Origin of the sequence: Legionella micdadei, assembly GCF_000953635.1 — a bacterium.
GTDB lineage: Bacteria > Pseudomonadota > Gammaproteobacteria > Legionellales > Legionellaceae > Tatlockia > Tatlockia micdadei.
Genome location: NZ_LN614830.1, coordinates 3,107,843 through 3,165,513, shown reverse-complemented (window position 1 = coordinate 3,165,513; position 57,671 = coordinate 3,107,843). Strand labels below are relative to the sequence as shown.

Genomic DNA, 57,671 nt, shown 5'->3' with positions numbered 1-57,671 from the left:
ATCCTATCTACCGCAAAATTAATCCGGCTGATGCCCCCATTATGGTGATGTCGCTTACTTCTGAACGATATAATGTGGGGGAAATCTATGATGTGGCTTCGTCAATATTGCAGCAAAAGTTATCGCAAATAAGTGGCGTGGGGCAAGTCATCGTTGGTGGGAGTTCTTTGCCGGCAGTTCGGGTTGAATTAAACCCAACGGCGCTAAATAGCTATGGTATAAGCTTGCCTGAAGTTGCGAGTGCTATTAATACTGCAAACGTAAATCAAGCAAAGGGGCAAGTGACTCTTGGTGAAGTCGTCACTTCAGAAATTATAACGAATGACCAGATTCTTAAAGCTTCTCAATACAAGCCCATTATTATTACTTATCGTAACAATGCCCCAGTGCGGATTTCGGATGTAGGAGACGTCTATGACTCTGTGGAAGATTTAAGGAATTCGGGCATTGCCAATGGGAAACCCGCTGTTTTAGTAGTGATTTTCAAACAACCAGGCGCAAATGTTATTGCTACTGCTGATCAGATTAAAGCCGCACTACCCCAGCTTAAAGCTTCTATTCCAGCGGCAATTGATATGACCGTGATGCTTGATCGAACCAAAACAATCCGTGTTTCTTTGCACGATGTTGAGATTACCTTAATTGTTGCGATGATTCTGGTTATTTTAGTGACTTATCTTTTTTTAGGTAGTATTCGTGCGATGTTGATACCCGGGGTTGCTGTGCCTTTATCGTTGTTGGGGACTTTCGCGGTCATGAAAATGGTGGGATATAGCCTTGATAATTTGTCATTAATGGCATTAACCATTTCTACGGGTTTTGTAGTCGATGATGCGGTTGTTGTTCTTGAGAATATTGCCCGTCATTTAGAGAGAGGGGTAAACCGCGTGCAAGCGGCTTTGGAGGGGGCAAAGGAGGTCAATTTTACGGTGATCTCAATGAGTGTCTCTTTGATTGCTGTTTTTATCCCTATTCTGTTGATGGGTGGATTAGTGGGACGCTTGTTTAGGGAATTCGCGGTTACTTTATCTATCGCCATCCTGATTTCGATGGTTGTGTCGCTCACAGTAACACCGATGATGTGTGCACGGATATTAAGCAATGAGGAAAAGAAAAATGGACATTTTTTTACCCGTTTTATGGAGAGGCTTCGTCAATACTACGAACGAAGCTTGGCGTGGTCGCTTAAGCATTCTAAGTTCATGTTATTGGTGGCATTATTGACGCTTATTTTTAATGTTTATTTGTATGTCGTCATACCGAAAGGGTTTTTTCCCCAACAGGATATTGGGCAATTGGCAGGCACGCTGCAAATTGATCAGAATCTTTCTTTCCAAGCCACTAATAAGAAATTTCATGAGTTTGTTGAAATTCTTCTTAATGATCCTGCCGTTGAGAATATCCTTGGTTTTATTGGTGGCAATACCCGAACAACCCCAGGTTCTTTGTTTATAACCCTCAAGCCTCTTTCGGAGCGCAAAATTTCTGCTGATCAAGTCATTAATCGTTTACGGCCAAAACTTGCAACGGTGACTGGTGCTTATTTGTACTTACAAGCCTCACAAGACCTGATGGTTGGTGGGCGCCAAACTAATGCTCACTTCCAATACACATTAACTGGAAATGACCTTCAAGAGCTAAGTGAATGGTCTTCACTAGTCACCGAAAAATTAAGTCATATACCCGGTATTGCTGATCTTAGTAATGATCAACGAAACCATGGTTTGCAAGTATTCGTCCATGTAGATCGGGATACTGCGTCTCGTTTTGGTATTACCGCTGAAGAGATTGATAGCACGCTTTACCATGCTTTTGGCCAAAGTCTCGTGTCCACTATGTACACGGCCATGAATCAATACTATGTTGTGATGGAAGTGGCACCAGAATATTGGCAACGGCCTGAAACCCTCGATGAAATGTATGTGATTTCTCCTACAGGACAAAAAGTACCGCTATCAGTATTTGCTAGTTTTACTCCAGGAGCTAGTCTGTTATCGGTCAATCATCAAGGCCAAGCACCGTCGGTAACATGGTCATTTAATCTTCTCCCAGGTACACCTCTCGATAAAACAGTCAGTACTATTCTTTCGACAATTGCCAAAATAGGGTTGCCGCCGACAATTCAAGGTGCGTTTCAGGGCACAGCGCAGGCATTCCAAGACTCTCTCGCGAATCAGCCTTACTTAATCTTAGCAGCGCTCTTTTCTGTCTATATTGTACTCGGTATGCTTTATGAAAGCCTCGTGCATCCGGTCACTATCCTTTCAACCTTGCCTTCGGCGGGTGTTGGTGCTTTATTGGCCCTGATGTTGTGCCGTTTTGACTTAAGTATTATTGCGTTAATAGGAATTATTTTATTGATCGGTATCGTTAAAAAGAATGCGATCATGATGATTGATTTCGCATTGCAAGCTGAACGCACTCAGAATAAATCACCAAGCGAAGCTATTTATGAAGCTGCTTTGATGCGTTTTCGCCCCATTATGATGACAACCATGGCTGCCATGTTTGGTGCTTTGCCGCTGGTGTTCGGTCTCGGCTTAGGTTCTGAATTGCGTCGTCCGCTTGGAATCACGATTGTGGGGGGATTGGTTGGCAGCCAACTACTCACCCTTTATACCACTCCCGTTATTTATTTGGTCATGGAAAATGTTACTATTCGTTTTCATCGTTTTTGGGCGAGTAGGAAGAAAGTAGGATTTCTTACTGCAAACAAGGAATAAGTACACATGAAGGTGAAATTATTCTTTTTAAGTGTAAGCATATTGCTAGCCTCATGTGTTGTAGGTCCTAATTATGTGCGCCCAGGTGTTAAACTTCCTGCTAAATTCAAGGAAGCAAAAGGAAAGGCATTTAAGCTTAAGCCTCCTCCGGGTTGGAAAGTAGCAAAGCCTTGCGATGAGGTGGATCGTGGGGAGTGGTGGAAGCTCTTTCAGGACCAAACACTCAATAAGTTGGAAGAAGAACTCAATCATTGCAATCAGAATATTGTGAATGCTTGGGAAAATTATCGTCAATCCCTCGCTATTGTGGATGAAGCCAGAGCCAATTTTTTTCCTAGCTTAGCGGGTACATTTAATATATTTAGACAAAAAATTGGTGGCGGTGCTGCGACCTCATTTTTCAGTTCAACGGGCGGGACTACCACAACTGGAACGACGACAACAGGGGCATTTGCTTCACGATCAGCAACCATTACTACCTACTCAGCGTTTTTAACCGCTGATTGGGAGCCTGATATCTGGGGGCAAGTTCGTCGAACGGTTGAGTCCAATGCAGCTGCTGCGCAGTCGAATCAAGCTTTACTAGCAGCCACACAATTGTCAGCGCAGGGAGCTTTGGCACAGTATTATTTCGAGTTACGTGCTCTGGATACGGATCAGCAACTTTTGAATGAGACAGTCGTGGGTTATAAAAAAGCACTGCAATTGACTCGCAATCAATACGCAGCAGGTGTCGCTTCGCGAGCCGACATTGTGCAAGCCCAGACTCAGTTAGAAACGGCTGAAGCTCAAGCGATTAATAATGGTATTTTGCGAGGGCAATATGAGCATGCTATTGCTGTATTAATCGGCCGTCTGCCGGCAAATTTTTCTCTACCAATTAATCCATTGAAAGTTGCACCACCGCCTATCCCTGTAATTGTACCCACTGCTTGGTTGGAACGAAGACCGGATATTGCTCAAGCTGAGCGCTTAATGCAACAAGCGAATGCTCAGATTGGGGTCGCAATTGCTGCTTATTATCCCACTTTAGATTTAACTGCTACAGTCAGTGCTGCTGGACGGAGTTTACATCAGTTAATTACCGATCCAAATGTAGGATGGTCGGCTGGTATGCAATTAGCAGAGGTTATTTTTGATGGCGGTTTTCGTAGCGCAGCAGTGAAGGCTGCAAAAGCAGGATATATGGCGCAAGTAGCCGCTTACCGTCAGGCAATTCTTACAGCTTTTCAAGATGTAGAAGACAATCTCATTGCTTTACGTTTGCTTAAAGAACAAAGTGTTGCACAGAATGCTGCCGCCTCGAGTTCAAGAAGGGCTTTACAACTTGTGATTAATCAATATAAATCAGGGACAGTCCCTTATTCGAGCGTGATAACTGCGCAAATTGCAGCTTATAATACGCAAAAAGCTGCTTATGACGTGGTTGGATTGCAAATGACTGCTGCCGTTGGCCTGATTAAAGCTTTAGGTGGTGGTTGGAGTACAAAAGATATTTGCCCAATCCGAATTTACCCCAAGCTTCTGCCGTTTGATCTGACAAAGCCGGCTCTTGTTACGGCGGGTTAATGTAGATTTTACAAGTTACTCAAGTCCGGATAGAATGCAAATTGAATAAATCATTTATTTTTCAAGGATGACGTCATGAAAAAAAATTTTTCCCTATCTAAGCTTGCTTATGCAACTTTACTTTTATCCCCTCTAGCATTAACAGGTTGTCAAGCAATGGAGGGGTTGTTTGGTGAGTCACCCAGTTATCAAGGTTCGTCTGCTTATAGTCACAATCACCCTCATCGTGGTTCTGCATCGAATGAATCTTCTTCTCATACAATGTCTACAACCACAAATTCGACATCCGGATCTGTTTCTACAACGGTACACAGGGCCACGAATAAATCTTCAGCCTCTGTCCCAACTGAGCCTCCATCCGTAAAAAGCTCAGCTTCTTCTGCTGGAAGCATGGATACAAGCAATAGCTCATCCACCTCTTCATCAAGTACTAGTTCAAATTCAAATTCGGGGAGTAGTACGGTGGGTATTCCTTCTGCAACAACGGTTGCTCCAGCAACAGCACCGACAATGGCCGCACCGGTTGCACAATGAGTTAATAGGTTGAGTGCTTTACTAATTAAATAAAAGCGGTTGAGGGATAAGTATAACTACTGTTGCTGACGTTTTGGTTGCCCCGGAATATTGATAAACCGGGGATTTTGGATTGTCAGCGCAGTAATGCATCGACATTGATGATAGTAGCGCTGCTTGTCTCTCATGAAAGCCATTAATACCTGATCAAGGCATTGGGGTTAATAGATTTGATGAAAACTAATTGATGGCGTTAGAATCTCATTTTTTAAATTTGGATTTCGCAAATGAATCAATTAAAAGCGCAAGCAGCAAAAGCAGCCTTGGCTTATCTTGAAGATGACATGGTGATTGGCGTAGGAACAGGGTCTACAGTTAATTACTTTATTGAAGAGTTAGCAACAATAAAGCATCGTATCGATGCTTGTGTAGCAAGTTCAAAAGCAACCGAAGAGCGTTTAAAAGCCGCTGGCATACCTGTCATCGACTTAAATGCGACAAGCGAGTTACCCATTTATGTCGATGGCGCTGATGAAGTCAATGAGCGCCGTGAGATGATTAAAGGAGGAGGGGGTGCTCTGACGCGCGAGAAAATTATTGCAACTGTCGCAAGTCAATTTATCTGTATCGTCGATGAGTCGAAGGTAGTTAAGAATTTGGGCGATTTCCCTCTCTCTGTTGAAGTTATCCCTATGGCACGCAGCTTCGTTGCTCGCGAGCTTGTGCGTTTGGGTGGGGATCCTGCTTATCGCGAAGGGTTTATCACTGATAACGGCAACATCATTCTTGATGTGTATAATTTGGAGATCGCTTCGGCAGCAGCGCTGGAAGAAAAAATTAAATTAATACCCGGGGTAGTAGATAATGGTTTGTTTGCAAAACGCCTGGCGGATAAGGTGTTGGTGGCTTCTGGATCAGGGGTAAGAGTGCTTTAAGAAACCTCGTTCTTGCCAAAGGACAGTCTTGTTTGCTCATCTGGTGAATCTGCAGCCACACAAATTGTAATGGAACAGATTCCCTAGATTGAACGTGCCAAATAGGGCTTTTGCCGCATAGCTGATCTATTCCCACAAATCTGACTATGCTCAAAGAGCTTCTATTTTGGACTGATACATATTATTTACCAAGCCTCCGCGGAGAAAGTACTATCTTCTTGTAAAGAATCTTCATCGAGATCGGAGACTTCAGGGAATTGACCACCGAAAAGGGTAAAATAATTTTTAACCGTTTCCAGTTTAAGCGGTGTTGACTGCGAGGTTATTTCTTCAATAAGCTCTTCTTCTCTATCAATATCAATGTCCGTCTCCTGAGCGCGCATAACCTGCTTACTGAATTTGCGATGTAGGTCGTTACAGACACCAAGTACTTGTTGCATTTTAACAAAAGAAAAATCGTCATCTTCTTGATCCACCAAGAGTTCTTCACCTAAGGTAACCAAATCCACCATGCCTTGGTTTTCTTCCACTTTAGGCAACCCGGTGAATATTGTAATGCCAAAGCGAATGATTGGTTTTATGAACCAAACCAGAGGTGTGGTGGCAAGCTCAATAACACCTCTTATTAAACTGGCTAATCCATCCGCAAACCGATAGATGTCAAAAGTAAACAGGCCAGCGAGTAATTTAATTACCCCACTGGAACCATTGACTATACCCACAAAAGGTTGCTTAAAATCTTGAACTAATTGGTAGTCACCTTTATAAGGTTTGAAAAAATCGACAAATAGCTTAGCTGTCTTTTTTAAGGAATAACTGATTGGTACATAATCAAATTGACCCAATTTTATATTGGGATCGTAATTTCGGTGAGGATAAAAATCAAATTCTACCCGCTCATCCGAAGAAGTATTGGCTAGTAATTTGTAATAGCTGTCTATTAATGGCTCTTGATCGACATCATATTCCATTTGAGAAAAGCCAAGTTTGATATCACGGTATACCTTGACTATTTTCATGAAGCTTCTCACCCGTAAGGCGCTGTATTCCTTTACCTCATCAACTTTCTTATCGGCATAAGGAGAAAACCATTCCTGGTATTTACCAAGTAATCGGCGTAACAACGGTTTGTCGGTGAGACCTTGTTGGATTGCTGGTTTTAAAGTGCCAAAGTATTTGGCTAATGCCTCTAACCCAGCATTTAATCCTTTAAAATAGGAGAGGCCTAAAGCGGCATCACCATTTATCGACACATCCGTTTCATTATACAGAGTATGGGTATCTTGGGCTCGCAGGGCAGGTAATTCATTCACACTGATCTTAATTGAATCCTTATCAATGCTTTGTCCAGAGCCTTGGTCTAATAATTTGATTCTTTCTGCAATATACCCCGTTATGCATTTCTTAAGCCGTTCGGGTAATAGTCCTGCATTTTTTTTACTACCAAATAGTTCGATAGGATTCGCTGCTGTAGCGATGCCATCAAGTAAATCAAAATCCTCTTTTGAGATAATTAATTGAACGGTTACTGGCGTTTTGTTTGTTTTTGGATCGCGGTGTCCTATCTGTTCGGTGGCAACCAGTCCTTGGCGCGCAAGTTTTTGATAAAATTCAATGGTCCTTTCCCAACCATCTTCGGCATCTCCGTTGATTTCGTAACGAAGCTGCATCGCATAATCAACTTCATGTTTGGTCTGATTGTGTCTAGGGAACAAATTCTGGTTTACGACGCTGTGAGTGCCATCTGCCCCAACGATGAGCTTAGGTTTATAACGGAATACCTGCTGTTCGACACTTTCAGGTTTAACCTCTTCAATGACCGTTTTTACCCCGTATTCTGTTGCAATGTCCTTGAGGGTTTCTTGCAATACATTGGTGCGAACGTGGGGACGTTTACGGAGTTGTTTTAAAAGCCTAGCCAAACGCGGTTCTTTGGTTAAGTCAGTGGCCTTCATGTAGCTTTCTAATTGCTTTGGTTGTAATACCAAGGTATGTTTTCTTTTAAATACCGGATATTTTTCCAAAATGACCACTTGCAGATGGGGATTTAGCTTCTTAAAACCCAATGCTTGAGCGTACCCGATTGGCCCCCCACCGACAATAACTACATCGGCTTCTTGCACATCATCGGATTTTTCTTTTAATTTCTCAGATTGGGTATCTGAGGGGGGTGATGAGGGCCTAGAGTTCCGTCTTTGGGATGTTTTTTCAACTAGAGGATAAGATACCTCAAAGATTGTATTAATCTGACGAGCAATTTCAACTTGGAATTGCCGGGGTGAAAGTTTAGCTAGAGCCTGAGCTTGCTCGAAAATTGAATCGGGAGTTAGATCTGTTTCCTTGCGCTCATATTTTTTCAAAAGCCCATTAAAGGTGAGTCGGTATTTTTGAAAGGCTCTATCAAAATCCACGCCTCTTTTATTGGAAAATGCATAAAATGCTTGTGTTGCTAGATCGATTAACTGGTCAAACTCAACTCTATCCATTAATAACTCTCATAAAAATTTTGCAAAAATTAGCCTAACATCACTTCCTTGGGAGGATGCGTGGCGCAAATATTATCACATAGGGTTTTTTATGTCCAAATCAAATGTCTATCCATGTGAAGAATCTTAATTTTTTCTTAAGGTTATGTAGATATACTCCCCCTCATTCAAAAAAGGAGTTTCTTATGCGAGTGTTAATTGTTGAAGACAATGCCTTTAATGCGTTTTGTTTATCTCGATTGTTGCAAACAGTTAATAAGCAGCTAAAAATAAAGGTGGTAAGTGATGGTTGTAGTGCACTTCGCTACTTAACGCAATATGAGGTCTCCTTAATTATTCTTGATGGTGATTTGGGAGAAAATCCTAATTCGAATGATAATGGTCCTACCCTTGCCAATAGCATTTGGTCAAAGAATTCACAAATACCCATCATTGCATGGTCTGACTCAGAGGATATGCGAGCCGCTTTTGCTGGTGTATTTAAGCAACACAATAAAGCGTTTGATCATGAAAGTTGTTGGCCAAAAGCAGTTGACCCAGACCTCGTTCTACAAGCCTTATCTTTTGTGTCTGCTCACACTGAACCTAACTATCTTTTGCCGGAAATCAGGGTGACTGTATAAGGTAGTAGATTAGCCCTAATCAGGTCGTCAATGTGCGCATGCATCAGCATGCGCACAAGGATATTAACCCGCCTCTTCCATCCCCGTTAGCTGTGATAAAGGCTCGGCTCTTTTTCCACCAAGAAATGGCAGGCTGAGGCGTGAAAGTTTCCTGTGTAGTTTGGTGAACATGATGGGAAATACGCCATTTCCTGTCACATTTGCTGTTGTCCCAAAAGGATCACAAATCAGGTAAACTGCTGTGATTAATCCAACCATATCACTAGAAAAGCCCAGATGTGCTTCTAAGATTGGGGCAACGACAATGATTACCCCGCCAGGAACAGCGGCTACTGCGTATTTTGCTAATGCAGTGTAGAGTGCAAAAATGGCAAAAGTTGAAACAGAGGGCAAAGGCAATCCAAAGGTTGATATTGTCGCCAAGCTCAGAATAGGGATACCGATTGCACTGCCAATGGTATGAATATTAATAATCGCAGGGACTAACATCTTTGCTTGTTCAGGACTATCAAGGTTCTTTTCTGTGGATAAAAGAAGCACGGGCATTGCTGCGGCGCTCGAAATCGTGCTAAAGCCAACTAGGCTTGCTGGCAGAACATTTTTAAGATAAAAAGCAAATTTTTTAAACGAAAATTGACCGGCAACGAAATACCAGAATGTAATATACAACCACTGACTGAGCACAATTAGAATTAGAATTGGGCCATATAACTTTAAGGACGTTTGCAAGAGATGCTCATGTTCCAGCTTAAATATAAATCCTAAGATAAACAAAGGTAAAAGGGGAATGAACACTTTTCTTAAGAAGCCGTTCGCTAATTTATTTAATTTAACTGCAATATTTTTTGCTGCGGCATTAGGCCAAAAAGAAAAGAAAATACCAGTAGCAAAGCCAATTAACAACGCAACATCATTAGTGACAAGCTTGGTCAAATGAAATTGCCATGTGGGTACTAACTGCGGTGAGGCAGCAATGGGGGACGCAGCAAAATGCAACAAATTAAGTCCCACATATCCAGAGGTATAACCATACATGAGCGCCGTAAAATTAGAAGCAAAGACGCATACGATGAGTAATAAAACGAAAAAGAGTGCCCCTTTTTGTAAATTCGAAAGGCAAGAAAAAACAAAGCTGAAAATAATAAATGGCAATAGAAACTCAAGAATGCTTTTCATGCTTAAGCTTAAAGCATAGCTTAAGGCTTTTACTGCTACAGGAATCTGAGGACCTAACACCATGGGTATAGTCAGAATAGCGAGCAGCAGAAGAGGAAGTTTTAATTTTTTAATAGATTCTGTAGACATATAAATCCTTATATGAAACTAAAAGTCTGATTGTAGCCCTCATAAGTTAAACCCTTACGAGCTAAAATGACAATAAAAAATATCATTTAAAGCATAAAAGGACGAAAATCCAAGATGCATATTACAATCCTGCGGATAGATTTTGCAAATAATATGTTTCAATTACAAGGTGTAGATATTAGATACATATCAGACTCGGTAAAAACGAGGCCTAGAGATGTCAAAATTACACAGTATGAGCATAGACAGTTCTTATTTGAATGCATTAAACTTATACCCCAAATCGGTTTAGCCGCGGAAAATTAATTCGCAGGAACACGTAGTGTCAGTCGATAAGATATTAGTAGTTTGGTCTAACTACTACCAAGATTTAGCACAAAAGCAACTGGATAGTTGTTTATATCTATTGAATCAAGCGAAATATGATTATGAAGTAGAGACTGTAGAAGCTGGAACCTATGAAATTCCTGCCGTCATTCGGTATTACCAACACAATAAGCCCTATGCTGGCTATCTTCCTCTTAGCTTGCTCCTTAAAGGGAGCACCGACCATTATGAGTTTATTTGGGAGCATGTAAAAGAATGTTTTATCAAATTTGCAATGGAGGGGGTATTTATCGGTAATGGAATAATTTCTGCGCCTAGCATGAAAATTTTAACTGAACGTGTTGAAAATCGTGAACGGGTCAAGGAAGCTTTTCATGCCCTTGATTATTTGATTAGGCTTAAAACTAAATTCATAAAAGATTAACTGTATGGCTAAGATATTGATTATTTCGGCAAATATCCATAAAGAATTATCAGAAAAACAACTGGCTTACTGTGTTGATCTTGTTAAGAAATCAACCCATGAGTATCAAATTGAAGTTACTGCGGCTGGAACTTACGAAATTCCCTTTATTATTAATGCGTATCACCAAAAAAATCCTTTTGATGGTTATATTGCGCTTGGACTGGTGCTGAAAAAAAATCTAGACCACCACGATTTTATTATGTCTCACATAAAAGAGTGCTTTACTCGATTTGCTTTAAACAACATACCTGTAGGAAACGGGATTATTTCAGCGACTACGTTAGAAGAGTTAGCAAGTAAAGTGGATAGCCGAGATCCCTGCCTCTCTGCTTATCAGTCTGCTTTTAACGCAGTTGATTATCTCATCAAACTAAAAAATCAATTAAACCTTAAATCATAGTTCGCTAATTATAATAGATTTCAAATTAGCCCTTTGGCTATTAAAAAATCATGCGCAACTTTTTGCGGGCTGAGTTTTTTGACGTCTACTAGGTAATTTAAGTGTTGCATGGTTCTATTGTCGATTGCGCCCAATAGGGGTTGCAAGGCCTGGGCGACTTGTGGATAGTTCTTTAAAATGGAGTTGCGAATTATGGGGGCAGCATAATAAGGTGGATAAAAATGTTTATCATCTTCCAATAGGCGTAGATGGAATTCAGCAATTCTCCCGTCGGTAGTCGATGATTCGATGATTTGGACGTCATTATTTTTGATGGCTTCGTAAACAAGATCGGGTTGCATTTGTACTATTTTTTTAAACTTAAAACCGTAAGTGCGTGTAAGTCCTGGCAATCCGTCAGATCGGAGAAGGAATTCTGCGGGGGCAGCGAGGATAAGCTCACGAGTAAGGCCAGTTAAATCGCTTAAATTCACTAATCGATGCTGTTCAGCAAATTCTTCTTTGACGGCTAATGTCTGTGAATTATCAAATCCAAAAGGTGCCATCCATATGAGATCGTATTTATTTAGATAGGCTTTTTTAACAAAATCATAGGTCTGTTGTGGATCCCTAATTTTCTTTTGATTAAGTACAACAAGATAAGCAGTCCCCGTATATTCTGGATACAGATCGACCTGTCCAGTTAATAAAGCATTTTGTAAGACGGTTGTTGTTCCTAAATTAAATTTTTTTATAACATGCAAATCAGTTTTGCTATCGATGAGTTCAGCCATTAAGTAACCCAAAAGATATTGTTCAGTAAAATTTTTTGTGCCAATGATGATCGAATCCTTTGCTTTATACGCAAAGGATAAAGAACCATGAATGCTTATGGTCAAGAGGGCGATAATGATAAGACTGACCAACGTCATTTTTATTTTTTTAAAACGCATAGCATGACGATGGCGAGGTGATACCAAAAAGGTTAGCGTGGCAAGCACATAATCAACGGCTAAAGCAAGTAAGGCTGCCGGAATTGCACCTAATAGAATGAGATTGGGATCGTTTAACGATAAGCCCTGGGTAATAAAGTCCCCTAACCCTCCGGCGCCAATAAAAGCGGCAATGGTGGTAATACCTATGGTCATCGCCATCGATGTTCTTACCCCAGCCATAATTATGGGGCGAGCTAATGGAAGTTCAATGAGATATAGACGCTGCCAACGAGTAAGCCCAAGACCGTTGGCAACTTGGAGATAGACAGGCGAGACTCCTTTTAAACCAGCGTAAGTATTGCTTGTGATCGGCAATAAAGCATAGACAATGAGTGCAATCAGGGTTGGTGTTAACCCAATGCCTACAAAAGGAATTAAGAATCCGAGTAACGCAATGCTGGGAATTGTTTGGAATATATTAGTTAGGCTGAGGATGGGATTTTTCAATTTAGGTAACCGCGCAATAAGAAGCCCTAGGCTGATACCAATTATGCTTGCTACACACATGGCAGAGATGGATATCGAGATATGCTCGGCTAATTTAGTTTGTAGTTCGGGTAAATGTGATTTTATAAAGTCCCAATAATTATTCATCGGCTATTCTATGGTTTTAGTGCTCAGTAATTGGCTGACAAATTCAGTGGCAGGATGAGCTAACACCTCTTCCCTTGTGCCAACCTGCTCAAGACAGCCTTCATGCATTATGGCAATTCGGTCTGCTAGACGAAATGCTTCATTAATATCATGGGTTACAAAAATAATTGTTTTATTGAGTTTTCGCTTTAAGGTAATGATTTCATTTTGTAACGTTTCGCGAGTAATTGCATCTAATGCAGCGAAAGGTTCGTCCATTAGAATATAATTAGGATTAGTTGCTAAAGCACGTGCTACTCCAACTCGTTGCTGTTCTCCTCCCGATAATTCATCGGGATAACGATTAAGATACTTTTCTGGGTCTAAGTTTACTAAATGCAGTAGCTCATTGACCCGTTCAAGGCGCTTTTTCTTGGGAATTTTCATTAGGTGCATGGTAATGGCTATATTTTGGGCCATAGTCATGTGAGGAAATAAACCGGTATTTTGAAACACAAATCCCATTGAGCGGCGCAATTGCACTTTCGGGTATTCTTCTATTCGCTTCCCATCGATCTCGATTGAGCCCGATGTGGGTTTGAGAGTGTGGTTAATCAATCTCAGTAATGTTGATTTTCCACTGCCTGATGAACCCACTAATATTAATGTCTCACCATCAACAATGGATAAGTTGATGTTTTTGACTGAATAAGTTTCTTTCCTATCAAAGGATCTGGAAACATTATGAAGAATGATCATCGTTAATCACATTCCTTGTAAGGCAATTAATCATCATATTCTTATCTTTTTTTATATTCTATTGATATTGGGTCGATAATGGAAAAAAGGTTTGCCAAACTAAATATATTCTCTATGCATACTAGCACACTAAAAAAGGAGGCGGGTGAAGATGGAACACTACTTAATAACCACTAAGCAACTCGGTTTGCGGCTCATGAGAGAAGACGATGTAGCGTATTTGGAGAACCTAGATCAAGATCCGGAAGTAAAAGAGTACTTTCCTGAAGGGACATTAAGTCGTAGAGAAATCAAAGATTATGTCAAAGATTGCATCACAAATTATAAAACTAAGCATTTGCCTTGTTTAGTTATTTTTAGGCTTAAAGACAATGCTTTTGTTGGAGAAGCCTATTTTGATCAAATTGAAACTGGAGAAATTAAAGTAGGTTACCTTTTTCATAAGAAATTTTGGAATAAAGGGTATGCGACTGAGACACTAAAGGGATTACTTGATTGGGCAAAACAAAATATCGATACTGATTACATTATCGCCTACGCGGATAAAGACAATAAAGCATCGTTCCGTGTGATGAAAAAATGCGGTATGTCGTATTATAAAGACGATCGTTATCTCGACATGGATTGCAAATTTTATCGGATTAAGAATCGATAAGCACTTGCTTAATTTGTTAATGAGTATCCATGCAGAATAACATGACAATGTTTTTAAGTGCATGTTCACAAATCTTGAGTTGTTCAAGGCTAATAAATTCATCGGGTCGATGGGCTTGTTCAATACTGCCTGGCCCGCAGATAATTGTCGAAATACCAGCTTCTTGGTATGAAGCAGATTCGCTGGAATAAGAGACCTTTGAGTATTCTTCTGTACCCATAACAGTATGCATTAATCTGGCAATCGGAGAGTCTTTTGATGTTATAAGGCCGGGTGCATCCGAAATTTGGTCCAGATAAATAGCTGCTTCAGGATAGGATTTTTTCATCTCAGGGACTAATTCATTATTAATGTAATTTTCAAGTTGGTTACGAAGATTTTCAATCGGGAATTGAGGCAAATAACGGATTTCGATAATGAGTTCACAATTCCCGGGAATGACATTTCTTGCTATTCCACCACTGATAATATTGGTGGAAAGGGTACTATACGGTACATCAAAATCATCATCAAAAGGACCATGCTCTTTTATGTATTGAGCTAGCTCACTAATGTAGCAAATCAAGCGTCCTGCATAATTAATGGCGTTACAACCTTCATCGGCGAGAGATGAATGAACAGAATAGCCTTGGACTTGACAGTGAAAAAGTCGTCTTGATTTTTCCCCTATAATGGGCCGCATGTTCGAGGGTTCGCCGACGATGCAAGCCTCAGGCTGTATGCCTATTTCCTGTAAATATTCCAGTAAGAAATCGACACCAATGCAACCGACTTCTTCATCATAGGTAAACGCAAAATGAAGTGGTTTCGCTAGTTTTAATGTTTTAAATTCGGGTAAAAGTGCAAGTAAGACAGCAATAAATCCTTTCATATCGCTTGCCCCTCGACCATAAATCTTACCATCATGTTTAATGGCCACGAAAGGATCTGTAGTCCACATTTGTCCTGCAACCGGAACCACATCGGTGTGTCCTGATAACAAAAGGCCACCTTGAGTTTGGCCATTTTTAGCAGGTATGGTGGCAAAAAGATTCGCCTTTGGCGCTGTTGGACTACGGATAACATGAGATTTAATCTGATGTAATTTAAACCATTCAGCGATTGTCTCGATTAATTCCATATTCGAGTTGCTGGATACGGTATTAAATCCAATGAGTTGGGCGAGCCATTGGTGTGCGTTCATTTTATTCCCTTAACCTACTGCACTTATAGTGAAAAATAGCACCATTTATGGTTTTTAACACCCTTCTAGCCAAACTGCACTGCCATTAGCCTAATGGCAGTGGGAAGGTAAGCTATTATTTACTGATAACGACTCTTAGTGCTTGAGGTTTTAATGAAGCATGATTCATATAGGCTTCACTTTCACTAACTTGCTGTTTAAAAAACAAAATTTCCTCTTCACGAATGGAAGGATTGATTTTTTGTAAGGCTTCAAGCCGATGGATTTCTTGATTAATCGTTTCTTGCATGAGTAATTTTGCTTTGATAATCATCTCCGGCATTTGTTCCTCTGCAATTTTATTACTGTATTCAACCATTTTTTCAATTTCATTGCGTACTTCTTTAACAATGGTCTGGGCCGTATGGAGCTTCAATGGTTCGCACATTTTATTAAGTTGGTCGTAATTCAATATCCTGGATAAGTTTTTACCGGTTACGTCAACCAATACTCTTATAGGAATAAGAGGCAAAAAACGTTCGAGTTGGAGTTGTTTAGGAGCAACACAATTAATGGTGTGAAAGGTTTCTAACAACAAAGTCCCAGGCATCAGCCCTTTCACAGAGATTGTACCAACGGCAGCGTTACCTAACTCTGTTCCAAGAATCATTTCCATCGCTTCGGAAACCATCGGATGTTCCCAGCTTAAAAATTCAATGTCTTCGCGAATCAATGCTTTTGTACGGGAATACGTAACGGTAACGCCATCGTCCTTCAATCCCGGAAAATGAGTCGTTTTCATGTGATCGGTTGGACGTAATATTTCACAAGATTCCGAGTGATCTTCATGCTCAACACCATATTCTTGAAAAACTGAAGCCATGTAATTCTCAAGAATTAGGCAGTTTTCCTCGAGCTCTATGGCGTTAATGAGTTCCTGTGCTTTTTCGCGCTTGCAGGAATTAAGTTCTAATAATCGGTCTCGACCTTCGTGTAGGGTATGCTCAATTTGTTTGGTATAGGTTTGTGTGTCTGCAATGAGCTCCTTAAGAGTATCCTCATCAGTGTTTGATTCAGCAAGAAGAGGTAAAAGCCGAGCTGCAAATGCTTCGAAAATAGAGAATCCTGCTGAGCAACTTTTTTCAAATAAATTCATTCCTTCATGATACCAGCGGAACAGTTTTTCCTGCGCAGTACCAGTTAAATATGGAACATGGATTTCCACTTGATGAAGTTGACCAATACGATCTAGCCGCCCTATCCTTTGTTCAAGCAAATCCGGGTTTAAGGGCAAATCAAATAAGACCAAATGATGGGCAAATTGAAAATTTCGCCCTTCACTGCCAATTTCGGAACAAATGAGAACCTGAGCCCCACTTTCTTCATCGGAAAAATAAGCTGCTGCACGATCGCGCTCAATAATGGATAATCCTTCATGAAAAGAGGCGGTACGGATCCCTGCATTTAATTTTAGATAATTCTCAAGCGCAACCGCTGTTTGCGCTTTAGCACAGATAATGAGAATTTTTTCTGGGCGAAGCGCTTTTGCTTTGTCGATAAGCCAGGATACGCGCGTATCGTTCTTAAGCCATTCTGTTTTATCAACAGTAACTTCGGGATAAAGATTGAGTTCCGATTCTTCTGTTGGTTTATATATTGTAGGTTGTGCTAAAGGATAATGATGCAATTTACGTTCTGGAAAACCATGAATTGCTGCGCGAGTATTGCGAAAAAGGACTCGTCCTGTTCCATGACGGTCAATTAATTGATTGATGACCTCATTGATACTCGATGGAACATTTTTTCCCAGGTATGTTCTGATTTCCACGACTAATTCATCAGTTAATCCGTCTGTGTGGTTCAACTCTCGATGAGTGATGAGGCGCTGTACTAGCTTATTGAGTGTTTGATAAGCTGCTTCCTCTTTTTTGAATTCGCTAAAATCATAAAACCTTGCTGGATCAAGTAACCGTAACCGAGCAAAATGACTTTGAATACCTGCTTGCTCTGGTGTTGCTGTAAGCAGCAGTAAACCTTTACTTCGCGTGGCTAATTGCTCTACACACTCATACTCAGGACTTTTGACTTGTGCTGACCAATGGAGGCGATGGGCTTCATCAACAACAAGAAGATCCCAGTTTGTGCTAAGGGCATGTCGGCGTGCCTCCTCATTTTCCATTAAAAAATCTAAACTACAAAGGACAAGCTGCTCAGTTTCAAATAGATTTTCTCTAATTGGACTCGCTACAACCTCAAAATCTTCCTCAATAAAATGATCTTCATCCAGCTGTCTGTTATAGCGATTCTGATCCAAAATGGAAAAAGTTAAATTAAAACGCCTCATCATCTCAACTAACCATTGATAAACGAGTGTGTCAGGAACAACGATTAATATTCTACTCGCACGGCCAGTTTGCAATTGATAATGAAGAATCATACCCGCTTCGATAGTCTTGCCCAGCCCAACTTCATCTGCAAGTAATACTCGGGGAGCGTAGCGTTGTGCGACTTCATGAGCGATATAAACTTGATGTGCCAGATGACTTGTACGTGAGCCTAGTAAGCCTCTGGCTTTAGATTGCTGTAATCTACTGATGTGATTGAGAGTATCAATCCTTAATTTAAATGAATTTAATTTATCGAACTGGCCGCTAAAAAGCCTTTGTTGAGGGGTGGTTAATTTTATAAAGCAATCTAAATCAAGCTCTTCGACTTCAATTTCTTTGCCTGTCTCGTCAATACCGCTATAAACAATAATGCCTTGATCTTCGTCAACTTTAGCAACCTTAATCGTTTGTTGATCCAGAGTCGAGATAGTATCCCCTTCTCTATAAATGATGCGGCTCAATGGGGCGTTATCCGCGGCATAAATTCGTTCTTCAGCTGCGGCGGGAAAGCTAATTCGAATATGTCGGCCATTGACGCCGGTAATTATACCTAAGCCGAGCTGCGATTCGGCATTGCTTATCCAACGTTGACCAATAACAAATGTCATCGATTAAAATCCTTAAGCTAGTTAATTAAGCGGGAAGTAAAATTTAAAGAGAATATTCTCCCTTAATTCTTTTGTTTTTGTTAATAGTTTAGGGGATGTTACCTCTTAGTTTCTGGGGTAATTTTCGCTTAGCGAGACTAATTGTCAACAACTTCCATCTCGATTATCTATGGCTAGGTTTTGGCTTTTCAGGCTGCTCAGCCTCGGCGTCATGCTTTTTCTCTGCTTTGAATATGCCTCTTTTAGCTAGCATTTGCTCGTACTCAGCAGTCATTTTACGAACTCTTCCTGGAATAGCCTGTTGAGAGCTTAATTGATCTTGGGTTGTTGAGGGCGCTGGCTTTTTCTCGCTATCAGCATGCTGAGCTTGAGTTGTTTCATGAGCAGGTGTTGTCATTTTGTCCTGAGCCTTAACTATTCGATCGCTGAGAAGTGGTTCAGGAAGTTCACTGTCTGCTTTGATAAACGCTCTTCTTGCATTCTCAGCAGCAACTAATGCATCGCGCAGTTCAGTTAGTTTTATTATTGGCGAAGAATCGATTTGTTTTATCTGCTTCAATAATCCGATAGGGTTGGTATGGTGTTTAAATAAAATACTGTATTTCCTCCTGATGTCTTCGTCTAAACTTTGTTGGCTAGTTAGGATTTCATTGAGAAAGTTGATTTGTTTCTCCAGAGGCAAACATTCCTGGTAGTGTTTCATATGCCTTTGGCTTAACAACAAGTGCTCGCTGTTCTCTTGCGCTTTTAGATAGGCCTCTGATTGTTTAAATCGCTTTAGCTCGGCTTCTTCCAACTGAAGGGGGATTCTTGAATAATCATTAAGGATCGCAGTTAAAGCCGAAGCACGCTCTCCAGTTAATCCGGATTTATCCACATTCGCTTTTTTGTAGTGGGCAAGCCCTTGATAGGCCTTCTCTACGTTTCGTAAAAGTTTTTCATAATTGCTGCGGGCCGCTAATGTCTTATTTTCAAATCGCGCAAATGAAGTAAGAATTTGCTCCTGATCGGATTCTGTTGTGTATATTTTAGTTTGGCTTATTTTTGTTTTAAAATCAGCATATGGCTGGGTAAACGATTCGCCATCTCCGTAGGCTAATCTTTTCATCCACGGTTCTAAGCGAGTAAGCCTTAGGCCTAAAGGAGGGATTCTTTCAATCAAAGTCATGATGTCTTCCTGTTTGATGAAAGGAGGCAGTCCATGCCAATTTTCTACAAGTGCTGGAAATTGCGCTGCAATATCCTCTAATGCATTAATTATTTTTTGAGAAAAATCAACGGTGAAATCTTGGGTGACTTTTAAGCCACTAGAAGAATCAATTGAGCCAATGCGCCCCATGAGCTGAGCAAAATCGTTCTCAACTTGTTGTATTTTTTCATTAAATTGGGCGGCAAGTAATTCTTGATTTGTATCTTTTTTCATAAATAAAACTATACTTACAACGGATTAATTAATTATATTACAAAACCAACTAAGTGTAATTATTGATCTTAAAGAGGGATGGCTATTAATTGGATACTAAAGGAGGCAAAAGTTAATAATGAGAATACATCGATTTGTGGTTGTTATTCTTTTGCTTTTTGTATTACCCCTTTATGCCAACGCAAGGATATTGAAAGTTGGTGTTTCATTTTATGATCCTCCTTTTGTGATCCTGGGCGCAAATAATCAATTCTACGGCTTTGACATTTCACTCATCGAACACGTTTGTAACACAATAAAACATCAATGCCAATTTACACCAATGCATTTTAGTGAGTTACTCGAAGCAGTTGAAAAAAATGAAATTGATCTTGCCGTCAGCTCAATCATTATTACGCCGGAACGAGTGGCAAAAGTTCACTTTTCATCACCATATCTGGTCAGTAAGACTCGCTTTATTGCCTTGAATCAATCGAAAAAAAAGCCATTTACTCTCAACTCATTAAAAAATAAAAAATTTGGAGTTGCAGATAACGTTTTCGCTGGGCAACTTAAATCAATGGGTGTCCAAGATTCACAAATTGTTTTGTATAAAGATGATGATTCACTAATACAAGGACTAAGTCATCACGAAATTGATTTTGGGTTGATTGATAACCCTAGTGCCATCTATTGGCAACGGCATTCCGCGGGTATGTTGGCGGTTGTGGGTAAACCGATGCCTTATGGTTTAGGGATAGGGATTGCTGTAAGCCAAACGAGTCTTGATTTACTTAGCGAGATAAATATGGCTTTACTGCAGTATCAAAATAGTGACGATTTTATCAAAAATTATCATAAGTATCTCTCACATCTTTCGCATATTAATAGCGAATAATTTCGACTATTTTTTGCAATATTCGATAAAGGGAAATAACCATGGAGAAAAATGGATTATTTATTGGTACTTCAGGTTGGAGTTATGCTGATTGGAAAGGTTTATTTTACCCAAATAATCTCAGAATGGATGAGTTATTGCATTTTTATGCAGGAAATTTTAATACTGTAGAACTCAATAACAGTTTTTATAAATTACCAACAGTTGAAAATGTAAAAAGATGGTATGAATTAACACCTCCAGATTTTATTTTTTCATGCAAAGCGAATCGTTATATTACGCATATGAAAAAGCTTCAGGGTACAGAAAAGAATGTGGAAAATTTATTGACTGTATTAAATCATTTTCATGAAAAATTAGGACCAATTTTATTTCAATTTCCACCTCATTGGCATAATAACTATGAAAGGTTGAATAGTTTTATCAAAAATTTGTCTAAACAGTTTAATTATACATTCGAATTTAGGGATACGAGTTGGTTTTCTCAAGAAATATATGATTTGCTTGATGCTAATCAAATATCACTTTGTCTTTATGACTATAGAGGTTATCAATCGCCGGAAATGATAACAGCTAAGTTTGTTTATCTGCGCCTGCATGGACCAAAACAAGAGCCTTACACTGGGTCATATAGCGAGCAAAAACTTACAGAATATGCCCAAAAAATCGTGAGTTGGAAAAAGGAAGGCCGATCAGTTTATTGCTATTTTGATAATGATATAAAATCTTGTGCGCCTAGAGATGCAAGTTGTTTAAAAGAAATGGCTATTCATCTACTGGAGAGTTAGGTTCTACTTATTAAAAATGCAAATTAAATTAATAAGAATCAACCATGGTGTAGTTTGAAGAGAGAAAATTTTTTTGAATATCTTCTATTCTTAATTGAGGATTAGCCTACTTATAGGAATAAAGATGAACCAGTTAGAGCAGATTAAACAGTTTTCAAAAGTTGTAGCAGATACAGGTGACATTAGTGTATTAAAAAAATATGACACCCTGGATGCCACCACTAATCCAAAATTAATTTTAGATGCTTGCCAACAAGAGCAGTATCAAAAAATTTTTGTGCAAGCACTCGAGGAATCAAAATTGGATGATGGTTCTTCTTTTTCTAGACCAATCCGATTTGCTGCCCATTTTATTACAGCAATTGGCTGTCAAATCCTCAATATAATTCCTGGTAGAATTTCAAGCGAATTAGATCCCAGGTTGTCCTTTGATACAGAAGGGACTATCCATCGGGCAAAATACTTGATTGGTTTATACGAGAAGAAAGGTATATCCCGCGAAAGAATCCTAATAAAAATTGCCTCCACCTGGGAAGGTATCAAGGCTGCTCAAGAATTGGAGAAAGAGGGCATCCGCTGCAACTTAACCTTGTTATTCTCGTTGGTTCAAGCAATAGCTTGTGCTGAGGCGAAAGTCACTTTAATTTCTCCATTTATTGGCCGTTTAAATGAATATTATCAAACCAATAAAATCGATTCTGATACCGACTCACCTGGGAAGAAATTGATCCAATCAATTGTTAATTACTACTCTTTAAATGACGTTAAAACTGAAATCATGGCAGCAAGTTTTAGGAATAAGGAACAAGTACTGTCGATAGCAGGTGTAGAGCTAATGACTATCCCCCCTGAATTACTGGATCAATTAATGGCGAGTGATGAGCTAGTCAGTCAACAAATCACTCCGATTGGTACTCAGACGCCAACTCATATAAAGCTAAACAATAGAGAAAACTTTATGCGATCTCTTTCTCAAGATAAGCCAGCCTTTAATTTGCTCAAGGATGGAATACTTAAATTCACTAAAGCATCTTTAAAATTGAGACAAATTGCTTTTGACCAATCTAAGTTTACTTTGCTTACCTCTGTTCTTACAGAAATGGTAAGGCAATCGATAAGAATGAAGTGAGATATTGGTTTTCAAGGCCTGTTCGCAACTATCTATTTCCAATAGGGTTAGGGATCTTGATTCATTCCATTTTTCGCTTGCTTTAGTAGCTTTTTAAAAATTAGAATAAAATCCTTTCTTGCCGCTTTTGATTTGAGGCTTAATTGACAAAGGATTGCCATGTTTTTCAAGTATATTCCCCTTAAAGTTGTCTTTGCTTTTTTCTTCTTAAGTTTAGCTTCCTTTTTAGCAATCAGTAGTGAACCTGCGTTGATAAAAGGCCGTCTTCTCAAGCACATTTACTTGGGTCTATCAGTGATAAAAGATACAGCGAATTATAATTTCAAAAGGAATGAGGTTAGTCCCGCAATTAATTTTATCGATTTTGACCATTTTGCATGGAATGGCTCAGGAGTAGGAGGCGAAGTTTATTTCGGATACGAAGATTTTTTCTTTCAGCATTTTTATTTTGGAGTTGAAGGATTTTATGATCGCAGCGCTAATTCCGGTAATATTTATTTTTTGGATACAAATGGCCTATATAATCGCTCACTGAACGGAAAATTTAAACAAAAATGGCAGTCCGGAATAGTCCTTCGACCCGGATTATCTGTAATTTCAACTGTTGTATTCGCTCGAATAGGATGGATAGTGAGTGAAATCAATTTGGGTGGAAGTATCGAACAGAGTGGATCGGTTGGCTCATTTAATGGCCGATTTTCTACCAATAAGAAGAAAGAAGGGGTTCAGCTAGGTGCAGGTATGGAGTTGAAATTAATCAAAGGACTTCGAGGCCGAGTCGAATGGGATTGGAATCGTTTGCAAAGTTACCCTTTTAATTCCAACGGAAAAGATTCCAACAATCATTCTTACGCAACCTTCCGTGTTGCTAAGCATCCAATTCTGGAGCAATTTAAAATTGGACTAAATTGGCGATTTGATTAATGGACTGGAAAAAAGGAACAGATCCTAAAGGAAATTTAAAATCTGCTCCTTAATGGCTTAGTAACAGATCTGCACTGTCGGTAACAGCCATATCTTCTTTCAACTTGTGGCAAATCTAATATTAACCAATCTATTTGATGGAGGGCCTCACTCAGTTTTTTTACATTGGCATAATGCCCAACAAGCACCAATACAAGCCGAAAGTGCTCCTATAAAGAATAGAATAAACACAATCCAAGCCATTGAACTAACTTCCATTGGTGTAACGGCAACAGCTTGATTGGCTGGCATCGATGGGTTAGCTGCTGGCTGCGTTGTAGCATTGCCAGGCGATGCTGTTTCAGTTTGTGATTTTGTGGCAACTACTTTTGTATTTTGGACTAAGGAACTTTTATAAAGGTTAATATAGTGAGCTTCAGGAATGGCAATAAGCGCTGTAAATAATAACACAACACTCCATGTGGTAAAGCCGTAGATAATTCCCATGCGATGATGAGGACAAGTAGAACGCCCCAAATAACCCGCAACAAAACCAGCAGCGCCCATTGAAATAATAGAGCCAATTAAGAGACCGATTAAACCGCCGATAGCTATGACTATTATCCCACTCGGAGAAGAGGAATAAGCACTTAATCCAATAGCCACCCCTAATAATCGCAGCAAAAAGCCAAGCCCAATGCCGACAAATGCGCCGGCAAATATTGCGGCCCAACTAATACGGTGGAAGGGGGACGAAGCACACACTTTTTCAGAGACTGTTTGGTCATCGTTCATTTTTTCTCCTTAAAAAAAGCAGTGATTGAACAGGGTCAAAAGATTTTTCAATAAGTTAATTGATAGTGTCAATACTTAAAGGATTAATTTTAAATAAGAATCGATTTATTGATTTGTGCCACTGAAGAAACACCGGCTAATGTCATAGTAATGTGCATTTCTTTGGCAAAAATATCCAACAAGTTTTCAATGCCAGCCTGGCCTGCTGTGGCTAATGCATAAGCAGCGGCACGCCCGATCAAAACGATCTTTGCTCCGAGAGCGAGCATGCGGACAACATCAAGGCCTGAACGAATGCCCGAATCAATAAGAATGGGGAGGGTATCCCCAACCGCATCAGCAATCAAAGGCAAGGCTTTAGCAGTCGACATAACGCCATCCAGTTGGCGGCCCCCATGATTAGAGACAACAATTCCGGATGCGCCAAATTGGATTGCGTCTTTCGCATCTTGGGGATCTAATATCCCTTTAATTATCATGGGACCTTGCCAAAAATCACGTATCCATTCGAGATCCTTCCAGCTGATCGTAGGATCAAAGTTCTTCGTTAACCAGTCGATGTAATTAGCTAACCCCATAGGCTTACCAAGGTATTTGGAAACATTGCCCAAAGCATGCGGTCGACCCATGATTCCTACATCAAAAGCCCATGAGGGTTTCGTTATGGTTTGCAATAAGCGCCTTGCCCCTGAAAAGCGCCCAGTCATACCTGAATGAGCATCACGATAGCGCGCCCCAGGGACAGGCATATCAGCGGTGAATACTAAGGTCTTGATGCCTGCAGCTTGTGCTCTCTCAAGCATATTTTTTAAAAAGCCGCGATCTTTAAGTACGTATAGCTGGAACCAAATAGGTTGTGGGCTTTGTGCGGCAACCTCTTCGAGAGGACAAATTGAAAGCGTGGATAAAGTGAAAGGTATTCCGTATTTAGCGGCAGCTTTCGCTGCTTGAACCTCTCCTCGTCGGGCGTACATGCCTGTTATACCGACTGGCGCTAGGGCGATGGGCATTGCCAGTTTTTGTCCAAACAATTCGGTTTCTAAATTTAAATGATCTATTTTTTTTAAAACGCGCTGACGCAATGTTATTTTTTCGAGATCAGCAAGGTTTGCTCTTAATGTGCACTCAGAATAAGAGCCGCCATCAATATAATCGAATAAAAAGCGGGGCAGCTTCCGTTTTGCAGCTTCGCGATAATCAAGAGGAGATGAAATAATCATGGAGGTTGTTCTCTAAGGATTGGCCAATTATTTACATCAATAGTATTAATGTATAGTATCAGAGGGTTAGAAGTTTCAGCAACGCTGCTAGTTGATTAGCGACTGGGTGAAGGGAAGGTAAATTATGGCGACAATATGGAAAGAAAAGCTACAAAAAGAACTTATCAAAAATTATGGCGACAAAAAAGCAAGCGCACTAACAAAAAAATACGCCAATACCTTTCCCCATAGTTATATGGATGAATGCTCCGCAGAAATTGCTGCTAACGATCTTGCGTACATCGAAAAGCTCTCTGCAGCAGACCCGCTCGGAGTTTATTTTTATTTTACACCAGAGCAAGAATACCCTTTGCATGTCCGGTTGTATCTATGGGAAAAACCCAAGCCGCTTTCGAATATATTGCCCATGCTAGAAAATTTAGGCCTATGCACTTACAACGAAAGCACACATACGCTGACGCTCGGCCGAAAGCAATCAATCTGGATTTGCGACCTTGCGGTGATGTATGCAAAAAAATCGATAGAAATTGAGAAAATTTCCGATTTGCTTAAAGAAGCGCTTACCAACATTTATTTTGGTTTAGCAGAAAATGATGGGTTTAATAAGCTTGTTATCGGGGCAACGCTTGCTTGGCACGAAGTAATGATTTTACGTGCTTACGCCAAATACTTGCATCAAATTCGTTTTCGTTATAGCCAAGCGTACATTGAAAAAACCCTTGTCAACAATTCAGATATTACCCGTCTGCTGGTTGAATTGTTCAAGGGAATGCATAATCCACATAAAAAAAATAGGAATCCAAGCGAAAAAATCGAGCAAGAGATTTTGCAAATGCTTGAATCGGTCCCCAGCTTGGATGAAGATCTGATTATTCGACAAATTTTGGTATTAATTAAAGCAACCTTACGCACTAATTATTATCAGCCAACGCCAGATAAAGAGTCTAAAAAATATTTATCTTTAAAACTCAATTCGCGAATTATACCGGGGTTGCCATTACCCACTCCTTTATATGAAATTTTTGTCTATTCACCTGAGTTTGAAGGAATTCATTTACGCAACACTAAAGTTGCACGTGGTGGTATTCGTTGGTCTGAGCGCCCCGAAGATTACCGTACGGAAGTTTTGGGCTTAATGAAAGCACAAAAAGTAAAAAATGCGGTCATCGTGCCATCAGGGGCAAAAGGCGGATTTGTACTTAAAAAACACCTCATTCAGCCTAGTCGCGAGACATTACAGGCAGAAGTGATTCGATGTTATAAATTATTCATTTCGGGATTATTGGATTTAACAGATAACATTAAAGAAAATGAGTTTGTTCGTCCTAAAAACGTTGTTTGTTATGACGATTTTGATCCTTATTTAGTTGTTGCAGCGGATAAAGGCACCGCTACATTTTCTGATATCGCCAATGAAATTGCGAAAAGTTATGATTTCTGGCTAGGCGACGCGTTTGCTTCTGGAGGTATCAGGGGGTATGACCACAAAAAAATCGGTATTACCGCACGTGGCGCTTGGGAGTCAGTGAAACGCCATTTCCGCGAGCTAGATATTAATCCAATGAATACGGATATCACCGTTGTTGGTATTGGCGATATGAGTGGTGATGTTTTTGGCAACGCCATGATGTACTCAACGCATATAAAGTTAATTGCTGCTTTTGATCATCGCCATATTTTTATCGATCCCGATCCTAACCCTGAAACTTCTTACTATGAACGAGTACGGCTTTTTAATTTACCTCATTCCTCATGGGCTGATTACAATGAGAAATTAATTTCTCAGGGAGGGGGTGTTTTTAGCCGCCAATTAAAATCAATCCCAATCAATGCGCGTATCAAGAAAGCGCTCGATATAGAAGCAAGTGCACTTACCCCCAATGAACTAATCTGCGCGATTCTTAGGGCGCCAGTCCAGCTTTTATTTAATGGCGGGATAGGGACATATGTTAAGGCCAGTACTGAAAGCCATGTTGAAGTGGGGGATCGCAGTAATGACTATTGTCGAGTAAATGGAGAAGATTTGCGTTGTAAAGTCGTAGGGGAGGGGGGCAATTTAGGTTTCACGCAATTGGGACGGGTTGAATACGCGTTAACAGGGGGGCTCATAAATACCGATTTCATCGATAATTCAGCGGGTGTTGATTGCTCGGATCATGAGGTTAATTTAAAAATCTTGTTAGAACCTCAAGTTCATGCTGGAAAATTATCCGAAAAAAGACGTGATAAATTACTCGCGGATGTTACTGATGAAGTTGCTGAACTTGTTTTACAGGATAACTATGAACAAGCTGTGCTAATGAGTTATTCAGCCCATCGGGCAAAGAATAATATTAGCTTGCATACCAACTATATTAAAAAATTAGAAGCCTTAGGTGTTTTAGATCGAAAAGTTGAGTTTTTACCCGATGATAAAAAATTGATTGAGCGTAAATCGGTCGGTGAAGGATTAACACGTCCTGAATTAGCTGTTTTAGTGGCTTATACTAAAATCTATATTAAAAATGAAATCTTAAATTCCAAATTACCAGAAGATCCTGTTTTAAAGCAAATTGCTGAAACGGCCTTCCCTCAAACCATTGTGAAAAAATATAAATCGGAGATGAGTGAGCATCGGTTATATCGAGAAATTATTGCAACTCAATTGAGTAATCAGGTTGTCAATGAAATGGGGATCACTTTTGTTTACCGATTGCAAATGGAAAACAGTGCAACAGTGGATGAAATTGTCCGTGCTTATGTGATTGCGTCGCGTGTTTTTGCAACGCATGAGGTCCAAAATCTTGTTCTGTCCTTGGATTTTAAAATCCATATGAATGAGCAATACAACATGCTCTTCAATATTCGCAATTTTCTTAATTTGGCTACGCGATGGTTCTTAAACAGTAAATACATTCAAGAAGACCTAAGTACATTGATTAATTATTTCTCTAAACAGATCAAGGTCCTTGAAAAAGTGACACCGATCCTAATGGGTGGAGTTACAAAACAATATCTTGAGTCCCTGACCCAGCAATTTACGGCATCAGGACTTCCTGAAGAAACAGCCAGGCGAATTGCGACTTATCGGGCAATCTACTCTGGACTTAATATCATTGAAGTTGCAACGCAAAATAAATTTGATTTAATCAGGACAGCCGAAGTGTATTTTGCGGTAGGGGAACAATTCAGTCTGCTGTGGTTCCGTGATCAACTTTCCCGCGATACCCGTGAAGGGCATTGGAATTCTTTATCTCGGTTGACTATTCGTGATCAATTGGATTTTTCACAGCGGGCGCTTACTGTAGCTATTTTGAAAACTGGTTCAAAAGAAAAAGACGTTCAGAAACTTATTCAGGAATGGATCAATCGTAATCAAAGGGCATTGAAGCGCTGGAATAATCTTTTAGAGCAACTCCATAGTAGTGGCAGTGTCGATTATTCTATGTTTTTCATTGCAATGAGGGAGCTAGTTACTTTGGTAGGAGTAAAACCTGCTGATTTGATAGAGGCCTTATAAAGATAAAAGCTATCTTAAGGGATGAATCATTTTTTTAGGATCCATGGCTTTGTCAAATTCTTCACTGCTAATAAAGTTGAGTTTTAAAGCCGCTTCTTTTAATGAAAGATCATGATCTAAAGCATAATGGGCTATTTGGGATGCTTTATCATAGCCAATGACCGGTGATAAGGCGGTGACTAGCATCAGTGAGCGTTCGACATAACTGGCAATTTTCTTTTCATTAAGTTGCATGCCTTCTACTAAAAATTCACGAAAATTGTTCATCGTGTCTGTGAGAATACGAATTGATTTCATAATATTAAAGATCATCAGCGGCTTATAGACATTCATTTCCAAATACCCTCCCGCTCCGCCAAATGTGACGGCCATGTCATTGGCCATGACTTGTACCGCAGCCATCGTCATGGCTTCACATTGGGTGGGATTTACTTTGCCAGGCATGATGGAAGAGCCGGGTTCGTTTGCCGGAATAAGAAGTTCATAAAAGCCTGCCCTTGGGCCGCAAGACAGTAAACGAATGTCATTAGCTATTTTGTAGAGGGAGACTGCTAAGGTTTTTAAGGTTCCAGATAATTGCACCAACGCATCATGCGAACCTTGTACAGTAAATTTATTAGGTGCAGAGACAAAAGGTAATTGCGTTAATTTGGCAATCTGCTTAGCTACGGCTTGGGCAAAACCAGCGGCTGCGTTGATCCCTGTGCCTACAGCTGTCCCGCCTAAGGCTAAGCAATAGACGCTTTTCAATGCATCGTTAATTCGAATTAAATCGTCATCCAACATACCAACGTATCCAGAAAATTCCTGGCCAACCGTCAACGGTGTCGCATCTTGCAAATGAGTGCGGCCAATTTTAACCACATCCATCCACGCTTTACTTTTTGTATTAAGGCTATCCCGTAATTGACTGATTGCAGGGGACAATTGATGGGTCACGCCGATTGCGGTTGCCATATACATGGCGGAGGGGAAAGAGTCGTTAGACGATTGTGACATATTCACGTCATCATTAGGGTGAACGGGTTTTTTACTTCCCAGAGGAAATCCAGATAATTGGGAACACCGGTTAGCAATCACCTCATTCATATTCATGTTAAATTGTGTACCACTACCGGTCATCCACACATGCAATGGAAACATGTCATGATGCTTCCCGGAAAGAATTTCGTCGCAAACCTTTACGATTAATTCACTTTTCTCTTGGGATAAGCGTCCGTCTTCATGGTTGGCAAGGGCTGCTGCTTTTTTCAAAATAGCGTAGGCAGTAACCATTTCCTTAGGAATAAGATCATCACCGATACTGAAATGAAGTAAAGAACGCTGGGTTTGTGCGCCCCATAATTTGTCGTTAGGTACTTGGACTTCACCCAAACTGTCTTTTTCAGTGCGGAATGAGGTTGACATATCCTTTGCTCTCTTTGCGCAGATTGTTGGAAGTATAGCACAGCCAAAATAAGGAATACCGTTAAGGATTATTACGAACAACTTTTCTGTTGGCCATTAAAGCTCAGGTAAAAACCATATTGATCTATAATTGATTAAAATGTATTGCTTTTCTTTGCATTAAATTTGAGCAATTTATGCCTGCAGAAGACTCCAAATATTCACCCGAAGTATTTGCCTGGAATGAATATGTTGCCCGACAGGCCGTCTTGTATGCTCGCCAGTTTATTAGGGAAGGATATACCCAATTGGCCAATAATGAGTATTCTGACGAAAAAAAGAAGGCATTATTTCATGCCGTACAAGATGTGCGTCATATACAGGATAGTATTTTCACTGAGTCAAGATTAGAGCATGATGCTTGTGTTAAGGAGTTTTACAATAAGGTTGCATTCGCTAAAAAGTATTCTTTAGGGAACTGTGAAGAACTTGCTTTTGTAGCTCTGGATTATGTTATTGACAATGCTCCACTTGGGATTAATGCCGAAGTTTATGGGCTTTCTGGAGGTGATCATGCCCTTTTAGTGATTGGCCGCACAGAAAATAGTGACCCCAATAATCCCGATACCTGGGGCGAAAATGCATTTATTGCTGATCCTTGGGCTAATCAAATCTATCCTGCCTCTCGTTATAAAGAGTGGACAAAAAATTATTATGCTACAGGGAATATAGAAACACGTACAAACTGGATAGAAGATTTTTCTCCCCAACAGCATAAATTTACTCCTTATGAAAACATAAACGTGCATTATATGCGCAAGGCCCATACGCCTGAGCATTTTCAAGAATTCACTCAGTTATTTAAAACGAAATGCGAAACGCTACTGAAATGCAGCCAACAATTTCAACAAAAATTAGAGGATGTGGCCAAGGAATTACGCAACAAATACGGTGATAATCACTTCAAGTTACCCGTACTTTATAAAAAAATTGAACAATTAAAGCAGTTAAATGAAAAAATTGAGCAATCGATTGAGCAGGAGATTAAACCTGGTAAAAACTATTACGAAACCCGCCACGACTTGGAGTTAACGCTTAATCGTTATAATAAAATGCTGCTCACAATTAAAGATAGTCGAGCATCGCAAGAAATTTTAAGGCGGCCTGATGAGCAAAAATCTGTAGCAGGTAAAGTCATGGATTTGTATAAAAAAACTTTTCAGGACGTACGTGATTCTTGCAAGGCAATGGAAGAAATTGATAAGAGCGTGGATAAAAGCATGGATGAAATGGCATCGCTGCGTTATACCAAGCCATGATGTGTCTCATTTATTAATCAAAACAAACCGATATCCAAACCGAAGTTCCTTTTTCAGGAAGATAGACTTTCTGTGTTGGACAAGCTGTCCTTGCAGGAGGTTCGGTAGGATTTGAGGACGGACAAATGCCCCCACATGGATTCTCAATATCATAGGTAGGCTCACATAAGCTTCGATCGGCAAGATCACAGTTGCATTTACAAGAAGCTTGCAATTGAAAAGGAAAGAGGAGAATAATGAATAGAAAGAGTAATTTCATTTTATGAGTCCTTCATGAACTATCCATCACTGAATAAAAATTCATTCTGGATAAAATTATAGCAAATACTTTTTCTTATTGATCCGAGCCGCGACCGTGAGGAAGCGGATAAGAATAAGTGCTCGTACATCCGCTTACTCACACGCGCGGCGCGGGTTACAAGGAGTCTGATATGACAAAAACGCGTGGATTAGGTTTGTTGTTCTTTTTAGTTTTTTTTGCACTAAATGCTTCACCTGCAATTCTTGCGAACTCGCTAGCTAATGAATCTGGGTCGGAAAAGCATTTTCTTTTCATTGTATTATCTAAAGATGGTTTAATTGAGAGAGCGGATAAAAAACAGCAATGGTTTTCTCTCACTTTAAAAAATGTAAATCCTAAAGTGATTTATTTCGCTGATTGGCCAGCGCGATTTAGTGGTCAACTGGATTTAAACCTCTTTCTAAAGCAGTGGAGTCAAGGGGAATTTAAAAAAAAACCAGCCAATGGGCTTATGGAAGTTGTCCGTTTAACCACGATTGACCAACTCAGGCATTCTGCGAGTTATGCAGTTGCCTTAGCCGATCCCGTATATACCAGTGTTTCTAATCAATTGGTGTTCAAAATATTTCCCTTACAAGGAAATAAAATGGACTTGCCTGATATGGCAAATTCAGATTATATTGCGCTATTTATTGATGGAAAGTGTTTAATTTGTTCGAGTAAAACGTAATTTATCCATCCCAAATGGAATTTTGTGTGCTAGACTTGCGGACTTTGGTTACTTGGAGATAACCATCCATGTTGTACAGAAAAATGTTAAAGTCAAAAATTCATCGAGCTCGCGTCACACATGCTGATTTAGATTACGAAGGAAGCATCACCCTTTCACCCGAATTGCTTAAGGCAGCTAACATTTTACCCAATGAAGCAGTAAATATATGGAATGTTACCGCGGGAACGCGTTTTGAAACTTACGCGATTACTGGGGAGAAAGGTTCGTCTCATGTGTGTATTAATGGCGCTGCAGCCCATTTGGTCACTCCTGGAGATATAATCATCATTGCTTCTTTCGTCCAGCTTCTAGAAGAGCACTGTGCCAGTCATACACCCACGGTTATTTTTGTGGATGAATTGAATCGACTAAGAGAAATTCGCTCGGAAATTCCTGCCCAACTCATTATGGAGAGCTAAAAGTTGTCTGGGTCTTATTAAAAATTTGATTTAAAGAGAGGGTAAAAATGCAAAAAAACACGCTTTTTAATTTTATTCTGCAAGAACAAGAGGCAGGAGCAACTGCTCAGAACCCGGAAAAAATCACATTAAAACAAGACCAGCTAGGGAGTTCTTATTTTTTGATTGAACTCCCTTGGACAGATAAACTTGTCAAAACTTCAGAACATAGTTCTTCTTTGTCTCTAAGAGAGCACCACATTAGTATCTATGAGCGGATGAATGAAGCATCAGCGCAACTTAATCAATACCATTACACCGCGATTTTTGCTGATGAAAGCGAGATTAGGTATAGGTTGCATGTTTATTTTGATAGCAGCGATAGAGTAGTTGGGAAACCTGAACTTTGTGTAGAAAAAGATTCAAGTTGGGAAAAAATTTCCCTGCCTGGATTAGAAAATCAATTTGCAGAGCTTGCGAAAGAAAGATGCTTGCCTGTTATTTCCGTAGCGAGGGATAAATTAAAGGACCGCGTAGCAGAGTTAGATAGGCTTTATACTGAGCAAGAAATGGCAGCGGCAAAATTGCATAGCCAACTCGCCAAAAGAAGCGAATACGGAGAGGCATTAGCTGTTGTAGAGCGCACATTAAAGGACTTAATTCCTCTTGATAAGAGCAACAAATATCAAGGCATATTAAAAATCATTAATAAAATCCAAGTCACAGTGGCTGAAGAGTTGAGTAAGGCAACAACGTCTAACTTGCCCTCATCTTCTGTCGTAGAATCAACTGAGGCAGCCCCAACTGCGGCAATGCCAGAAGCGGTTGATTCTAATGTTTCTGAAACTTCAACCGTTAGTAAAGCTAAGAAAAAACGTCATAAAAGCAAAGGGATGGCAGCAGAGCTTAACCGACAAGTTGATCAATTGAATAGTGCTTATAAGCGCTTGGCCACAGCAGGGCCTAAAATAACGGCAAGGGATATTGAGGATTTGTTAAAATGTTATGATGAATGTACTCTAATTATTCTAAGCTTGGAGGGCAAGTCAGGACTGAATATTTCAGTTCTAAATAACCTCAAAACACTCGAGGAAAAAATTCGAAAATTAGGTGAAGAAAGACTTAAAACATTACTTTTAACTGATCGATTTGCAGAAGCTCAAAAGCTTAAGCCATTTCATCTTACAATCGATAAAGAACCACTTATTATTGAGGGATTAACAAGAAATAATGGGAGGCTTCTAGCCTTTTTGATCGAGTTTTGCGGGTTAGAATTAGGCCACTCTCTAATTATCGGTGGCCAAAAGTACTCTTCAATGATTGAATATATTTCTTCTGTCAATAATGTTGACTTGTTGTTATCTGTTATGGAACCTTGTCTTGTGAAATTTTCTGCAGAAAATATTGAGCAATGGCCACAAGAAATTAAAAAAATGGATGAGTTAATGGCCGGGCATCAACCTGAAATTTCTGATCCCTACCAATTTGGTAGAGAGCTGGGAAGGCAACTCGTCAAGGAATGTCCAGAGATTATTGACATGGTTGGGCAAGCGATGGGGCTTCCTCCTCCTAATAGTCATGCGCATAACCGACATAGGTTTCATCGTCCAAGGCCTAATGGCAAAGCCTCAAATCTTGGAACGAATAATGATCTGGAAACTTGTTTGTTAATGTAAAAAGCTTATCAGGGTAATGGATTACCCATCTTCTCCTGGCTTCTGCATCTTGTTTGCGAATAGTAAGGAAGAATGTGTGAATTGAATTCGTCATTAAGGCAGATACCTTAACTCTTGCTGTTGCTCAGCATGAAGCAAAATATAGCGTTCAAGTCCATCCGTATCCGTGGCTAGCTGCTGGAGCCTCAAACGTTATCGTTCACCAAATAACTTCAACGAACTTTTTGTCGCCTTAGTCTATAACCAAAGAAGGGATAGCGTCCTCATGCTGATTTGTTAAGACGAGCCGGCGTCCCTGATTTTTGGAAATTACCAGAAGGATACATGCATCCAAAGCCTTATAAGGGTGGAGAGGAAGGTATTGCTTTGGTTTCATCTGATGATATGGATGAATCAGAAGAATTAATGCTGAAAGGTATCCCAATGAGTGAGGCTTATAAGTCTATTAAAGTGCAAAGGAATGAGTCACACGATGCAAAAGATTTTGATAATCAGCTTTAAAGACTGTTCTGCCCGTGAAAGCTATGAGGAAATAAAATACACTGCTTCATTGTTTGCCGAGGTGCTTCCCCAATCTCAAAGGAAAGAGGAGAAGCCTGGATTATTTTTCTAAGCTGATGAGCTAATGCAGCCTAACGCGTAAGCGTGGGCTGCATTAGGCGCAATTACTAGAGTAATAGAATCAGAGCCATGTTTTAGCGCAGGATGCAGGATATGGCTATTTCCTGATAGGCCTTATTCATTACTTACCAGATAACACAGCGGGTTGCATTAACCATTATGCTTTTATCTGGGACTGAGAAGGCAGCTTGGAATTGTGGCATATTGGACAGAGTACCATTTACTCGATAGATCATGGGTGGGTGTGGATCAGTGGTCACTAAATTGCGCACTTGCTCCGGACGAATATTGGATGCCCAGACATGCGCCGTGCCTAAGAAAAATTGCTGATCTGGCGTAATGGAATTAATTGTTTTTGCTTCTTTATAGTATTTAGAATTGTGAAACGCATGGTAGGCTAGAGTTAAGCCGCCTAAATCTGCTGTTGCTTCTCCGACAACTAATTTTCCTTGCACGGGTAAATCGCCGTCTACTTTATATTTAGAAAATTGTTCTACAATGCAATTGGTTGCAGCTTGGAATTTTTTCAAATCAGCCTCAGTCCACCAATTTTTTAAGTTCCCATGACCGTCAAATTTTGCGCCTTGGTCATCAAAGCCATGCGTCATTTCATGCCCCATTACAAAACCGATGGCACCATAATTGACTGCGGCAGGTGCGCTGGGATCGAAAAAGGGGGGTTGCAATATGCCTGCTGGAATATTGAGATTGTTCATGGAAGGATCGTAATAGGCATTGATGGTTTGTGGTGGCATTGCCCATTCGCTGCGATCAACAGGCTTGCCAATTTTATTGAGATCACGCTTGTTTAAAAATTCATTTGCACGAATGACGTTAAGTACATAGGGGCCTCGATCAACTTTTAATGTTGAGTAATCCCACCACTTATCAGGATAGCCAACACGATCCTCCATCAGTGCTAATTTTTTCAAGGCTGCTTGCCTTGTTTCCGGCGTCATCCAGCTAAGTGTTTGCAGATCTTGTTTTAGCGCTTGTCGGATATCGTGCAGTATCTCAAGGGCTGCTTGTTTGGATGCAGGGGGGAAATATTTTTCGACATACAGTTTACCAATTGCAAAACCAAGAGCACCATTTTCAGTGTTAACGACTCGCTTCCATCGTGGCAATAATTTCTTAGTACCGGTTAGGGCAGAAACCATTTTAAAATTCTGGTCGACAAAAGGTTTGGATAAATAGGAGGCGAATGCGTCAATCAAATGCCAACGTAAGTAAGTTTTCCAGTCCGCAAGAGGAATTGCTTGTAACTGTGTATTCATTACTTTAAAAAACTCAGGCGTTGTTAAATTGATGTGCTTAATTGACGGTTGGCCGAGAGCGCTGAGGTATTGAGACCAAGAAAAGTTGGGAGTCACTTGTTCAAGTTGTTGTAAATCCATCATATGATAGACAGCGTTTGGGTCACGTTGCTCTATTTGTGACATGGACGCTTTAGCTAAAATGGTTTCTATATTCATGACTGTTGCGGCTTCTTTTGTTGCTTGGTCTGGCTTATCGCCAAGCAATTCAAACATCTTGCCAATATGCTGAACATAAGCCGCACGAATTTGTTGGAACTTCTTATCTTCTTTGAGGTAATAATCACGATCAGGCAAACCTAGTCCGCCTTGCCCAGCAGCGCCAATCATTTCTTGGCTATTTTTAAAATCCTGCATGCTGCCGAAACTAAAAAGTGCGTCAACGCCAATGAGTTGTAGATGAGTAATAACCTGTTGCAAATCAGCTAAATTGTTGATTGCCGCAATGCGCTGAAATTCAGATAATAAGGGTTCGATGCCAAGTTTATTAATGGATTCTTCATCCATGCCGCTAAAATAAAAATCACCTACTTTTTGCTCGATACTCCCTGGCGCTGCATTTTTATTATTGGCTGCTGCAATAAGCATTTGGTGAATCCTATCTTGCACTTTTTCCTGCAAAATATTAAAACTGCCCCAGGTTGCGTATTCAGGTGGAATGGGGTTTTTCTTTTGCCAGGTACCATTGGCATAGGCAAAAAAATCAGTTGTTGGTGAGGCAGAGGTGTCGAGCCAATCTAAATGCAGGGCTTCCACTGGATTATTGTTATTTCCATCATTGGTAATTGGTACATTCACTGCTAAGGAAGAAAAGCTTAAAATCGCTGTAAAAGTAGCAAGAATATATCGCATAAAATGGCCTCTTAATGTGCTTCGTCCCAATCACGCCCAACGCCGATGGATACTGATAAAGGTACAGACAATTGTACGGTGTGCTCCATTAAATTACGTATTGTCTCTTTTGCTGCGTCTACTGCAGTTTCATGTACTTCGAAGATTAATTCATCATGAACCTGCATAATCATTTTTACAAGAGGTTTTTCTTGTGTGGATTGCCATTGGGCTAACGCTATCATTGCTTTCTTAATAATATCAGCGGCGGTACCTTGCATGGGTGCATTGATTGCGGCACGCTCTGCTGCTTTTTGTCGCATTAAATTTTGCGTATTTATTTCAGGAAGATAAAGGCGGCGACCAAAAAGCGTTTCAACATAGCCTTGCTGATGAGCTTGTTTGCGCGTGCGCTCCATGTAATCAAGGACACCTGGGTAACGTTGGAAATAACGATCCATGTAATACTGGGCATCTTGGCGTTCTATACCAAGTCGTTTTGCCAACCCAAAGGAAGACATACCATAAATTAAACCAAAATTGACCGCCTTGGCGCGACGACGTTGTTCACCGGTTACTTCCATTAAAGGGACTTGGAAGATTTCACTGGCTGTGGCCGCATGAATATCCCAGTTGTTGATAAAGGCCTGCAACAGATTTGCATCTTGAGAGAGATGCGCCATAATGCGCAATTCAATCTGTGAATAATCGGCGGCCAATAAAAAATGATCTGCTGGGGCAACAAAGGCTTTACGAATAAGCCGGCCTTCTTCACTACGAATAGGAATATTTTGTAAATTAGGATCACTTGAAGATAATCGCCCCGTAGCAGCAACGGCCTGATTGTAGGAGGTATGCACGCGTTGAGTTTGGGGATTAATGGTTTTAGGTAAAGCGTCAATATAGGTGGATATCAGCTTACTGAGACCCCGATACTCAAGAATCACTGCAGGTAAGCGGAAGTCAAAAGCGAGTTCCTGTAGCACTGCCTCTGCGGTTGAGGGTTGTCCTGTAGGTGTTTTTGTTAAGACAGGAATTTTTAATGTGTCAAACAAAATTTCCTGAAGTTGTTTAGGTGAATTAAGGTTAAAAGGCTTACCAGCTAAACACAACGCTTCTTCTTCGAGCGCAGCCATGCGCTCTTTTAATCGTTCCCCATGCTTCGCTAAAGTCGCCTGATCAACGAGTACTCCATCATACTCCATATCGGCTAACACAGTAAGTAAAGGGATTTCAATCGAATTCAGTACCGTCCTTAACCTGTCGTCAAGCATCGAATAAAGTTTATGGTGTAATTTTAAAGCAAGATCGACAAATTCGGCGGCATAGAGTGCAGCTTTCATAACTGGAACTGCATCAAAAGACAATTGTTTTGTCCCCTTTCCAAGAATGTCTTCATTACTAAGAGGCTTATGTCCCAGGTACTTTAATGACAGGGAGTCCATGTCGTGGCGGCTTGCATTTGAATTCAAGACATAAGATTCCAGCATCGGATCAGACAGAATGCCTTTAACATGAATGCCATAACGCTTAAATACATTGTAATCGTATTTTATATTCTGACCAATTTTGCCAATTTTTTCGTTTTCAAGAAGGGGTTTTAAGCTAAATAAAGTCTTATCTCGGGATAATTGTTCACTACCGTCTTTGTGGGCCAGAGGCAGATAAGCAGGTTTACCTTCCTCGATTGCTAAGGCGATACCAACAATTTCAGCCTCCATGACATTATTACTTGTCGTTTCGACATTAATACAAAACATAGGGCTTGATTTTAGTTTCCCTATCCAATCGGTGAGCTGAGTTTCAGTGTTAATCACCGTGAAGTCGATCTTTTCAATCATATTGCTGGGAGTTGTTTCCTCTTGGGAAGACTGCTGCTCTAGCAATTCTTTTAACCAGTTTCTGAATTCCAATTCACGTAGTAATGCAAGTAACATTTCACGGTTAGGTTCTTTTGGTTTTAGGTCGGCTAAAGTCAATGGTAATTCAACATCTGTTTTGATTGTGACCAATTTTTTTGATAAAGGTAAATGTGGGATACTTGCGCGCAAATAGTCGCCGATTTTACCTGTTATTGCATGGGAATTTACGATTAAATTGTCTAAAGATTGATATTCTTGCAGCCATTTCATCGCTGTTTTGGGCCCACATTTAGGTACCCCAGGCACATTATCAATACTGTCACCGATTAAAGCTAAATAATCGACTATTTGTGAAGGATGAACGCCGAATTTTTCTGTAACCCCCACCGTATCGAGGGTTTGATTAGTCATCGTATTGATCAGGGTTACATGCTCATTAACAAGTTGAGCCATGTCTTTGTCGCTAGTAGAAATTAATACTGTCTGCTTTTGTTCTGTTGCGGAATGTGCCAGTGTCCCAATAACATCATCCGCTTCTACCCCTTCAACGATAAGTATTGGCAACCCCATCGCTTCGAGCAAGTCGAGCAAAGGCTTAAATTGACTTTGGAGATCGTTTGGCATGGGCGGGCGATGGGCTTTGTATTCAGGATACCATTCGTCTCTGAAGGTTTTGCCTTTGCTGTCAAAGACCACCGCGATTTGTTCTGGTTTATAATCCTTAATTATTTTTTTAACCATATTGGCCACTCCATAGACAGCCCCGGTAGGCTGTCCTTTAGAGTTGGTTAATGGAGGGAGTGCATGAAAAGCACGAAAAAAATAAGAAGAACCATCAATCAGAATCAAAGGGCAAGACATTATTTTTCGGCCTCGCATTGCGCTAAATGTTTGCTTAACTCATCGACTTTTTCGCTCAATGCTTTTAAATTTTTGCGCATAATAGGAATTCTTGTTACTGATAACTCTTGCTCAATCGCTTTTTCTTTGGGACGAGCTGGGCTACCCAAATAAATATTCCCTTGTTTTAGGTGTTTTTTTGGGGGGACGCCAGTTCGTGCCCCTAATATCACCCCATCGTCAATACGCACGTGGTCACTTACTCCTACATTGGCTGCAAAAATAACATGGTCACCACTGGTGGTGCTGCCTGCGATACCTGTAAAAGCACAGAGAATATTGTGTTTACCTAATTTTACCGAATGAGCAATTTGTACTAAGTTGTCAATTTTGGTACCTGCACCGATGACTGTTGCACCTAGGGTGGCTCTATCAATCGTTGTGTTTGCGCCTATTTCTACATCGTCCTCAATAATTACATTTCCAACATGAGGGACTTTCATATGCTGGTCATCCACTAGAGTATAGCCGAAGCCATCAGAGCCGATAACTGATGAGGCATGAATACAAACTCTTGCTCCGATTTGAGTCCGTTCGTAAATTGTCACATGAGGATGCAATGTGGTATTCGGGCCGATATTGACTTCAGCGCCGATGCTTACATGGCTCTTAATCACGCAGTTATCCCCAATTTGGCTGCCGGATTCAATGACGACATAAGGACCGATCGAAACATTTTTTCCTAGAATAACATCATCAGCAATAGTAGCTGTGGGGTGTACACCTGGAACCGGTTTTTTACTGGGGAAAAAATGATTGAGCAATTGAATAAATGCTTTAAAAGGGTTTGCAACTTGGATGACTGGCTTGATGTCGCTGTTTATATTTGTACAGACTAAAATGGCCGCAGCTTGAGAGCGCTCTGCTAACTGCAAATTCTCGCTGCCATCGGCAAACACCAAAGCGCCAGCAACAATATTATCAATGGGGGAAAGCGCTGAAATAACGATCTTCTCATCGCCCACAACCAACCCTTGCACTAAATTAGCTATTTCAAACAGCGAAGCATTCATCATTAACCTTATAAAATCATGCAAAATAGGGCGATTATAGCGCGATGTAGCTTTAGTTGCGAATTAAGTTTTAAAAGATTGCAGAAATTTAACTACCGCTGGAGAAACAAGTGCTAACACGAAATCTACCCTTAAATATAAATGTCAATTTATAGAGCAATAAGATTTATAAGATATCACCTATCATCCTATGGTTAGAGCCTTTGAAAGCCCATAGGTATTAAGTTAAGCCGATCAGAACATTTTTTATTCAATATTTTCAAAAAATTATTTCTGTTAATCCGAGACTGTCGCGTGAGCAAGGGATAACAGGTGGCTTGCTTCTTATCTGCTCCCTTGCGGTCGCAGCCCCATCCTTGACTTATACTTGCGTGGCCACACCCTGCGGATACGGCCGCAGAATGCAGGCAAAGTGTTTTTCCTAGGACTAAAAAAGGGCAGCTACATTCGGCGCAATAGTAGTGCTGCATTTGCACCGCCAAACGCAAAATGGTTTGATAATGCGATGTCGACCTGCTGTGGTCGGGCATGGTTCGCTACGTAATCCAGGTCGCACGCGGGGTCTGGATCATACAAATTGATGGTGGGCAATAACATGTCGTTTTGCAGACATAATGTGGTGGCAATAATTTCCATAGCGCCAGCAGCCCCAATGGCATGTCCGGTCATGGCCTTTTGTGCTGTAATGGGTATTTCATAGGCGCGTTTGCCAAAGATGGTTTTGATTGTTTCAGTTTCAGTGATGTCGTTTAATTGGGTACCTGTACCATGGGCGTTTATGTACTGGACGTCGCTAACAGCGAGTTTAGCATCGTCTAAAGCAGCATGGATAGCACGTACCTGACCTTGAACCGTAGGTGCAGTAACATGATATGCATCGCAACTAGCGCCATAGCCAATGATTTCAGCATAAATTTTAGCGCCTCTGGCTTTGGCTTGTTGCAGCTCTTCAAGGATCAAAATACCTGCTCCATCGGCCATGACCATGCCGTCGCGGTTTTTATCGAACGGCCGGCAGGCCATTTGAGGATTCTCATTTTGGGTAGACATCACACGCAGCTTGCACCAAGCAGCCATCAAGGTTTCCCAAAGCAGTGATTCGGTCCCGCCACATAAAGCGGTTGTTAGTTTGCCGTAAGCGATTTGATGATAGGCATTACCTATTGCTTCAGCTGAGGATACGCAAGCGTTCGAAATGGTGGAATTAGGGCCTCCTAAACCAAAAGCAATAGCAATATGATTTGCAACGGAATTAGGCATGCCGCGAATGACGCTTAAAGCAGGGATTTTCTTCCAGCTTTCTTTAAAGAAAGATTCATAAGCGGATTCGAGTTCAGGTGTTCCTCCTAAACTTGTCCCTATGTATGTGGCGGTATTAGCCAATTCGGTAGCAGTTAAGCCAGCGCGTTCAATGGCGTGATGCGCGCAGTAAAGCGCGTATTGCGCAACTCGAGGATAGCGTTTACTTTTATCAAACTCAGGAAGATGGGCAAGTGATAAATTAGTAATCTCCCCGCCAATTTGAGTAGGATAGGGTGTTGCGTCGTAACTTTCAACACGTTTGATACCGCATTGCCCGTTTATAGCTGCTTGCCAGAAAGACTCAAGCCCGTTGCCGATGGAGGAAACTATTTCCATCCCAGTTATTACAACCCGTTTCTTCATTCCTTATCCTCTTAGCGCCATCCTTCCGCGTAAAACGCAATACTAAATGTGCGGTAGAAAAGCTGTCAAGTTGAATTCTTTATTGTTGAAAAATAATTTGTTTACAAAAGAGTATATTATCCTGTTTGAGCACACTATTATACAAAAGGGTATACGAATTTGAGAGTATGATCATCTCATTTTGTGGTGTTATTAAACAAGGCGCTTATGATACCTGATTGTAGAGAAGACAGATAGACTCAAGGAAGTCTAGTTCATTATTTCGAGCCTATTTGTTTATTCGTTTTGAAACGCCTAGAAATGTACGCATATTTTCAGTGGGAATAGACCAAAAATCTGTCGCATTGATCGTCTTAAACCCGTGACGTGTATAAAGGTTAAGCGCATTTTCATTTGTCGTTTCGACATCCAGTATGAGCTTTGTTGTACCTAATGATAAAGCATGATTAATGCAATAAGATAATAATTCACTCCCTAATCCTTGTCGCTGATGATTTGGGAGCACGGCAATATCCGACAAGATGGCACTGCCATCAGCCTGCCAACGGATATGTGCTTTGGCAACACCTTTTCCTTGGTGGGAAGCAAGAAGGATAGTGTAGTTATTCTCATTAAGTAGAATATTAAATCGCGCTGGCATATCCTCATCTTCTTCAGGAAAACAGTGCTCGTCGATATGGCACAGGGCAGGGATATCTTTTTCTGTAGCTTTGCGAACAATGAGTGTTTGCTTGGTTATCAAAATAGGTTCGTAGCTCTGGCGCTGCATTTGATATTCGCTATGGTGATACTTAAAACCTAGTTCTGAGAGCCATCCATCATTGACTGCTTCCGGTGTGGAAAAAATCAAAGTATTCATTTGTTTTGCTATGAGCAACGGCATGACGGTTTGCAATAACTGCTTGGCTATACCCTGACGGCGATGAGACGGTTCTACTAGAACACTGACCTCGCAGGCATCGGCATAAAAGAAATAAACACTTAAAAAGCCCAAAAGAGTGCCGTCTTGAAAGTAAAGTACATTACTGTCATTCAGTCTCTTTTGTTCAAGGATGTGCGGGTATAGCGGAGGTATGCTCCTATCGACTTCTCTACATAAAGAAGCGAGCTGGTTAACAGCATGCAATTGTTCTTGGTTTAACTGATTGTTGTATATGAACATAATCTTCTTGTCAAAATAAAGCATTATCGCACATTGTATCATTTAGTGATTAGCAAAGTTTACAATAGCCCATTTTTTTATTGCTCCTTCTTATTTGTTTAATCATCCTTTCCCAGCCTCTTCATGCACTGGGGATGGTGCTTCCAGAGGCACACTCACACTATTGTCTGTGTTGAAAGCAGTAGGGGGGCGATGGGATGAAAAAAAGAAATAAAGGCCAATTGCTGCTAAAACGATAATAATAATAACCGCAATGATGCCAATGCTTTCATTTTCATGATCTTTACCATTCATAAACAATTTACTCCACAATTCCCTGTACATCATCATTATTATAGTAAGAATTAGGAGAAAAATTAGTTGAAATTTTTAGCTAACAATAGTGGAAATTTTTTGTGAATAATGATAGTTAATTGAGATCAATGAATAAACATATTGCTGTTTGAAAAAAGCAAATTTATGTGATCAATTCACTCCCTTTGATCCAGCATTAATATTATCAATTTTCTATAAATACTGATTATTTTTAAAAAAATTGTAATTTATTTTTCAGTTGGTTGTTAGCAATTTCCTGAAAATTTTCTTAAATTTTTTACCGGATTAGGAAAAACAAAACGAATACTAGGCTTAGTATGATTAGCAGCGAGTTAATTCGTTGGCGAGTTAATAATTTAAGTAAACTATAAAGAAGAATCCCGCTGCCTATCCCGTCAGCAATAGAAGAAGTAAAAGGAATGAGTATGATGGTGACCATACAAGGAGCTGTTTCACTGATGTCTTCTAGCTGTAACTCACCTAAATGCTTCATCATACAGCAAGCAACATAGAGCAAAGCAGGACCCACAGCATAGCTGGGAATCATTTGCGCTAGAGGAAAGAAGAAAAGCATCAAAATGAACCCCGCCCCGATAACTAATGCAGTTAAGCCAGTGCGCCCACCGGCTTGAATTCCTGCTGCTGATTCAATATAAGGAGAAGTACTTGCTGAGCCTAAAAGACCTGCTAGAGTCGAAGCAACTGCATCGGCTGTTAAGCTTCGACTCAAACGCTGCTGATAGTTAGATTGTTGTCTAAAAAGTGATGGATTAAGTAATCCTATAAGAGTGCCAGTAGCATCGAAAACGGTAATTAAGAAAAAAGTAAAAATTGCCTTTAATGAAGGTATACTCGAAAGACCAGTAAAATCGAGTTTAAAAAAACTTGGCTGTATAGAGGGGGGCAAGGCGACCAAACCTTTCCAAGTGGTTAATCCCACTAATAACCCTACTAAGCTGATAATCAGAATTCCTATAATAATGGCCGCAGGCACAAGATAATAGTCAAGCACTAAGATCAATAAAAATCCTAAAACAAATAAGCCAGTTTGCGGACGATAGAGGTCCCCTAAGCGCATCATGGTGTGGTTATCGCTAACAATCAATTGATTGGATTGTAAGGCAATCAAGGCAATAAATAGGCTAATCCCTATTAGAATGGCGATTTGTAAATTATGAGGAATCGCTTCAATTAATAATCGTCTTAACCTAGTTAAACTAACGAAGAGGAATAACAACCCCGAAATAAAGACCATTGCAAGTGCATGTTGCCAATCAATGCCCATACCTAGCACAACGGAATAAGAAAAATAAATATTAAGCGCCATCGCGGGAGCTATCCCAATAGGTGTATTGGCTAAAAGACCTGTAAATGCACAGGCAAAAGCGGTCACCAAGCAGGTTGCTGTGAAAACTGCGCCTTGATCCATACCTGCTTCGTGCAAAATGGTTGGATTGACAAAGGCAATATAGGCCATAGTTAAAAAAGAAGTGATACCAGCGACAATTTCTGTCTTGATTGAAGAGTAGCCAACGAAGACGGATTTAGGATTGTTCATGATGTAATTAAAAAAGGAAGTTAAGCACATCAAAAACAATTTCTATTGCAATTAATACAATAATAATGATTTCTAAGCTATGGGAGTGACGCGTTTCCAGATAGCCGTTAAACATATCAAAGATTTCACTCAGTGTATCCAATCGGTGATTTATCGCATTAACTCGACGTTGAATATGTAAGTAGCGTTCGAGCATAGTGTAGTATTCTTCTAGTGTTGGGTGTTGCCAGAAATATTTTGGATGGTAGAGAAAATTACTGATAAGATTCATCTCGCTTTTCGCCCCTAAAATTTCACCTATAATTTGTCGAATTTTATTGCGGCTAATGGGCATGTGGCCTTTACTCGAGAGGCTTTGCATCATAGGGTTATATTTTTCAATTAGCGCTTCAATAATAGTCTCAAAATATTGTAATTTTACTGATTGCGAAAACCCATAAGAAAAACTCAGTTTTAATTCATCGCTATCATCATCCATGGTTAAGCAATCAACATCAAAAAAGCCATGTGGTTCTATGGCTGTCTTTTCACCAATTTTATAACTGAATTCGTCTCTTACTAAAAAAGATACCGGCCTATCAGCGAATTGATTGATGATGTTAAGATAATTCTTAACTTGATGACGTTTAACTCCCCAAGAAACAACAGTACCATTTTTAAACACGAAGATAAGTGTATTACTGGTATCAGCGCGATTTATTTTCAAAACATCCCGGGTTCTAAGTGAACTATAACCCGGTAAGCTGGTTTTAAAATAGGTATCAAGGCGCGATAAATCAATTGAGTTGGCAATGCAGTAACTTAAGCATTCCATGATGTCTATGATCCTTGCATGTATTACATCCCATAATAATGCGTTAGTGAGTATTATGAGCTATTCAATGAGGGCGATTATAACCTAATTGGAATTTAACTACACGCGGTATAGATCGGGCCTCAAACTTTTAAAATGTACTCGCATGGTCTAAATTGAGCACAGTTGCGAGAAAACATGGCGAAAAGCGCTCACAGCATCGTGCTGTTTGGATGGGCCAGTGTTTTTTCGCAAGATGTGCCATAGTGCAATCCAAGGGCGGAGGGTCTTAAGCGCTATCGGCGGTTTCTTGGCCAGGATAAGCTTTTTTTCTATCAGAAGCCCCGCTGAGCCACTGAGGACATACTTCTAACACCTTCGCTATCTTATCAAGTTGCTCGGAGGATGGCAGCATGTGGCCGAAAATCATTGCATTTGCTAAGTGACGAGTAACACCAAAGACTTTGGCAACCGCTTTAATTTTCTCCGACAGATCCTCGGGAAAACCTAATAAAGACAATTCTCGATTAAATCGTTGTGAAAATACTTTACTGTTCATTTTTCACTCCATGAAAAAAATTTGCCGGCTCAAGCCGACACCTCATTAGGTAATAGCAGACCCTAATTTTTAATACCTCCGGTGGATTTTAAGCCACAGATTTAGGAACTGAATCTATTCCCATTGTTAGTCCAATAATCCAACACTATTTTGAGGTTAAAGACTCAAAGTTTGCTTGTGTCATCTGTGCAATTTGTATAAAAAACATACTTTTTGCAATAGCTCAGCATTTGGTTTTAACCTAATTAGAATTAGAACTTGAACCCATACCTGGCTGTCCTTGATACAGGTATATACCCAAGTGTCTTGGGTATATCTGTTATAACTTATTTTTTTTCCGGAGCAAAGTATTTTTCTATTATTTTTAAAAACAAACAGTTATCGATGGAATCAGTTAATGAATGATTGACTTTAAAGTGTTGGTATAGGCAATGCTTTGTAAATACGCTTTCGAGTAATCCTCTGTACTGAATTTTGAATGTTCTAATTTACTAAAATTGGCATGTTCGTAAGCTTGGACCATGTCTAACAAATAACCAAGTGCACCTCTGCGTGTCAGTAGGGCTGCGGTTACTTCATCCTTTAGCTGAATCCTGTTTAATAAGCAGGACATAGGTTCATTTAACATCGCATCCAATGTGGAAAGCATCCCTACAGTGTATGCATCATCAGCATTGGCTAAACGGGAACGGATTGCCAGGAGTTGACACATTTTTGCTCTGATCAGTGTTCTTTCTAGCAAATCACAAGCCACATGATCCAATGCTGAAACTAAAAGAAAAATCACCCAGTTGCGTATTTTCGCTAAGCCCAATTGTTGGATTGCAGTGATCAAGCAGTCGATTTTTTTACCTTGATACATCGAGGCTGAGTTAGCAAGTTTGAGTATGCGATCGTTGAGTTGCGGTAGTTTTAAAATTATCTCTTCAATTTGGCCAATTTCGGTTTCTGGGTTGTATAGTTCAGTGAATAATTTCAATATTGAGAGCTTATTTTCTGGAAGGGGCTCATGTTGGATGAGATTGGGATGGTCCAGGAAAAAGCCTTGAAACATATCAAAGCCTAAGTTTCGACATAGAATCAACTGATCGCGGCTGTCGATTTTTTCTGCCAACAGTTTACCCTTAAATCCCATTGCCTTAAGTACTGCCAGCTGTTTTTTAATTTCTTGCTTACTTAAGCCTAAAACTTCAATTTTTATTATATCCACAATATTAATGAGCGGGATTAATTCTTCTCGAAAAACAAAATCATCGAGTGCTATTTTATAGCCTTGCTCAGAAAGCATGATTACATTTTTTAATAAAAGATCATCAACCCAAAGATTTTCTAATAATTCAATAACAACTCTATCCTTAGGGAGCCTAGCAGGTATTTGTTGCAATAGATGAGTACGAGTGAAGTTAATGTAAGCAGGGTGTGAGCCGATAATCGTATTAATATTTAAGTGCGTAAAAAGATTGTAAAGTACGGAAGCAGTTGCATCGTATCCAGATTTTTCATCAGAAGTGTCAATATTTGCGTAATTAAGGTCCCCGGTGCGATAGAGAATTTCATAGGCACAAACAGTGCTTTGGGCATCATATATGGCTTGTCTTGCGATTAACGTAGACATCACTTGCTTTATATTAAGGAGTAGTACTTTTAGTATACTCAAGCCTATGAAATTAGGCAGTGGGGCCTCATCTTTTATCAATAGGAATGAGCTCTAAGTCTGTGCTTAGAGCTAAAATGAGTTTTAATGACGAACCTCAAGTAACTTTCTTGCTCGAGTTGTAAGAAATTACTCTTGATGATGAAAATAATTCAAGTCTAACTCTCTCGCTGCTTTGACATCATCCAAACGTTTCACTGGTAGAGTATGGGGTGCGTCTCTTAAGAGATTAGGGTTTGTTTCAGCTTCATGCCGTATTGCTTGCATCGCACTAATAAAGCCGTCTAGTTCTTCCTTGCTTTCTGTTTCAGTAGGTTCGATAAGTAGACATTCAGGCACGAGCAGCGGGAAATAAGTTGTCGGCGCATGGAAACCATAATCAAGTAAGCGTTTTGCTAAATCCATTGCGGTTATGCCATTAGCTTTTTTCTCTTGACTTAAGGATAAAATAAATTCGTGGGTCGCCCGACGTCCCGGGTAAGCAGGTTTAAATCCAGCTTTCTCCAATTGGGCAAGCAGGTAATTGGCATTTAGTGTGGCAAAATCTGAAACGCGAAGTAATCCCTCTCTGCCTAAAACACGAATATAGAAATAGGCGCGAAGTAAAATACCCGCGTTACCCATAAAACAAGACAAGCGCCCAATACTTTGAGGTATGTCATTATTCGTAGCCCAACGGTAGTGATCATTTTCTTTCACTACAGTCGGTAACGGCAAATAAGGTAACAAGCGTTTCCCTACTGCAACAGGACCAGCCCCGGGGCCGCCACCGCCATGCGGTGTTGCAAAAGTTTTATGCAGATTTAAATGCATGACATCAAAACCCATATCGCCTGGTCTAACTCGGCCCAAAATGGCATTTAAGTTAGCGCCGTCATAATAAAGTAGCCCGCCTGCTTGGTGTACGATTTGCGCTACTTCCTTGATTTGACGCATAAACAACCCTAAGGTTGAGGGGTTGGTTAGCATAATTCCAGCTGTTTTAGGACCAACTTTACTGCGAAGTTCCTCGAGATCAATATCACCATCCTCTGCTGTTGCAAGTTCAATGACTTTAAATCCACACATTACCGCAGAGGCAGGGTTTGTGCCATGCGCGGCATCAGGGATAAGAATTTCATCACGTGCTGTGTCACCGCGTGACTGATGGTAAGCCTTAATCATTGCCACTCCGGCAAATTCACCTTGAGAACCCGCCATAGGCGTGAGTGAAACACCCTGCATGCCAGTAATTTCAGCGAGGTAATTTTGTAGTTCAAAAAGGATTTGCAGAAAGCCTTGGCTTGCTTTCTCCGGAGCCAAAGGATGGCGATTACTGAATTGCGGCATCATAGCGGCTTTGTGCACCCCTCGAGGATTATATTTCATGGTGCATGAGCCTAATGGGTAGAAATTGGTATCAATGCCGAAGTTCTTTTGCGAGAGCTTTGTATAATGCCGAACCACTTGGAGTTCGGAGCAAGCGGGCAAACGCGGAGGGGTAGAGCGCAAGAACTGATCAGGGATTGCTAATGGTTCTGCAATTGGATGAGGAGCTTGTGCTGTCGCTTGACGGGTGGCTTTTGAGCGTTCAAAAATTAACATAATTTGCCCTCCGTTTTTTGGATAAGATCTTTAAGTTCATTGCAATGTTTGACTGGTGTAAACTCGATTAATTGATAATCAGCGATTTCAGCTAAGTAATAAGGGTCTCGTTTAATCACTTCTTCTAAATAGGCTTTATCGTTAGTAGCTGCAATGATGATACCGCCAGTACGAGGTTTCATAGGGCCTGATGCAAGCAGCAATCCTTGTTTGTAGTGGTAATCAAGATATTCGCGATGTGCTTGTAAATACTTATCTACTTCACTAATCGGTGTTTTATATGTAAGCAATATAATAAACATCAGTCACCTCATTGAGCCAGAATTTGTTTAAGGGAATTGGCATAGTGTGCGATGTCTTCACTTGTCCGCATTTCTGTGGCACAAACCAGTAAGGTATTGGCCAATTGAGGATAATGTGATTCTGCTGAATAACCACCGATTATGCCATAGTCGCGTAAGCGGGTTAGTATCTCGTCGACAGGTTGATTGAGACGTATAAGTGTTTCATGAAAACAAGGTGCTGAGAAAACCGTTTCCACTCCATCGATTTGTGTCAATGCGGTCACTAACGCACGTGTATTATGATGGCAGTGGCGAGCAACCTGTTGCATGCCCTCAGCCCCCAGCAAGCTCATGTGGATGGTTGCAGCAGTAACTAATAATCCCTGGTTTGTGCAGATGTTTGAAGTAGCCTTGCCGCGTCTAATGTGCTGTTCCCGAGCCTGCAAAGTCAAGCTATAGCCTGTTTTACCGTCTTTATCCAAAGTGCGCCCAATTAAACGACCGGGCATTTGGCGCACATACTCCATGCGAGAACTGAAAAAGCCAAAATAAGGGCCGCCTGAAGCCATTGGCGAGCCTAAGGGTTGTCCTTCACCGCATACAATGTCAACTCCGTGTTCACCCCATTGGCCTGGCGGTTTTAACAGAGCCAGTGAAATAGGATTGACACAGGCAATACTGATTGTGTGGTTAGTGCGTGCCCAATTGGTCAGTTCATCAACAAGTTCTAAACATCCAAAAAAATTAGGCTGGGCGATAACTATGGCGGTAATGTCTTCACCACGATATTTCTCTAACGCTGAAAGCGGTGTAATGCCTTGCTTTTCATCAAATGGCAAGGTAAGGACTTCGATATGTTGATTACGAACGATAGTTTCTAAAGTTTCCCGATAGAAAGGATGTACCGTTCCAGCAATCAGCACACGATTAGTTTTACTTCGCTTATTAATTCGCACAGCCATGAGAACCGCCTCAGCCAGTGCTGTTGCACCGTCGTACATTGAGGCATTGGCTACATCCATCCCCGTCAATTCGGCAATCATCGTTTGGTATTCATAGAGCAACTGCAATGTGCCTTGGCTTGCCTCTGCTTGGTAAGGTGTGTAAGCCGTTAGGAATTCACCACGAGATGCAATATCCCATACTGCAGCAGGAATATGGTGCTCGTAGCAGCCTGCACCAACGAAGCAAAGTCCATTTTGATTTTTATCTGCTAAATGACGGGCTTCTTTGAGCATCGACATCTCATTCATACCCGTGGGTATGTTTTTGAGCTCGCCGTAAAGCAATGATGAAGGGATCTCGTCAAACAAATCTTGGAGTTTGCTGGCACCAATATTCGCCAACATGGCTTCAATATCTTCAGCAGTATGTGGAATATAAGGCATATTAATGATCCTCAGCTATCTCGTTTTGATATTCATCAGCATTTAATAGGTTATCTAATTCAGATGGATCGCTCGCTTTAATTTTAACTAACCAACCTGCACCATAAGGATCACTGTTAACAAGCGCGGGATTCTCACTCACACGTTGGTTGACAGCAACAATCACCCCACTGACAGGTGCATAAACATCGGAAGCAGCTTTCACGGATTCAACAACGCCAAATTCTTCTCCGGCAGTTACTTCGTCACCTTCTTCGGGTAATTCAACAAATACCATGTCGCCGAGTAATTGCTGTGCATGCTCTGTAATGCCGATAGTCATTACCCCGTCAGGATTGTGTTCTAACCATTCATGGGTCCGTGTGAATTTTAACTCTGCCATGGTATTGTCCTCTTTATTAATTATAATCAGTACAAATCAGCAATTTGCTAAGTTTTTTGCCTTTCGAGGCCTTCTCCCGTTTTCTGGGGGGAAGGGAAGAAAGAAGGACTTAGGGATTCTTATAAAATTTGTCCGCGCTTAACAAACCTAGGTTTAACCACTTTAGCCGGAATGAGTTTTCCGCGAATATCCACCATTACCTGTTCTCCTGTTTTAGCAGGTACCCGTGCTAACGCGATTGATTTAGCGAGAGTGGGGGAATAGGTTCCGCTGGTTATGACCCCATCTGCATGGCCTTCAACAATCACACGTTGTCCGCTGCGCATAACACCTTTGTCTTGTAAAATTAGGCCTACAAACTTACGTTTTACACCTTGCTGTTTTTGAGACAGGAGGGCGCCCATGCCAATAAAGTCCCTTTCTTCTGGTTGCCATTTTACGGTCCATTCTAACCCGGATTCCAAGGGGGTGGTTGATTCATCCATGTCTTGCCCATACAACAGCATACCTGCTTCCAAACGAAGGGTATCCCGGGCCGCTAAGCCACATGGTTTTACTCCTGCCTCCAATAAGGAGGACCATAATCGAGTAATTTCTTCTTTAGGGAGGATAATTTCTAGCCCATCTTCGCCGGTATAGCCAGTACGAGCAAAAAACCAGCTGTCAATATCCACGCACTCAAAATTAGTGAGTGTCGAGACTGCATCAGTTTGAGCAGGAGTAAGAAGACTCATTGTTTTTGCTATTGCTTCAGGTCCTTGTACCGCCAGCATGGCAAGCTCATTGCGCTCTTGTAATCCAACTGCAAATCCCTCGCTTTTGCTGCGAATCCAGGCTAGGTCACGTGCGCGTGTAGCGGAATTTAAAACGATACGATAATTGTCCGAGGCACGTTGGTAAGCGATTAAATCGTCGATGATTCCACCGTGTTCATTGCACATGCAGCTATAAAGCGCGCGTCCGGTGTGCTCAAGCAAATCAACATCATTAGTTAATAATTTACGTAAAAATTGCCTGCCGCCTGCGCCAAGGACATCAACGATAGTCATGTGCGAGACATCGAACATTCCAGCATGTTGGCGAACACTGTGATGCTCCTCCAACTGTGAGCCATAGTGCAGAGGCATTTCCCAGCCATGAAAATCTACCATTTTGGCACCCAATGCCACGTGGCTAGCATGGAGTGGTGTTTTTGCGATCATTGCGACTCCCTTTTTTCGCGCGTTGGTGCAGATGATTATACCGAGATGAGGCATTACGACAAGAGATAAAACATATCTTTTACCTTCAGTCTGTCCAAATGTGTTTTGTCTAAAAATTGCTTCTAGCAAAATCATTAATAATGATAGGAAGATGTTTTGTTTTTTGGACTGCAACCTTCCACAATATTTTGAATTACTGTAGTCTTGACATTTCATAAGGGGAAAGAGAGTAGATTTCTTTCTAAAAAAGATTCAGCTGGATTGAAGGAATAGAATCATGCAGAGATCAAAAGCGGGAGAATTTTGTTGGAATGAGTTAGCCACTTCTAATGTTCAAGCTGCCAAAGATTTTTACGGCAAGTTACTTGGTTGGAAATTCACCGAGGAGAATGCTGGTGATATGACTTACACAATGATTACTAACGGTGAGCATGAGTTTGGTGGTATTTGGCAAATTCCTACAGAACAAAAAGACCAAATTCCTCCTCATTGGATGGGATATATTTTGGTAGACGATATTGAGCGAACACTAGAAAAAGCAAAAAGCCTAGGTGCAACAGTTAAAGTACCGGTTACTCCAGTAGGCGAAATGGGCCGCTTCATGGTTATTGTTGATCCTACAGGGGCTCACATTGCATTCTGGGAATCTAAGAAGCAGTAATAAAATTCATGCTAATGCGCCATTGAAAAATTAAGTAGGGGCCTATGCCCCTATCTGGACAGCCTTATTTGGCGCGCGAATCTCTGGCTCGGCTATTTGGAGGGTCTATACTTATAGTATGGTCAAATCGTCGGGAAAGGAGATTCCTATGAATATCAATGTCAGAGGCCATAAGCTCCTCGGCGCATTACTTTTTGGCCTATGCTTATTCGTTTCTGTTCCTAGTGATGCTCATTGGGGTTGGGGGCCTGGTTGGGGATATGGAGGTTTTTATCGTGGCGGTGGTGTTTATATAGGGCCGGGTTATGTAAGCCCCGTGTACTATCGTACTTACTATTATCGTCCCTATTACTACCGTACCTACTATTATCGTCCTTACTATCGTCCTTGCTGTTACTATTATAATTGGTAAAAGGCGTTGGTCGAAAAGGGGTTCCGCGGATAAGCCGCGGGACATACCGGGGGTGCCTTAACTTGACGGCATTGGGGTTATGCGCATACTGATGTTATTCACTTTAATAAGGATAGCGAGTGCTAAGTCGGTTATTATCTTGGCAAAGTTTGCTGGATTTGGTGTGGCTCTTATTTCTCATCTTTTTGCTAAGGTACTTTTGGCGCGACAGGAAGGCACTTGTTCAAACTCGTTCTTGGTTAATCACTAAAGGACGTATTACTTCCTTTGAATGGACGCGGGAAGGCCCTAGATTATGGCCAAGGATTAAATACAGTTATCAGGTTTTTGATCAAGATTTTGTTGGTGAGTATTTATTTCTTGATACAGCTCATAATAATCCCAACAGTAAATATGCCCGCAAAGTGGCTTATAAAGCAGCAATGGCTTATGAAAGAAATGCTGAAATCGATGTATTTTACAATCCCAATAATCCTGAACAAGCGGTACTTGATGTCACAATGCCAAAAAAATTAAACCTAATCCTCGTGTTGCTAATTATGCTAATTATTTTGCATCTGGTGGTAATTATTGTGCGTTTGTTGTAGACGAATTGCTATTCTCGTTAGGTTGACATTGGCAAGGCGGCTCACTAACCTTCGCTTGTAAACTTGTGATGGCAAACCCCCGAACGCCCTGGCCCCCTGGTGCTTGGGTGAAACGGATAGTGACCTCTAAGGTTTGTTTTTGTTGGTACTGTGGATTCTTATAAACCACAAGTAAAGGCATCTTAGCCTCCCATTGATTAGACCCTAAAGTATTAATTGTTGGGGGCAGGGTGGCAACGGCGCTGACATTATAGGAATTTGCTTGGATGGTCTCGGGAAGTTTAGATGCAGTAACTGCTGCACTATAAGCTGTCCATCCATCTGCTGTAAAATATTTGGCAATTTCTTTTTGGCGCTGCAAAAAATTTTTATAATCATAAGTATAAGTCGCAACAATGGCCTCATTCGCCCAAACTGCAAGTTGAACATTGTCAAGAGGAGCTGCCTTGACTGATAGCGACAAAGCAAATAGAGCGAAAACAGCACAGAGTTTGAATTTATGCATTGGGACTATCCTCAAGATCATGACAGCGAAAATATATTTCTAATTGTAGTTTGTTTCAATGCTAAGGCTGCAATTGCAAACTAATTTTTTTGCAGTCAATAAATGAAAACGCTGGCTAGGTTGGCGACAGATCCGAGTATTTATGTTATTTTAGGCGGTCTTGGATTTTCGCAAATCCAAATCAAGTAAGTTCGTTCAAATATTCCATCAGCATAACCAGATTAAATAGGGGGCATTGTGCGTAACAGCCGTTTTTACTTTGCCAACCGGGAAAACGTTAGTCGTTTTATTAATCGTTGGGATATTTTATTACTCATTCTTGTTTTTTTCGTCCTTTTTTTCCTAGGTTGGGCCGGTAAACAGATGGCGAGCCCTTATCAGTTAGGCGAGCCATTACCCATTTCATTAGACCCAATCAAACTGCCTTTCTACGCTTCCCGAACTGTATTAAGAATGTTTATCGCTTTGGCTTTATCGATACTATTTACTTTTGCTGTAGGTGCATTGGCTGCAAAAAACCGTCGCGCGGAGCAAATAATTATCCCTGCGATTGATATCCTCCAATCAGTGCCTGTGTTAAGTTTTTTATCGATTACTGTAACTGGCTTTATCCATTTATTTCCTGGGAGTTTATTAGGGCCCGAGTGCGCCTCCATTTTTGCTATTTTTACTGCACAGGTCTGGAATATTACTTTTGGTTTTTATCAATCTTTAAAGACATTACCGCACGATTTAAAAGAAGCTGCGGCAATGTTTCAATTATCGCCTTGGCAACGGTTTTGGAAGGTTGAAGTTCCTTTTTCAATGTCTAGTTTACTGTGGAATCTGATGATGTCCATGTCTGCTAGTTGGTTTTTTGTGGTCTTATCAGAGTCTATCGCAGTGGCACATCAGGATATTCGCTTACCTGGAGTTGGTTCATATATTGCGCTGGCGATTGAGCAGCGAGACTTACATGCTGTAGGCTATGCGATTTTGACCATGGTCATCGTCATATTCCTTTACGATCAAATCTTGTTTAGACCGCTTATCGCCTGGTCAGAAAAATTTAAAGTGGAACTCTCTCCTGAAGAGGAAGAGTATCAATCTTGGTTAATTGATTTAATTCGCGGTAGCCGGTTAATGAAGCGTTTTGGCAGCATAATGAGAGTTGTTAAGGACAATTTAGTCAATACGAATTGGTTATCTCGGCGGAAGACAAAAGTAGCTAAAGAAATGGATATACGTCGGCAAAAGCATCTTGATTGGATATGGAATACATTCGTACTGATTGCTATCTTTTGTGGCGGCTGGTTACTTATGAATTTTATTTTAGCTGAGCTGAAATTAAGAGAAGTTTTGCATGTTTTTCTCCTTGGTGCAGCGACGGGAACCCGAGTTATTGTACTCATTATTATTAGCTCATTAATTTGGATTCCTGTCGGTGTTTGGATCGGTTTAAGACCTCGGTTGGCACAGAAAATCCAGCCGATTATCCAATTTGTTGCCGCTTTTCCAGCTAATCTGTTCTATCCTTTGTTTGTAAT

Annotated in this window: 49 protein-coding genes (2 of these 49 running past the window's edge); 22 read left to right on the top strand and 27 right to left on the bottom strand. The window is 40.6% G+C overall.

From position 1 onward, the window contains the following. The 4 genes from LMI_RS14110 to rpiA form a co-directional block, all read left to right on the top strand. On the top strand, positions 1-2,723 hold the 3' portion of the coding sequence (locus tag LMI_RS14110; RefSeq protein ID WP_045100357.1) for an efflux RND transporter permease subunit. 376 nt of this gene lie to the left of the window's left edge; only the last 2,723 of its 3,099 coding nucleotides appear in the window; the start codon falls outside the window, past its left edge; its stop codon occupies positions 2,721-2,723. A gap of 6 nt (positions 2,724-2,729) precedes the next feature. After that, positions 2,730-4,292, top strand: a complete 1,563-nt coding sequence (locus tag LMI_RS14105) for an efflux transporter outer membrane subunit (RefSeq protein ID WP_064102988.1) — start codon at positions 2,730-2,732, stop codon at positions 4,290-4,292. Positions 4,293-4,367: 75 nt separating this feature from the next. Next, positions 4,368-4,826 (top strand): hypothetical protein, encoded by a 459-nt coding sequence (locus LMI_RS14100; RefSeq protein ID WP_045100356.1) that lies wholly within the window; start codon positions 4,368-4,370, stop codon positions 4,824-4,826. A gap of 266 nt (positions 4,827-5,092) precedes the next feature. Continuing rightward, complete coding sequence (gene rpiA, locus LMI_RS14095; protein WP_045100355.1) at positions 5,093-5,740, top strand: ribose-5-phosphate isomerase RpiA; 648 nt, start codon at positions 5,093-5,095, stop codon at positions 5,738-5,740. A 185-nt stretch (positions 5,741-5,925) separates the two neighbouring features. Here the strand turns inward: rpiA and LMI_RS14090 are convergent, their stop codons facing one another. After that, the gene (locus LMI_RS14090) at positions 5,926-8,226 is read right to left on the bottom strand and encodes a hypothetical protein (RefSeq protein ID WP_052679596.1); all 2,301 of its coding nucleotides are present in this window, start codon (positions 8,224-8,226) and stop codon (positions 5,926-5,928) included. Between the two features lie 185 nt (positions 8,227-8,411). Here LMI_RS14090 and LMI_RS14085 point away from each other — a divergent pair, with 185 nt between their 5' ends. Continuing rightward, positions 8,412-8,849 carry a response regulator gene (locus tag LMI_RS14085; RefSeq protein WP_045100354.1) on the top strand — a complete coding sequence of 146 codons (438 nt, stop codon included), beginning with the start codon at positions 8,412-8,414 and terminating at the stop codon, positions 8,847-8,849. A 63-nt stretch (positions 8,850-8,912) separates the two neighbouring features. Here LMI_RS14085 and LMI_RS14080 read toward each other — a convergent pair whose 3' ends face one another. Continuing rightward, on the bottom strand, positions 8,913-10,154 hold the full coding sequence (locus LMI_RS14080) for a cation:dicarboxylate symporter family transporter (RefSeq protein ID WP_045100353.1): 1,242 nt from the start codon (positions 10,152-10,154) through the stop codon (positions 8,913-8,915). A gap of 322 nt (positions 10,155-10,476) precedes the next feature. Between LMI_RS14080 and LMI_RS14070 the strand changes: the two genes are divergently transcribed. Beyond that, positions 10,477-10,905 (top strand): 6,7-dimethyl-8-ribityllumazine synthase, encoded by a 429-nt coding sequence (locus LMI_RS14070; protein WP_045100351.1) that lies wholly within the window; start codon positions 10,477-10,479, stop codon positions 10,903-10,905. A 4-nt stretch (positions 10,906-10,909) separates the two neighbouring features. Further along, a complete protein-coding gene (locus LMI_RS14065) occupies positions 10,910-11,347 on the top strand; it encodes a 6,7-dimethyl-8-ribityllumazine synthase (protein WP_045100350.1) in 438 nt (145 codons plus the stop codon). Positions 11,348-11,367: 20 nt separating this feature from the next. On the opposite strand, the gene LMI_RS14060 is transcribed toward LMI_RS14065, so the two are convergent. After that, positions 11,368-12,915, bottom strand: a complete 1,548-nt coding sequence (locus tag LMI_RS14060; RefSeq protein ID WP_045100349.1) for a glycine betaine ABC transporter substrate-binding protein — start codon at positions 12,913-12,915, stop codon at positions 11,368-11,370. A gap of 3 nt (positions 12,916-12,918) precedes the next feature. Then, entirely contained in the window at positions 12,919-13,653 is a 735-nt protein-coding gene (locus tag LMI_RS14055) for an ABC transporter ATP-binding protein (protein ID WP_045100348.1), read from the bottom strand. Positions 13,654-13,804: 151 nt separating this feature from the next. Between LMI_RS14055 and LMI_RS14050 the strand changes: the two genes are divergently transcribed. Then, on the top strand, positions 13,805-14,308 hold the full coding sequence (locus LMI_RS14050) for a GNAT family N-acetyltransferase (RefSeq protein ID WP_045100347.1): 504 nt from the start codon (positions 13,805-13,807) through the stop codon (positions 14,306-14,308). Positions 14,309-14,324: 16 nt separating this feature from the next. On the opposite strand, the gene argE is transcribed toward LMI_RS14050, so the two are convergent. The 3 genes from argE to LMI_RS14035 all read right to left on the bottom strand — a co-directional run bounded on the left by argE (position 14,325) and on the right by LMI_RS14035 (position 19,888). After that, entirely contained in the window at positions 14,325-15,491 is a 1,167-nt protein-coding gene (argE, locus tag LMI_RS14045) for an acetylornithine deacetylase (RefSeq protein WP_045100346.1), read from the bottom strand. Between the two features lie 115 nt (positions 15,492-15,606). Next, on the bottom strand, positions 15,607-18,465 hold the full coding sequence (gene rapA / locus LMI_RS14040; protein WP_045100345.1) for an RNA polymerase-associated protein RapA: 2,859 nt from the start codon (positions 18,463-18,465) through the stop codon (positions 15,607-15,609). A 163-nt stretch (positions 18,466-18,628) separates the two neighbouring features. Next, positions 18,629-19,888, bottom strand: coding sequence for a hypothetical protein (locus LMI_RS14035; protein ID WP_045100344.1), 1,260 nt, complete (start codon positions 19,886-19,888; stop codon positions 18,629-18,631). Between the two features lie 118 nt (positions 19,889-20,006). Between LMI_RS14035 and LMI_RS14030 the strand changes: the two genes are divergently transcribed. The 4 genes from LMI_RS14030 to LMI_RS14015 all read left to right on the top strand — a co-directional run bounded on the left by LMI_RS14030 (position 20,007) and on the right by LMI_RS14015 (position 23,606). Then, positions 20,007-20,765 (top strand): transporter substrate-binding domain-containing protein, encoded by a 759-nt coding sequence (locus LMI_RS14030; protein WP_045100343.1) that lies wholly within the window; start codon positions 20,007-20,009, stop codon positions 20,763-20,765. 41 nt (positions 20,766-20,806) lie between these two features. Further along, a complete protein-coding gene (locus LMI_RS14025) occupies positions 20,807-21,553 on the top strand; it encodes a DUF72 domain-containing protein (RefSeq protein ID WP_045100342.1) in 747 nt (248 codons plus the stop codon). A gap of 124 nt (positions 21,554-21,677) precedes the next feature. Then, positions 21,678-22,682, top strand: a complete 1,005-nt coding sequence (locus tag LMI_RS14020; RefSeq protein ID WP_045100341.1) for a transaldolase family protein — start codon at positions 21,678-21,680, stop codon at positions 22,680-22,682. Positions 22,683-22,841: 159 nt separating this feature from the next. Next, on the top strand, positions 22,842-23,606 hold the full coding sequence (locus LMI_RS14015) for an outer membrane protein (protein ID WP_052679595.1): 765 nt from the start codon (positions 22,842-22,844) through the stop codon (positions 23,604-23,606). Positions 23,607-23,753: 147 nt separating this feature from the next. On the opposite strand, the gene LMI_RS14010 is transcribed toward LMI_RS14015, so the two are convergent. Together LMI_RS14010 and lldD are read right to left on the bottom strand one after the other, a co-directional pair. Then, positions 23,754-24,380: a hypothetical protein gene (locus tag LMI_RS14010; protein ID WP_045100340.1), complete on the bottom strand. Its 627-nt coding sequence runs from the start codon at positions 24,378-24,380 to the stop codon at positions 23,754-23,756. Between the two features lie 89 nt (positions 24,381-24,469). Beyond that, the gene (lldD, locus tag LMI_RS14005) at positions 24,470-25,600 is read right to left on the bottom strand and encodes an FMN-dependent L-lactate dehydrogenase LldD (RefSeq protein ID WP_045100339.1); all 1,131 of its coding nucleotides are present in this window, start codon (positions 25,598-25,600) and stop codon (positions 24,470-24,472) included. A 124-nt stretch (positions 25,601-25,724) separates the two neighbouring features. Between lldD and LMI_RS14000 the strand changes: the two genes are divergently transcribed. After that, entirely contained in the window at positions 25,725-29,099 is a 3,375-nt protein-coding gene (locus LMI_RS14000) for an NAD-glutamate dehydrogenase (protein ID WP_045100338.1), read from the top strand. Between the two features lie 9 nt (positions 29,100-29,108). Here LMI_RS14000 and fumC read toward each other — a convergent pair whose 3' ends face one another. Then, a complete protein-coding gene (fumC, locus tag LMI_RS13995; RefSeq protein WP_045100337.1) occupies positions 29,109-30,506 on the bottom strand; it encodes a class II fumarate hydratase in 1,398 nt (465 codons plus the stop codon). A 176-nt stretch (positions 30,507-30,682) separates the two neighbouring features. Here fumC and LMI_RS13990 point away from each other — a divergent pair, with 176 nt between their 5' ends. Then, complete coding sequence (locus LMI_RS13990; RefSeq protein ID WP_052679594.1) at positions 30,683-31,804, top strand: hypothetical protein; 1,122 nt, start codon at positions 30,683-30,685, stop codon at positions 31,802-31,804. 13 nt (positions 31,805-31,817) lie between these two features. Here the strand turns inward: LMI_RS13990 and LMI_RS13985 are convergent, their stop codons facing one another. Beyond that, the gene (locus tag LMI_RS13985; protein WP_045100336.1) at positions 31,818-32,063 is read right to left on the bottom strand and encodes a hypothetical protein; all 246 of its coding nucleotides are present in this window, start codon (positions 32,061-32,063) and stop codon (positions 31,818-31,820) included. Between the two features lie 172 nt (positions 32,064-32,235). Here LMI_RS13985 and LMI_RS13980 point away from each other — a divergent pair, with 172 nt between their 5' ends. The 4 genes from LMI_RS13980 to LMI_RS15370 all read left to right on the top strand — a co-directional run bounded on the left by LMI_RS13980 (position 32,236) and on the right by LMI_RS15370 (position 35,392). Further along, on the top strand, positions 32,236-32,775 hold the full coding sequence (locus LMI_RS13980; protein WP_045100335.1) for a hypothetical protein: 540 nt from the start codon (positions 32,236-32,238) through the stop codon (positions 32,773-32,775). 68 nt (positions 32,776-32,843) lie between these two features. After that, on the top strand, positions 32,844-33,236 hold the full coding sequence (gene panD, locus LMI_RS13975; RefSeq protein ID WP_045100334.1) for an aspartate 1-decarboxylase: 393 nt from the start codon (positions 32,844-32,846) through the stop codon (positions 33,234-33,236). Positions 33,237-33,283: 47 nt separating this feature from the next. Beyond that, complete coding sequence (locus LMI_RS13970; protein ID WP_045100333.1) at positions 33,284-34,891, top strand: hypothetical protein; 1,608 nt, start codon at positions 33,284-33,286, stop codon at positions 34,889-34,891. Positions 34,892-35,215: 324 nt separating this feature from the next. Then, positions 35,216-35,392, top strand: coding sequence for a hypothetical protein (locus tag LMI_RS15370; protein WP_153280308.1), 177 nt, complete (start codon positions 35,216-35,218; stop codon positions 35,390-35,392). A 245-nt stretch (positions 35,393-35,637) separates the two neighbouring features. On the opposite strand, the gene LMI_RS13965 is transcribed toward LMI_RS15370, so the two are convergent. The 15 genes from LMI_RS13965 to gcvT form a co-directional block, all read right to left on the bottom strand. Continuing rightward, on the bottom strand, positions 35,638-37,680 hold the full coding sequence (locus LMI_RS13965) for a M13 family metallopeptidase (RefSeq protein ID WP_045100332.1): 2,043 nt from the start codon (positions 37,678-37,680) through the stop codon (positions 35,638-35,640). Positions 37,681-37,691: 11 nt separating this feature from the next. Beyond that, the gene (gene polA / locus LMI_RS13960) at positions 37,692-40,382 is read right to left on the bottom strand and encodes a DNA polymerase I (RefSeq protein WP_045100331.1); all 2,691 of its coding nucleotides are present in this window, start codon (positions 40,380-40,382) and stop codon (positions 37,692-37,694) included. Then, positions 40,382-41,434: a UDP-3-O-(3-hydroxymyristoyl)glucosamine N-acyltransferase gene (gene lpxD / locus LMI_RS13955; RefSeq protein WP_045100330.1), complete on the bottom strand. Its 1,053-nt coding sequence runs from the start codon at positions 41,432-41,434 to the stop codon at positions 40,382-40,384. The genes polA and lpxD overlap by 1 nt, the downstream gene beginning before the upstream one ends. 441 nt (positions 41,435-41,875) lie before the next feature. Continuing rightward, positions 41,876-43,099 (bottom strand): beta-ketoacyl-[acyl-carrier-protein] synthase family protein, encoded by a 1,224-nt coding sequence (locus LMI_RS13950; RefSeq protein WP_045100329.1) that lies wholly within the window; start codon positions 43,097-43,099, stop codon positions 41,876-41,878. A gap of 268 nt (positions 43,100-43,367) precedes the next feature. Continuing rightward, entirely contained in the window at positions 43,368-44,261 is an 894-nt protein-coding gene (locus LMI_RS13945) for a GNAT family N-acetyltransferase (protein ID WP_045100328.1), read from the bottom strand. 102 nt (positions 44,262-44,363) lie between these two features. Next, on the bottom strand, positions 44,364-44,555 hold the full coding sequence (locus tag LMI_RS13940) for a hypothetical protein (RefSeq protein WP_045100327.1): 192 nt from the start codon (positions 44,553-44,555) through the stop codon (positions 44,364-44,366). 298 nt (positions 44,556-44,853) lie between these two features. Beyond that, positions 44,854-46,134 carry an NCS2 family permease gene (locus LMI_RS13935; protein WP_045100800.1) on the bottom strand — a complete coding sequence of 427 codons (1,281 nt, stop codon included), beginning with the start codon at positions 46,132-46,134 and terminating at the stop codon, positions 44,854-44,856. A gap of 7 nt (positions 46,135-46,141) precedes the next feature. Further along, entirely contained in the window at positions 46,142-46,948 is an 807-nt protein-coding gene (locus tag LMI_RS13930; protein ID WP_045100326.1) for an RMD1 family protein, read from the bottom strand. A 268-nt stretch (positions 46,949-47,216) separates the two neighbouring features. Beyond that, complete coding sequence (locus LMI_RS13925) at positions 47,217-47,486, bottom strand: transcriptional regulator (RefSeq protein ID WP_045100325.1); 270 nt, start codon at positions 47,484-47,486, stop codon at positions 47,217-47,219. Between the two features lie 394 nt (positions 47,487-47,880). Further along, positions 47,881-49,101: an EAL and HDOD domain-containing protein gene (locus LMI_RS13920; RefSeq protein ID WP_045100324.1), complete on the bottom strand. Its 1,221-nt coding sequence runs from the start codon at positions 49,099-49,101 to the stop codon at positions 47,881-47,883. A gap of 168 nt (positions 49,102-49,269) precedes the next feature. After that, the gene (gene gcvPB, locus LMI_RS13915; RefSeq protein ID WP_045100323.1) at positions 49,270-50,724 is read right to left on the bottom strand and encodes an aminomethyl-transferring glycine dehydrogenase subunit GcvPB; all 1,455 of its coding nucleotides are present in this window, start codon (positions 50,722-50,724) and stop codon (positions 49,270-49,272) included. Beyond that, the gene (locus tag LMI_RS13910; RefSeq protein WP_045100322.1) at positions 50,718-51,026 is read right to left on the bottom strand and encodes a YciI family protein; all 309 of its coding nucleotides are present in this window, start codon (positions 51,024-51,026) and stop codon (positions 50,718-50,720) included. The genes gcvPB and LMI_RS13910 overlap by 7 nt, the downstream gene beginning before the upstream one ends. 8 nt (positions 51,027-51,034) lie before the next feature. Continuing rightward, the gene (gcvPA, locus tag LMI_RS13905) at positions 51,035-52,396 is read right to left on the bottom strand and encodes an aminomethyl-transferring glycine dehydrogenase subunit GcvPA (RefSeq protein ID WP_045100321.1); all 1,362 of its coding nucleotides are present in this window, start codon (positions 52,394-52,396) and stop codon (positions 51,035-51,037) included. 1 nt (position 52,397) lies between these two features. Further along, positions 52,398-52,778 carry a glycine cleavage system protein GcvH gene (gcvH, locus tag LMI_RS13900; RefSeq protein ID WP_045100320.1) on the bottom strand — a complete coding sequence of 127 codons (381 nt, stop codon included), beginning with the start codon at positions 52,776-52,778 and terminating at the stop codon, positions 52,398-52,400. A 119-nt stretch (positions 52,779-52,897) separates the two neighbouring features. Next, on the bottom strand, positions 52,898-53,980 hold the full coding sequence (gcvT, locus tag LMI_RS13895) for a glycine cleavage system aminomethyltransferase GcvT (RefSeq protein WP_045100319.1): 1,083 nt from the start codon (positions 53,978-53,980) through the stop codon (positions 52,898-52,900). A gap of 277 nt (positions 53,981-54,257) precedes the next feature. Between gcvT and LMI_RS13890 the strand changes: the two genes are divergently transcribed. The 3 genes from LMI_RS13890 (at position 54,258) to LMI_RS13880 (ending at position 55,640) form a co-directional block, all read left to right on the top strand. Next, a complete protein-coding gene (locus LMI_RS13890; protein WP_045100318.1) occupies positions 54,258-54,641 on the top strand; it encodes a VOC family protein in 384 nt (127 codons plus the stop codon). Between the two features lie 148 nt (positions 54,642-54,789). Further along, on the top strand, positions 54,790-55,053 hold the full coding sequence (locus LMI_RS13885; RefSeq protein ID WP_045100317.1) for a hypothetical protein: 264 nt from the start codon (positions 54,790-54,792) through the stop codon (positions 55,051-55,053). Positions 55,054-55,172: 119 nt separating this feature from the next. Further along, the gene (locus LMI_RS13880) at positions 55,173-55,640 is read left to right on the top strand and encodes a DUF3592 domain-containing protein (RefSeq protein ID WP_045100316.1); all 468 of its coding nucleotides are present in this window, start codon (positions 55,173-55,175) and stop codon (positions 55,638-55,640) included. On the opposite strand, the gene LMI_RS13875 is transcribed toward LMI_RS13880, so the two are convergent. Continuing rightward, positions 55,621-56,145, bottom strand: a complete 525-nt coding sequence (locus LMI_RS13875) for a DotI/IcmL family type IV secretion protein (protein ID WP_045100315.1) — start codon at positions 56,143-56,145, stop codon at positions 55,621-55,623. The two genes, LMI_RS13880 and LMI_RS13875, sit on opposite strands and share 20 nt — an antisense overlap. 237 nt (positions 56,146-56,382) lie before the next feature. On the opposite strand from LMI_RS13875, the gene LMI_RS13870 reads away from it, so the two are divergent. Beyond that, positions 56,383-57,671: the 5' portion of an ABC transporter permease gene (locus LMI_RS13870; protein ID WP_082050759.1), read on the top strand. It continues 451 nt past the right edge of the window; only the first 1,289 of its 1,740 coding nucleotides appear in the window; its start codon is at positions 56,383-56,385; the stop codon falls past the right edge of the window.

Excerpts from the sequence above, each read along its gene's own strand:
- fumC (WP_045100337.1), bottom strand. The coding sequence starts at position 30,506 with ATGTCAACCTCATTCCGCACTGAAAAAGACAGTTTGGGTGAAGTCCAA.
- LMI_RS13990 (WP_052679594.1), top strand. The coding sequence starts at position 30,683 with ATGCCTGCAGAAGACTCCAAATATTCACCCGAAGTATTTGCCTGGAAT.
- LMI_RS14030 (WP_045100343.1), top strand. The coding sequence starts at position 20,007 with ATGAGAATACATCGATTTGTGGTTGTTATTCTTTTGCTTTTTGTATTA.
- LMI_RS14000 (WP_045100338.1), top strand. The coding sequence starts at position 25,725 with ATGGCGACAATATGGAAAGAAAAGCTACAAAAAGAACTTATCAAAAAT.
- LMI_RS13985 (WP_045100336.1), bottom strand. The coding sequence starts at position 32,063 with ATGAAATTACTCTTTCTATTCATTATTCTCCTCTTTCCTTTTCAATTG.
- LMI_RS14055 (WP_045100348.1), bottom strand. The coding sequence starts at position 13,653 with ATGATCATTCTTCATAATGTTTCCAGATCCTTTGATAGGAAAGAAACT.
- LMI_RS14090 (WP_052679596.1), bottom strand. The coding sequence starts at position 8,226 with ATGGATAGAGTTGAGTTTGACCAGTTAATCGATCTAGCAACACAAGCA.
- LMI_RS13885 (WP_045100317.1), top strand. The coding sequence starts at position 54,790 with ATGAATATCAATGTCAGAGGCCATAAGCTCCTCGGCGCATTACTTTTT.
- LMI_RS14085 (WP_045100354.1), top strand. The coding sequence starts at position 8,412 with ATGCGAGTGTTAATTGTTGAAGACAATGCCTTTAATGCGTTTTGTTTA.
- lldD (WP_045100339.1), bottom strand. The coding sequence starts at position 25,600 with ATGATTATTTCATCTCCTCTTGATTATCGCGAAGCTGCAAAACGGAAG.
- rpiA (WP_045100355.1), top strand. The coding sequence starts at position 5,093 with ATGAATCAATTAAAAGCGCAAGCAGCAAAAGCAGCCTTGGCTTATCTT.
- LMI_RS14010 (WP_045100340.1), bottom strand. The coding sequence starts at position 24,380 with ATGAACGATGACCAAACAGTCTCTGAAAAAGTGTGTGCTTCGTCCCCC.
- LMI_RS14035 (WP_045100344.1), bottom strand. The coding sequence starts at position 19,888 with ATGAAAAAAGATACAAATCAAGAATTACTTGCCGCCCAATTTAATGAA.
- LMI_RS14050 (WP_045100347.1), top strand. The coding sequence starts at position 13,805 with ATGGAACACTACTTAATAACCACTAAGCAACTCGGTTTGCGGCTCATG.
- rapA (WP_045100345.1), bottom strand. The coding sequence starts at position 18,465 with ATGACATTTGTTATTGGTCAACGTTGGATAAGCAATGCCGAATCGCAG.
- LMI_RS13935 (WP_045100800.1), bottom strand. The coding sequence starts at position 46,134 with ATGAACAATCCTAAATCCGTCTTCGTTGGCTACTCTTCAATCAAGACA.
- gcvPB (WP_045100323.1), bottom strand. The coding sequence starts at position 50,724 with ATGTTAATTTTTGAACGCTCAAAAGCCACCCGTCAAGCGACAGCACAA.
- polA (WP_045100331.1), bottom strand. The coding sequence starts at position 40,382 with ATGTCTTGCCCTTTGATTCTGATTGATGGTTCTTCTTATTTTTTTCGT.
- LMI_RS14065 (WP_045100350.1), top strand. The coding sequence starts at position 10,910 with ATGGCTAAGATATTGATTATTTCGGCAAATATCCATAAAGAATTATCA.
- LMI_RS13930 (WP_045100326.1), bottom strand. The coding sequence starts at position 46,948 with ATGGAATGCTTAAGTTACTGCATTGCCAACTCAATTGATTTATCGCGC.
- LMI_RS13970 (WP_045100333.1), top strand. The coding sequence starts at position 33,284 with ATGCAAAAAAACACGCTTTTTAATTTTATTCTGCAAGAACAAGAGGCA.
- LMI_RS13910 (WP_045100322.1), bottom strand. The coding sequence starts at position 51,026 with ATGTTTATTATATTGCTTACATATAAAACACCGATTAGTGAAGTAGAT.
- LMI_RS13920 (WP_045100324.1), bottom strand. The coding sequence starts at position 49,101 with ATGTCTACGTTAATCGCAAGACAAGCCATATATGATGCCCAAAGCACT.
- LMI_RS14015 (WP_052679595.1), top strand. The coding sequence starts at position 22,842 with ATGTTTTTCAAGTATATTCCCCTTAAAGTTGTCTTTGCTTTTTTCTTC.
- LMI_RS14025 (WP_045100342.1), top strand. The coding sequence starts at position 20,807 with ATGGAGAAAAATGGATTATTTATTGGTACTTCAGGTTGGAGTTATGCT.
- LMI_RS14020 (WP_045100341.1), top strand. The coding sequence starts at position 21,678 with ATGAACCAGTTAGAGCAGATTAAACAGTTTTCAAAAGTTGTAGCAGAT.
- LMI_RS14100 (WP_045100356.1), top strand. The coding sequence starts at position 4,368 with ATGAAAAAAAATTTTTCCCTATCTAAGCTTGCTTATGCAACTTTACTT.
- LMI_RS13965 (WP_045100332.1), bottom strand. The coding sequence starts at position 37,680 with ATGCGATATATTCTTGCTACTTTTACAGCGATTTTAAGCTTTTCTTCC.
- LMI_RS13950 (WP_045100329.1), bottom strand. The coding sequence starts at position 43,099 with ATGAAGAAACGGGTTGTAATAACTGGGATGGAAATAGTTTCCTCCATC.
- gcvH (WP_045100320.1), bottom strand. The coding sequence starts at position 52,778 with ATGGCAGAGTTAAAATTCACACGGACCCATGAATGGTTAGAACACAAT.
- gcvT (WP_045100319.1), bottom strand. The coding sequence starts at position 53,980 with ATGATCGCAAAAACACCACTCCATGCTAGCCACGTGGCATTGGGTGCC.
- LMI_RS13940 (WP_045100327.1), bottom strand. The coding sequence starts at position 44,555 with ATGAATGGTAAAGATCATGAAAATGAAAGCATTGGCATCATTGCGGTT.
- LMI_RS13945 (WP_045100328.1), bottom strand. The coding sequence starts at position 44,261 with ATGTTCATATACAACAATCAGTTAAACCAAGAACAATTGCATGCTGTT.
- LMI_RS13925 (WP_045100325.1), bottom strand. The coding sequence starts at position 47,486 with ATGAACAGTAAAGTATTTTCACAACGATTTAATCGAGAATTGTCTTTA.
- LMI_RS15370 (WP_153280308.1), top strand. The coding sequence starts at position 35,216 with ATGCATCCAAAGCCTTATAAGGGTGGAGAGGAAGGTATTGCTTTGGTT.
- LMI_RS14060 (WP_045100349.1), bottom strand. The coding sequence starts at position 12,915 with ATGAATAATTATTGGGACTTTATAAAATCACATTTACCCGAACTACAA.
- lpxD (WP_045100330.1), bottom strand. The coding sequence starts at position 41,434 with ATGAATGCTTCGCTGTTTGAAATAGCTAATTTAGTGCAAGGGTTGGTT.
- argE (WP_045100346.1), bottom strand. The coding sequence starts at position 15,491 with ATGAACGCACACCAATGGCTCGCCCAACTCATTGGATTTAATACCGTA.
- LMI_RS13875 (WP_045100315.1), bottom strand. The coding sequence starts at position 56,145 with ATGCATAAATTCAAACTCTGTGCTGTTTTCGCTCTATTTGCTTTGTCG.
- LMI_RS13890 (WP_045100318.1), top strand. The coding sequence starts at position 54,258 with ATGCAGAGATCAAAAGCGGGAGAATTTTGTTGGAATGAGTTAGCCACT.
- LMI_RS13980 (WP_045100335.1), top strand. The coding sequence starts at position 32,236 with ATGACAAAAACGCGTGGATTAGGTTTGTTGTTCTTTTTAGTTTTTTTT.
- LMI_RS14105 (WP_064102988.1), top strand. The coding sequence starts at position 2,730 with ATGAAGGTGAAATTATTCTTTTTAAGTGTAAGCATATTGCTAGCCTCA.
- gcvPA (WP_045100321.1), bottom strand. The coding sequence starts at position 52,396 with ATGCCTTATATTCCACATACTGCTGAAGATATTGAAGCCATGTTGGCG.
- panD (WP_045100334.1), top strand. The coding sequence starts at position 32,844 with ATGTTGTACAGAAAAATGTTAAAGTCAAAAATTCATCGAGCTCGCGTC.
- LMI_RS14080 (WP_045100353.1), bottom strand. The coding sequence starts at position 10,154 with ATGTCTACAGAATCTATTAAAAAATTAAAACTTCCTCTTCTGCTGCTC.